The sequence below is a fragment of the Paenibacillus sp. NPDC058898 genome, assembly GCF_049316025.1.
Classification (GTDB): domain Bacteria; phylum Bacillota; class Bacilli; order Paenibacillales; family Paenibacillaceae; genus Paenibacillus_AQ.
Genome location: NZ_JBMOSM010000011.1, coordinates 57,672 through 113,830, shown reverse-complemented (window position 1 = coordinate 113,830; position 56,159 = coordinate 57,672). Strand labels below are relative to the sequence as shown.

59 protein-coding genes, 2 pseudogenes and 1 riboswitch (2 of these 62 cut by a window edge) are annotated in these 56,159 nt (G+C 50.7%); of the genes and pseudogenes, 51 read left to right on the top strand and 10 right to left on the bottom strand.

Annotated elements, in window-relative coordinates:
* The 5 genes from ACOZB4_RS25145 to ACOZB4_RS25125 form a co-directional block, all read left to right on the top strand.
* A protein-coding gene (locus tag ACOZB4_RS25145) for a LysR family transcriptional regulator (protein ID WP_379407348.1) crosses the window boundary here: on the top strand, positions 1-875 show its 3' portion. The gene continues 10 nt to the left of window position 1, outside the view; the window shows 875 of its 885 coding nt (coding positions 11-885); the start codon falls outside the window, past its left edge; it ends in the stop codon at positions 873-875.
* Between the two features lie 257 nt (positions 876-1,132).
* Positions 1,133-2,479 (top strand): DEAD/DEAH box helicase, encoded by a 1,347-nt coding sequence (locus ACOZB4_RS25140; RefSeq protein WP_379407292.1) that lies wholly within the window; start codon positions 1,133-1,135, stop codon positions 2,477-2,479.
* A gap of 110 nt (positions 2,480-2,589) precedes the next feature.
* Positions 2,590-3,342, top strand: a complete 753-nt coding sequence (locus ACOZB4_RS25135) for an ABC transporter ATP-binding protein (protein ID WP_213643262.1) — start codon at positions 2,590-2,592, stop codon at positions 3,340-3,342.
* Positions 3,339-4,559, top strand: coding sequence for an ABC transporter permease (locus ACOZB4_RS25130; RefSeq protein WP_379407291.1), 1,221 nt, complete (start codon positions 3,339-3,341; stop codon positions 4,557-4,559). The genes ACOZB4_RS25135 and ACOZB4_RS25130 overlap by 4 nt, the downstream gene beginning before the upstream one ends.
* Complete coding sequence (locus ACOZB4_RS25125) at positions 4,546-4,683, top strand: hypothetical protein (protein ID WP_422759692.1); 138 nt, start codon at positions 4,546-4,548, stop codon at positions 4,681-4,683. The genes ACOZB4_RS25130 and ACOZB4_RS25125 overlap by 14 nt, the downstream gene beginning before the upstream one ends.
* Positions 4,684-4,689: 6 nt before the next feature.
* Here the strand turns inward: ACOZB4_RS25125 and ACOZB4_RS25120 are convergent, their stop codons facing one another.
* Together ACOZB4_RS25120 and ACOZB4_RS25115 are read right to left on the bottom strand one after the other, a co-directional pair.
* A complete protein-coding gene (locus tag ACOZB4_RS25120) occupies positions 4,690-4,812 on the bottom strand; it encodes a hypothetical protein (protein WP_009592125.1) in 123 nt (40 codons plus the stop codon).
* A 62-nt stretch (positions 4,813-4,874) separates the two neighbouring features.
* Positions 4,875-5,131 (bottom strand): annotated as a pseudogene (locus ACOZB4_RS25115) (transposase); the annotation flags it as partial.
* Between the two features lie 114 nt (positions 5,132-5,245).
* Between ACOZB4_RS25115 and ACOZB4_RS25110 the strand changes: the two are divergent.
* Entirely contained in the window at positions 5,246-5,920 is a 675-nt protein-coding gene (locus tag ACOZB4_RS25110; protein ID WP_379407290.1) for a hypothetical protein, read from the top strand.
* Between the two features lie 116 nt (positions 5,921-6,036).
* Here ACOZB4_RS25110 and ACOZB4_RS25105 read toward each other — a convergent pair whose 3' ends face one another.
* Positions 6,037-7,335: an aminotransferase class I/II-fold pyridoxal phosphate-dependent enzyme gene (locus tag ACOZB4_RS25105; RefSeq protein WP_379407289.1), complete on the bottom strand. Its 1,299-nt coding sequence runs from the start codon at positions 7,333-7,335 to the stop codon at positions 6,037-6,039.
* A 125-nt stretch (positions 7,336-7,460) separates the two neighbouring features.
* Positions 7,461-8,075 (bottom strand): pyridoxamine 5'-phosphate oxidase family protein, encoded by a 615-nt coding sequence (locus ACOZB4_RS25100; protein WP_379407288.1) that lies wholly within the window; start codon positions 8,073-8,075, stop codon positions 7,461-7,463.
* 123 nt (positions 8,076-8,198) lie between these two features.
* On the opposite strand from ACOZB4_RS25100, the gene ACOZB4_RS25095 reads away from it, so the two are divergent.
* The 4 genes from ACOZB4_RS25095 (at position 8,199) to ACOZB4_RS25080 (ending at position 11,846) form a co-directional block, all read left to right on the top strand.
* Entirely contained in the window at positions 8,199-9,662 is a 1,464-nt protein-coding gene (locus ACOZB4_RS25095; protein ID WP_379407347.1) for a PLP-dependent aminotransferase family protein, read from the top strand.
* A gap of 59 nt (positions 9,663-9,721) precedes the next feature.
* Positions 9,722-10,507: a helix-turn-helix domain-containing protein gene (locus ACOZB4_RS25090; RefSeq protein WP_076324797.1), complete on the top strand. Its 786-nt coding sequence runs from the start codon at positions 9,722-9,724 to the stop codon at positions 10,505-10,507.
* Between the two features lie 341 nt (positions 10,508-10,848).
* Positions 10,849-10,998 (top strand): hypothetical protein, encoded by a 150-nt coding sequence (locus ACOZB4_RS25085; RefSeq protein ID WP_379407287.1) that lies wholly within the window; start codon positions 10,849-10,851, stop codon positions 10,996-10,998.
* A complete protein-coding gene (locus ACOZB4_RS25080; protein WP_379407286.1) occupies positions 10,992-11,846 on the top strand; it encodes an SDR family oxidoreductase in 855 nt (284 codons plus the stop codon). Before ACOZB4_RS25085 ends, ACOZB4_RS25080 begins: the two co-directional genes overlap by 7 nt.
* Before the next feature lie 65 nt (positions 11,847-11,911).
* Here ACOZB4_RS25080 and asd read toward each other — a convergent pair whose 3' ends face one another.
* Positions 11,912-12,715, bottom strand: coding sequence for an archaetidylserine decarboxylase (gene asd / locus ACOZB4_RS25075; protein ID WP_076324795.1), 804 nt, complete (start codon positions 12,713-12,715; stop codon positions 11,912-11,914).
* Positions 12,716-12,878: 163 nt separating this feature from the next.
* Positions 12,879-12,991, top strand: a riboswitch (TPP riboswitch).
* Between the two features lie 91 nt (positions 12,992-13,082).
* Between asd and ACOZB4_RS25070 the strand changes: the two genes are divergently transcribed.
* The 5 genes from ACOZB4_RS25070 (at position 13,083) to ACOZB4_RS25050 (ending at position 17,392) form a co-directional block, all read left to right on the top strand.
* Positions 13,083-13,712 (top strand): ECF transporter S component, encoded by a 630-nt coding sequence (locus ACOZB4_RS25070; RefSeq protein ID WP_100539197.1) that lies wholly within the window; start codon positions 13,083-13,085, stop codon positions 13,710-13,712.
* Positions 13,705-15,381 (top strand): ABC transporter ATP-binding protein, encoded by a 1,677-nt coding sequence (locus tag ACOZB4_RS25065; RefSeq protein ID WP_379407285.1) that lies wholly within the window; start codon positions 13,705-13,707, stop codon positions 15,379-15,381. Before ACOZB4_RS25070 ends, ACOZB4_RS25065 begins: the two co-directional genes overlap by 8 nt.
* Positions 15,378-16,184, top strand: a complete 807-nt coding sequence (locus tag ACOZB4_RS25060; RefSeq protein WP_379407284.1) for an energy-coupling factor transporter transmembrane component T family protein — start codon at positions 15,378-15,380, stop codon at positions 16,182-16,184. The genes ACOZB4_RS25065 and ACOZB4_RS25060 overlap by 4 nt, the downstream gene beginning before the upstream one ends.
* Positions 16,185-16,458: 274 nt before the next feature.
* On the top strand, positions 16,459-17,028 hold the full coding sequence (locus tag ACOZB4_RS25055) for a TetR/AcrR family transcriptional regulator (protein ID WP_076324791.1): 570 nt from the start codon (positions 16,459-16,461) through the stop codon (positions 17,026-17,028).
* A 4-nt stretch (positions 17,029-17,032) separates the two neighbouring features.
* Positions 17,033-17,392 (top strand): DMT family transporter, encoded by a 360-nt coding sequence (locus tag ACOZB4_RS25050; RefSeq protein WP_379407283.1) that lies wholly within the window; start codon positions 17,033-17,035, stop codon positions 17,390-17,392.
* A 439-nt stretch (positions 17,393-17,831) separates the two neighbouring features.
* On the opposite strand, the gene ACOZB4_RS25045 is transcribed toward ACOZB4_RS25050, so the two are convergent.
* Positions 17,832-18,068 (bottom strand): transposase, encoded by a 237-nt coding sequence (locus ACOZB4_RS25045; protein WP_379407282.1) that lies wholly within the window; start codon positions 18,066-18,068, stop codon positions 17,832-17,834.
* 215 nt (positions 18,069-18,283) lie between these two features.
* On the opposite strand from ACOZB4_RS25045, the gene ACOZB4_RS25040 reads away from it, so the two are divergent.
* From ACOZB4_RS25040 to ACOZB4_RS25015, 6 genes are all read left to right on the top strand, one after another.
* On the top strand, positions 18,284-18,982 hold the full coding sequence (locus tag ACOZB4_RS25040; protein ID WP_076324789.1) for a response regulator transcription factor: 699 nt from the start codon (positions 18,284-18,286) through the stop codon (positions 18,980-18,982).
* Positions 18,982-19,914, top strand: coding sequence for a sensor histidine kinase (locus ACOZB4_RS25035; protein ID WP_379407346.1), 933 nt, complete (start codon positions 18,982-18,984; stop codon positions 19,912-19,914). Before ACOZB4_RS25040 ends, ACOZB4_RS25035 begins: the two co-directional genes overlap by 1 nt.
* Positions 19,915-20,919: 1,005 nt before the next feature.
* Positions 20,920-23,259 carry a S9 family peptidase gene (locus tag ACOZB4_RS25030; RefSeq protein ID WP_379407281.1) on the top strand — a complete coding sequence of 780 codons (2,340 nt, stop codon included), beginning with the start codon at positions 20,920-20,922 and terminating at the stop codon, positions 23,257-23,259.
* 68 nt (positions 23,260-23,327) lie between these two features.
* Complete coding sequence (locus tag ACOZB4_RS25025) at positions 23,328-24,140, top strand: DUF4097 family beta strand repeat-containing protein (RefSeq protein ID WP_379407280.1); 813 nt, start codon at positions 23,328-23,330, stop codon at positions 24,138-24,140.
* A gap of 630 nt (positions 24,141-24,770) precedes the next feature.
* Positions 24,771-25,694: an ABC transporter ATP-binding protein gene (locus ACOZB4_RS25020; protein ID WP_379407279.1), complete on the top strand. Its 924-nt coding sequence runs from the start codon at positions 24,771-24,773 to the stop codon at positions 25,692-25,694.
* Entirely contained in the window at positions 25,687-26,427 is a 741-nt protein-coding gene (locus ACOZB4_RS25015) for an ABC transporter permease (protein WP_379407278.1), read from the top strand. The genes ACOZB4_RS25020 and ACOZB4_RS25015 overlap by 8 nt, the downstream gene beginning before the upstream one ends.
* Positions 26,428-26,508: 81 nt before the next feature.
* Here the strand turns inward: ACOZB4_RS25015 and ACOZB4_RS25010 are convergent, their stop codons facing one another.
* Positions 26,509-26,706 (bottom strand): hypothetical protein, encoded by a 198-nt coding sequence (locus tag ACOZB4_RS25010; protein ID WP_076324785.1) that lies wholly within the window; start codon positions 26,704-26,706, stop codon positions 26,509-26,511.
* A gap of 724 nt (positions 26,707-27,430) precedes the next feature.
* Between ACOZB4_RS25010 and ACOZB4_RS25005 the strand changes: the two genes are divergently transcribed.
* The 6 genes from ACOZB4_RS25005 to ACOZB4_RS24980 all read left to right on the top strand — a co-directional run bounded on the left by ACOZB4_RS25005 (position 27,431) and on the right by ACOZB4_RS24980 (position 31,665).
* Complete coding sequence (locus ACOZB4_RS25005) at positions 27,431-28,015, top strand: YkoP family protein (protein WP_379407276.1); 585 nt, start codon at positions 27,431-27,433, stop codon at positions 28,013-28,015.
* Positions 28,012-28,761: a polysaccharide deacetylase family protein gene (locus tag ACOZB4_RS25000; protein ID WP_379407275.1), complete on the top strand. Its 750-nt coding sequence runs from the start codon at positions 28,012-28,014 to the stop codon at positions 28,759-28,761. The genes ACOZB4_RS25005 and ACOZB4_RS25000 overlap by 4 nt, the downstream gene beginning before the upstream one ends.
* A 211-nt stretch (positions 28,762-28,972) precedes the next feature.
* Positions 28,973-29,098: a hypothetical protein gene (locus ACOZB4_RS24995; RefSeq protein ID WP_379407274.1), complete on the top strand. Its 126-nt coding sequence runs from the start codon at positions 28,973-28,975 to the stop codon at positions 29,096-29,098.
* A gap of 334 nt (positions 29,099-29,432) precedes the next feature.
* The gene (locus tag ACOZB4_RS24990) at positions 29,433-30,029 is read left to right on the top strand and encodes a LysE family translocator (protein WP_379407272.1); all 597 of its coding nucleotides are present in this window, start codon (positions 29,433-29,435) and stop codon (positions 30,027-30,029) included.
* 6 nt (positions 30,030-30,035) lie between these two features.
* Positions 30,036-30,815: an AraC family transcriptional regulator gene (locus tag ACOZB4_RS24985; RefSeq protein ID WP_379407271.1), complete on the top strand. Its 780-nt coding sequence runs from the start codon at positions 30,036-30,038 to the stop codon at positions 30,813-30,815.
* Positions 30,816-30,933: 118 nt separating this feature from the next.
* Entirely contained in the window at positions 30,934-31,665 is a 732-nt protein-coding gene (locus ACOZB4_RS24980; protein ID WP_379407270.1) for a hypothetical protein, read from the top strand.
* 193 nt (positions 31,666-31,858) lie between these two features.
* On the opposite strand, the gene ACOZB4_RS24975 is transcribed toward ACOZB4_RS24980, so the two are convergent.
* Together ACOZB4_RS24975 and ACOZB4_RS24970 are read right to left on the bottom strand one after the other, a co-directional pair.
* The gene (locus ACOZB4_RS24975; protein ID WP_076324780.1) at positions 31,859-32,284 is read right to left on the bottom strand and encodes an ImmA/IrrE family metallo-endopeptidase; all 426 of its coding nucleotides are present in this window, start codon (positions 32,282-32,284) and stop codon (positions 31,859-31,861) included.
* A gap of 70 nt (positions 32,285-32,354) precedes the next feature.
* Positions 32,355-32,774 carry a helix-turn-helix domain-containing protein gene (locus ACOZB4_RS24970; protein ID WP_379407269.1) on the bottom strand — a complete coding sequence of 140 codons (420 nt, stop codon included), beginning with the start codon at positions 32,772-32,774 and terminating at the stop codon, positions 32,355-32,357.
* 298 nt (positions 32,775-33,072) lie between these two features.
* Between ACOZB4_RS24970 and ACOZB4_RS24965 the strand changes: the two genes are divergently transcribed.
* The 21 genes and pseudogenes from ACOZB4_RS24965 to ACOZB4_RS24865 all read left to right on the top strand — a co-directional run bounded on the left by ACOZB4_RS24965 (position 33,073) and on the right by ACOZB4_RS24865 (position 47,860).
* Complete coding sequence (locus ACOZB4_RS24965; RefSeq protein WP_379407268.1) at positions 33,073-33,549, top strand: ArpU family phage packaging/lysis transcriptional regulator; 477 nt, start codon at positions 33,073-33,075, stop codon at positions 33,547-33,549.
* 411 nt (positions 33,550-33,960) lie between these two features.
* Positions 33,961-34,827 (top strand): hypothetical protein, encoded by an 867-nt coding sequence (locus ACOZB4_RS24960; RefSeq protein ID WP_422759688.1) that lies wholly within the window; start codon positions 33,961-33,963, stop codon positions 34,825-34,827.
* A gap of 10 nt (positions 34,828-34,837) precedes the next feature.
* Positions 34,838-35,047 carry a hypothetical protein gene (locus ACOZB4_RS24955; RefSeq protein WP_379407266.1) on the top strand — a complete coding sequence of 70 codons (210 nt, stop codon included), beginning with the start codon at positions 34,838-34,840 and terminating at the stop codon, positions 35,045-35,047.
* 2 nt (positions 35,048-35,049) lie between these two features.
* Positions 35,050-36,516, top strand: a complete 1,467-nt coding sequence (locus ACOZB4_RS24950) for a phage tail sheath family protein (protein ID WP_379407265.1) — start codon at positions 35,050-35,052, stop codon at positions 36,514-36,516.
* A gap of 60 nt (positions 36,517-36,576) precedes the next feature.
* Positions 36,577-36,984, top strand: coding sequence for a phage tail tube protein (locus tag ACOZB4_RS24945; RefSeq protein ID WP_098748814.1), 408 nt, complete (start codon positions 36,577-36,579; stop codon positions 36,982-36,984).
* 137 nt (positions 36,985-37,121) lie between these two features.
* Entirely contained in the window at positions 37,122-37,556 is a 435-nt protein-coding gene (locus ACOZB4_RS24940) for a phage tail assembly chaperone (protein ID WP_145040695.1), read from the top strand.
* Between the two features lie 14 nt (positions 37,557-37,570).
* Positions 37,571-37,714, top strand: coding sequence for a hypothetical protein (locus ACOZB4_RS24935; protein WP_222125857.1), 144 nt, complete (start codon positions 37,571-37,573; stop codon positions 37,712-37,714).
* Positions 37,715-37,731: 17 nt separating this feature from the next.
* Positions 37,732-39,504 (top strand): hypothetical protein, encoded by a 1,773-nt coding sequence (locus ACOZB4_RS24930; protein ID WP_379407264.1) that lies wholly within the window; start codon positions 37,732-37,734, stop codon positions 39,502-39,504.
* Between the two features lie 66 nt (positions 39,505-39,570).
* The gene (locus ACOZB4_RS24925; RefSeq protein ID WP_379407263.1) at positions 39,571-40,215 is read left to right on the top strand and encodes a LysM peptidoglycan-binding domain-containing protein; all 645 of its coding nucleotides are present in this window, start codon (positions 39,571-39,573) and stop codon (positions 40,213-40,215) included.
* Positions 40,212-41,189: an XkdQ/YqbQ family protein gene (locus tag ACOZB4_RS24920; RefSeq protein ID WP_076324770.1), complete on the top strand. Its 978-nt coding sequence runs from the start codon at positions 40,212-40,214 to the stop codon at positions 41,187-41,189. Before ACOZB4_RS24925 ends, ACOZB4_RS24920 begins: the two co-directional genes overlap by 4 nt.
* Positions 41,182-41,571 carry a hypothetical protein gene (locus tag ACOZB4_RS24915; protein ID WP_379407262.1) on the top strand — a complete coding sequence of 130 codons (390 nt, stop codon included), beginning with the start codon at positions 41,182-41,184 and terminating at the stop codon, positions 41,569-41,571. The genes ACOZB4_RS24920 and ACOZB4_RS24915 overlap by 8 nt, the downstream gene beginning before the upstream one ends.
* On the top strand, positions 41,564-42,022 hold the full coding sequence (locus tag ACOZB4_RS24910; protein WP_379407261.1) for a DUF2634 domain-containing protein: 459 nt from the start codon (positions 41,564-41,566) through the stop codon (positions 42,020-42,022). Before ACOZB4_RS24915 ends, ACOZB4_RS24910 begins: the two co-directional genes overlap by 8 nt.
* Positions 42,022-43,176, top strand: coding sequence for a baseplate J/gp47 family protein (locus tag ACOZB4_RS24905; protein WP_379407260.1), 1,155 nt, complete (start codon positions 42,022-42,024; stop codon positions 43,174-43,176). Before ACOZB4_RS24910 ends, ACOZB4_RS24905 begins: the two co-directional genes overlap by 1 nt.
* Before the next feature lie 7 nt (positions 43,177-43,183).
* Complete coding sequence (locus tag ACOZB4_RS24900) at positions 43,184-43,744, top strand: YmfQ family protein (protein ID WP_379407259.1); 561 nt, start codon at positions 43,184-43,186, stop codon at positions 43,742-43,744.
* A gap of 4 nt (positions 43,745-43,748) precedes the next feature.
* On the top strand, positions 43,749-45,035 hold the full coding sequence (locus tag ACOZB4_RS24895) for a pyocin knob domain-containing protein (RefSeq protein ID WP_379407258.1): 1,287 nt from the start codon (positions 43,749-43,751) through the stop codon (positions 45,033-45,035).
* A gap of 15 nt (positions 45,036-45,050) precedes the next feature.
* Positions 45,051-45,422 carry a hypothetical protein gene (locus tag ACOZB4_RS24890; protein WP_379407257.1) on the top strand — a complete coding sequence of 124 codons (372 nt, stop codon included), beginning with the start codon at positions 45,051-45,053 and terminating at the stop codon, positions 45,420-45,422.
* Position 45,423: 1 nt separating this feature from the next.
* Positions 45,424-45,564, top strand: a complete 141-nt coding sequence (locus ACOZB4_RS24885; RefSeq protein WP_379407256.1) for an XkdX family protein — start codon at positions 45,424-45,426, stop codon at positions 45,562-45,564.
* Positions 45,554-45,910: a hypothetical protein gene (locus ACOZB4_RS24880; RefSeq protein ID WP_379407255.1), complete on the top strand. Its 357-nt coding sequence runs from the start codon at positions 45,554-45,556 to the stop codon at positions 45,908-45,910. Before ACOZB4_RS24885 ends, ACOZB4_RS24880 begins: the two co-directional genes overlap by 11 nt.
* Before the next feature lie 35 nt (positions 45,911-45,945).
* A pseudogene (locus tag ACOZB4_RS24875) lies at positions 45,946-46,225 on the top strand (phage holin family protein).
* Between the two features lie 410 nt (positions 46,226-46,635).
* Positions 46,636-47,088 carry a phage holin family protein gene (locus ACOZB4_RS24870; RefSeq protein ID WP_379407254.1) on the top strand — a complete coding sequence of 151 codons (453 nt, stop codon included), beginning with the start codon at positions 46,636-46,638 and terminating at the stop codon, positions 47,086-47,088.
* The gene (locus ACOZB4_RS24865) at positions 47,075-47,860 is read left to right on the top strand and encodes a glucosaminidase domain-containing protein (protein ID WP_379407253.1); all 786 of its coding nucleotides are present in this window, start codon (positions 47,075-47,077) and stop codon (positions 47,858-47,860) included. Before ACOZB4_RS24870 ends, ACOZB4_RS24865 begins: the two co-directional genes overlap by 14 nt.
* A gap of 297 nt (positions 47,861-48,157) precedes the next feature.
* Here the strand turns inward: ACOZB4_RS24865 and ACOZB4_RS24860 are convergent, their stop codons facing one another.
* Positions 48,158-53,122, bottom strand: a complete 4,965-nt coding sequence (locus tag ACOZB4_RS24860; protein ID WP_379407252.1) for an alpha/beta hydrolase fold domain-containing protein — start codon at positions 53,120-53,122, stop codon at positions 48,158-48,160.
* A gap of 585 nt (positions 53,123-53,707) precedes the next feature.
* Here ACOZB4_RS24860 and ACOZB4_RS24855 point away from each other — a divergent pair.
* The 3 genes in view from ACOZB4_RS24855 to ACOZB4_RS24845 are tightly spaced (at most 40 nt apart) and all read left to right on the top strand, a layout consistent with a single transcriptional unit that may run on beyond the window.
* The gene (locus ACOZB4_RS24855; protein WP_379407251.1) at positions 53,708-55,123 is read left to right on the top strand and encodes a deoxyguanosinetriphosphate triphosphohydrolase family protein; all 1,416 of its coding nucleotides are present in this window, start codon (positions 53,708-53,710) and stop codon (positions 55,121-55,123) included.
* Positions 55,124-55,147: 24 nt separating this feature from the next.
* Complete coding sequence (locus ACOZB4_RS24850; protein ID WP_379407250.1) at positions 55,148-56,089, top strand: LLM class flavin-dependent oxidoreductase; 942 nt, start codon at positions 55,148-55,150, stop codon at positions 56,087-56,089.
* Positions 56,090-56,129: 40 nt separating this feature from the next.
* Positions 56,130-56,159, top strand: the 5' end (the start) of a protein-coding gene (locus tag ACOZB4_RS24845) for a TRM11 family SAM-dependent methyltransferase (RefSeq protein WP_379407249.1). It continues 951 nt past the right edge of the window; only the first 30 of its 981 coding nucleotides appear in the window; it begins with the start codon at positions 56,130-56,132; its stop codon lies beyond the right edge, outside the window.

The window sequence follows — 56,159 nt, the reverse complement described above, 5'->3', positions numbered from 1 at the left end:
ATATGGAGTGGTATCGTGTCTTTTATTGGACTGCCCGGCTCGGCAGTTTATCGAAGGCAGCGGAGCATCTGCATATCACCCAGCCGGCCGTCAGCCATACCATTAAGCATTTGGAGGGAACGATCGGAGGGCCGCTGTTCTTCCGGACAACCAGGGGGGTTAAACTCACGTCGGAGGGTGATGTGCTGTTTCGCTATATCGAGCAGGCCTTCAGCTTTATCGAGATCGGCGAAAAGGCGATTGCGGACATGCATAATTTGCATAGCGGCGAAATCAATATCGGAGCAAGCGATACGCTGTGCAAGTATTACCTGCTGCCGCATTTGGAGTATTTCCACGCCACCTATCCGGATATTCGCATCCGCATTACTAACCGCACAACCCCGGAAACGTTGTCCCTACTCAAGGAAGGGAAGATTGATTTTGGCATCGTTCATTTACCGGCCTCCGATAAACAAATCGATTTTCGCGCGAGTTCCCCGATCCATGATTGTTTAGTTGCCGGTAAATCATTTGCGGAGCGGGCCAAATTACAACACCCGTTGTCCCTTCGCGATATCGGGAGCTACCCGCTGCTTATGCTGGAGAGGGGCGGGAGCACAAGAATGTATGTCGATCAGTATGCTGAGCTGCAGGGTGTCACGCTAAAACCCGAGTTTGAGCTTGGCAGCATTGAGCTGCTCGTACAGTTTGCCCGGAGCGGCTTTGGCTTGGCTTTTGTCATTCGAGACTATGCTAACGAGGAATTGCAAGCAGGTCAGCTGATCGAGGTGCCGCTCCATCCGCCAATTCCCGAGCGCAGCATAGGAATTGCAACGCTTCGAGGTGTTCCGCTATCTGCTGCCGCGAAGTCGTTTCTTTCTCTTTTGCCTTAAACAGATGGGTGATCAAGCCTATTCGTATGACGATGTATGATGTGCTGTTCACGCCGTTTAGGATGTTTGATTTGGTGAGAACTCCTGTTTTGGCATATAATGAAAAAGAGCGAATAACACTTATTAGGAAACACGCCTGCTACCACCACTATTAAAGTAAACAAACCACATGTATCGGAAGGTTTTTCTAGCGATATCAGGCAGACGCGCTTTGGAATGATAGACTTCTGATATCTAAAAAAAGGATGGACTAACATATGACTGCAACTACATTTCATACATTAGGAATAGCCGAGGATTTGTCCTCCAGATTGACGGAGTTTGGCATTGTCACGCCTTCTCCCGTTCAGGCTGAGGCTATACCGTGCATACTCGAAGGCAAGGACGTGCTCGCGACTTCACAGACAGGCACAGGAAAGACGCTTGCTTATTTGCTGCCTGTGCTTCAGGGCATCGATCCGGAAATCAAGGGTGCCCAGAAATTGATTCTTGCTCCGACCCAAGAGCTTGCTGTTCAGATTGTGAGAGAGAGCGAGCGTTACGGGGAAGCCCGCGGAATCGGTGTGCTTGGTCTTATCGGCGGTGCCGCAGCCAAGCGTCAGATTGAGAAGCTTAAGCTGCATCCGCAGCTGATCGTAGGGACACCGGGACGTGTGCGGGAACTGATCGAAATCCGGAAACTGAAAATGCACCAAGTGACTACGATCGTAGTGGACGAGGTGGATCAGGTGTTTAATCTGGGCGGCGCCGGCGATGTGGATCGCATTCTGCGCAGTGCATTACGTGACCGTCAATTGGTGTTCTTATCTGCCACGGTAAGTCCGGAAACGGCAGAGCTCGTTAAGAAGGAGATGGATCAGCCGGTCGAAATCGGGATTGATCCGGAGCAGCGGACGCCGTCCGCGCTGGAGCATTATTATTTTGTGACGGAAGAGCGTGACAAGTTGGACATGCTGCGCCGCGTGGTCCGGCATTACAATCCAGACCGTGCGATTGTCTTCGTCAATGCCACCGAGAATTTGGCGGAGGTTGAAGCGAAGTTGAACTACCTCGGCTTAAATGCGGCTGCCATCTATGGTGATGCCGACAAGATGACTAGAAGCCGGGTTCTGAATTCGTTTAGAGAAGGGCGTACCAAGCTCTTGGTCGCTAGCGATGTCGCTGCCCGCGGACTTGACATCGAAGGACTCGGCATGGTGATCAATTACGATCCTCCTATTGATGCAGAGCATTACACACACCGCGCAGGACGCACTGGACGCATGGGGCGGAGCGGCATGGCGATAACGCTCGTAACGGACCGTCAGACGTTTATCATGCGCAAGTTCAATCGCGAGCTGGGCATATCGATCGAAGAACGCGCCCTTTATGGCGGCAAGGTAAGAGCCCCGCGTTCAACACCAACCGATCGAGGACATGGTCCACGTGGGTCAGCCGGGGATACTGCCCGTAAAGAGAAACCAGCCCGAAAGCCTGCTTCCACCAGCGCCAATGGAAAGGCGGGAAGCGGAAAGGCATCGGGTCAGCGTCAGAGTGAAAGGGAGCGGGACCGCAAGAACAAGGGCGCTCCGAAATGGTTGAAGAACAAGCCTCCACGGAGCTAATACTTCATAAACGCGAAGCTTGTAACCGGTATGTTGTTTTCGGGTCCGATTCAGCGGATGTGGTCGAAATCCATAAGGACCGGACTTTTCAGAATAAGAGGTGATCAATAATGAGTGAACAGCCGGTATTGTCTGTTCAAGGATTAAGCGGCGGGTATAGCATGAACCGACCGGTTCTGCATGACGTAACATTTCAGGTTGAACCGGGTGAGATGGTAGGTTTGATCGGCCTGAACGGCGCGGGCAAGAGTACCACGATGAAGCATATTCTCGGGCTGATGAATCCGCAAAAAGGGAGTATTCAGGTTCAAGGGAAGAGCCGCACAGAGCATTCGGAAGCTTATCACGGCGCCCTGGCGTTTGTTCCTGAATCCCCGCTGCTGTATGAGGAGATGACGGTACGCGAGCATCTGGAATTTACGGCACGTTCCTATGGCGTATCCCATGAAGATTATGAGGCGCGTTCGGAGCAGCTGGCGAAGATGTTCCGTATGGAAGAGAAGATGGACAGCCTGTCCACGCATTTATCCAAGGGTATGCGCCAAAAAGTGATGATCATGTGCGCTTTCGTAGCCAGACCGTCGCTGTACATTATTGATGAGCCCTTCCTTGGGCTTGATCCGCTCGGGATACGTTCGCTGCTTGACTTTATGCTGGAGCTGAAGGCGTCCGGCGCTTCGGTCTTGCTGAGCTCTCATATTCTCTCCACGATTGAGAATTATTGCGACCGGTTCATCGTGCTGCACCGCGGCAGCATCATTGCTCAGGGGACGCTGAAGGAAATTCAGGATCAAGCCGGAAGACCCGGCATGTCGTTGGAGGAGCTGTTTAATGTGCTGATTCAGGACGGTAACGGCGAATGAATCTGCGTGAGCTGTATGTCAAACGACGCGGACAGTTCTGGGGTGAAATTTTCCCCTATCTGGGCTATGTCATACAGAGCGGGGTAGCCGTCGTATTTCTGTTCGTTCTGATTGCGTTCGCTGCCTGGTACACCGCACTACTGCAGAATATTCCACCAGATCTGCCGATTCGCTGGATCGTGATGATTATCCTTGTGCCTCTCATGATCAACAGCAGTATCCGCACGTATCTGCGTTCGGCGGATACGGTGTTCCTCATTCCGCAGGAATCCCGGATGAAGGAATACTTCCGTAAAGCGTGGTTCAGCGGCGTCATTTATAAAATCATCGGTTTAGGACTGGTGATGTTAATTCTATGGCCTCTATACATACGCAGCGATGTTTCGCCAAAACCGCTGCTCGCTACGTTTGTTGTTCTGACGCTGTTTAAACTGCTATCCAGCTATGGGAGCTGGAAGGAGCAGCTTATGATGTCAAGGAACGCGGCAGCAGCCTACCGGGCACTCCGCTGGATCGTTCCGGCGCTGAGCTTAGCCGCCTGGTTATGGCATCCATCGGGCCGCGCCCTCCTATTTATGGCTCTGCTCGGCCTCACGTATGTTGCCGCCTTGTCAGTCCCCGTCAAGCATTTGGTCGCTTGGGAGCGATTAATCGCCGTCGATGAGAGACAGGCGAGCCGGGTGATGATGGTGCTGAGCTGGTTCGTGAATGTGCCTCAGCGCGGGCAGCGTGTCCATGCGCGGAAATGGCTGTCCGGATGGGGCAAGGGATTGGCGTGGAAGAAGGAAAGCGCCTATCAATTTCTTCTTATTAAGAGCCTGACGCGCAGTGATATTCTGGGTATACTGATTCGGGTCGGACTGCTGGGTGCCTTTCTTGTGTGGGCAACCCGGGAGAGTCTGGTATCGGCGATTGTGTATTTGATCAGCCTGATGATCATCGGACTCCAGCTGTCTGCACTGCGAAAGCTTCATCCGGAATCGTTCTGGCTGCATGTCTACCCGCTTCCGGAAGGAACGCGCCGCGACAATGAAGGGAAGCTCATCTTCCAGGTCCAGCTGTTCTGGGCTGTCCTGCTGTGGCTCCCGCTTATTCCGGGCATTCTTAGTGCCCCCGGGCGTATATTGGGTACGCTGGTTGCAGGTATCGTGCTTGTATTTCTGTTCCGAAGCGCTGCTGCTCGGAAGAGCCGGCGTGAAGACGATGACGACGAATAAATGGGAAGAGGCCGGGACGTTAGCGTCCCGGCCTTCTATTGTCATTATAGTATGGGTTATTCCGTTTGCAGAAATCGCAGTGCGTGGTGTGGCGAGCTGCGATTTCTGTTCGGCTGTTATCTAGTTGTCATTACACCCAGAAAGAACGAGTGATGATAACGAGCAGGATAAAGAGAACCAGGATTGCTCCAACTCCGTATCCACCGCCGTATCCGCCGTATCCACCGTGTCTTACTTCTTCAACTGCACCCATGTTCATTCCCCTTTCAGTTCGTTGATTTGTAGTACACGGTATTGTATGTGGCTAATCGTCTATGTGTATGGGCGAGCGTTTATATAGGGCAGAAGAAAAATGAAGGTGCTGTCCACAAAGTAATGTTCCAATTTGACGTAATTCTCCTGGGCAAGAAACAGAAGCACGCTCGTGAAGATCTTCTCCAGTACGTCTTTCATACGCTCGGGACGAAAGCGATTGATGGTTCGGAAATCCGGACGCTGTTTCTGGCAATCCACATGAACATGACATTCTCGTGAACGGCTTTTGCAATCTGACGAGAAGAGTAGATCCGTTTCTGGGGGCAACAGCGATGGGAGGAACGATTCGTACATGGAGCGTCTTCTAACAGCAAGAAGGGGCCTTTCACTTATGTTAGGATGTTAAATAATCATGAAAATTGGAGGGAGAAATGGAAATATATCATAAGTTGAATCAGATTAGAGTGCAGAACAAATCAAATACAAAACAAAAAGTCTTTTCAATAGTAAGTGCAATGATAATCGGAGCTATTTTGGGTTTAGCAGCAAAACTTGTGGATACTCCGGGTATTAACCCCATATTTGACAATATCGGTGGACGTCTTGGCATATGGGTGTTTGTTGCCGCGCTTTTATCGGTGTTCAGCTATTCGCCCAAAACAGCAGCTGTAAAAGTATTCGTCTTCTTTGGATCCATGCTTACCGTTTATTATGCTTACACCGTTCTTTTTCTACACTTTTTCCCAGAGAGAGCCATTGTTTTTTGGGGTATATGCGCGGTGATATCTCCTGTTTGCGCTTATATTATGTGGTATGCGCGTGGAAATGGATTGTTTTCTCATATGGTTTCGGCGCTTCCCATCACAGCTTTGCTGTCAGAAGGGTTTGAATTACGTCATGCTTACTTACCCATTCACACTCATTACTATTTAATCCCATGGCTTATGGGAGTATATCTAATGATGATCTTGGTTTTATTACTTATCATTCCTAAAAATAAAATGCAATTTGTAGTCGTTTTACCTATAGCCCTTATATTGTCTTTTATCATGATCTATTTTAATGTTATAGGTCGGATATTTGGCGGCATGAACGGTGTGTTTTAGGAATGTCGCAGAACATAAATAATGCCCTCCCGACTTCCTGTAGGGAAGTGAGAGGGCTGAAGAGTTTAATGTTCTCGTTATTTGGAGCTTATATCTTCTTCATATACAGCCGATCATTAAGCCTTCTGCAGGTCCTGAATTCCTTTGTAGACCAGGTCGAACAGATCCTCCAAATACTCCTCGTCAATACAAGAGAAGGCGATCCGGAGATCATGCTCGCCAAGGGCGATGGTTCCTACGCCATACTCATGGATGAGATGGGAACGGAGCTCTTCGGCGTTTACCGTGTTCAGCTTCAGGCACATGAAGTAGCCGGAGTTAAACGGATAATATTCCCATGCATCGCCGTATTTGCCGCTGTCGAGAATGGATTTCACTTTGTTCGCGCGGCCTTTCATGATGACGAATTTCTCTTCCTTCTGTTCGTGGAATTCCGGCGTCTTCAGCGCCTCCAGAACAAAGGTTTGCGAAGGGTGGGAGGCGCTGGATATCGTCGCCCGGATAATGCCGAGCGTTTTCTGCTCCAGTGCGTCAAGCACGTCTTTATCTTCTGCCGCATACGTGATAAAGCCGACACGGAATCCCCATACGAATTCTTCCTTGGTCGCACCGTCGACCTTCACAGGAAGCACGCGAGGGTGAAGGCCTGCCAGACGTCCGAAGAGCGATTCCTTAAGCGAATCTTCAAAGAACAATCCAAAATACGCATCATCCGTAACGACGACAATATTCATGCCGGCTTCAGCGGCTTCCTGAATCGCGGACACGATGGCAGCCCCTTCCTGAGCGCCAGGGGTATAGCCTGTCGGGTTGTTCGGGAAGTTCAACAGGACGACCGCCTTGCCTTTATCCTTCTGGCTTAGCAGAGCCTGTCGAAGTCCTTCGGCGTTAAATTTCATATCGTCCGTAAAGAGAGGATAGGTTACATGAATGCCATGGCGGCGAATACCGAATGTCAGCTCGTAATTCTCCCAGTTCTTATCGGGATAAATCACGGCGTCCCCTTCATCCACGAACAAATCGGCTACGATGCTAAGACCATGCGTCAGCGCATTCGTGACGATGGGATTGCTGAAGCTCTTGCCTTCAAGCGAAGGGTTCTCCCGAAGCATCTTGTTTCGCCATACGGAGCGCAGCTCCGGCTTGCCTGCCGGAGGGGCATACGGGTACAGATCCTTCGGCTGGTAAGCCGAAAGTTTGTCCTGGATGACGCCCAGATGCATCGGGACTCCGCCTTCGGTTGCAATACCGATCGTAGCGTTATATTTTTTCGCATGGCTCGTCGCTTCCGCAGATTGGCTCAGGATGCCTTCTTTCGGGAAGTAGATTTCTTTGCCGAGTGTGGAGAGCATGTCATACACATGCGGATTGCCGGCTTGCATTTTTCCATTCAATTGACCAACCAATGGGTTCATGAACTGATTCCTTCCTTCCGAATACTTTTGGTTAAGGTAAGTGTAGGTGACAAGTTGCCTTTACGTTTTCATTGCCTAACATTATACCACTTAGCCCAGTAACCGTCACGGATAATTGTAATGCTTTAACGCGGTCCAGGATGATACTTGCATATCAGTCCGGCTGTTTCTTTATCCCGCTCTTTGCCCCGGCATTCAAGCCCTTCGACTACGGTCTGAAGCGAATCCGGCCTCAGATTCTGGCCGAACTTGAACTTGGCGCTCATTCGCTGCGGAGCGAGTTTGATGACCGCTACCCCTTTCAGTCTGGGGATATAAGCCCGGTCATTCGCGTCAATGGCGCGGTATCCGCCTTCAGGCTGCAGTTTAGTCATCAGTGCCTCCATCGCAAGCGCCTTTTCCTCCAGATCATCCACGATTACCACCTCGCCGATCGCCGTTACGCTTTTGAAGTAGGCCGTGGCCGGGCAGGCCATCTCCGGATCGGAGAAATAGGAAGGGATGAGGGCATACTCATCAGCTATGGTAAAGCACACGGCGGGCATCCGGCGCAGATGATCCATTTTTTCACCCATCCGGCTGCCGTGAAAATAGAACGCTCCGTTCACATAAGCAAAGTTCAATGGCGTTACACGCGGAATCCCCTCTTCATCGGCTGTTCCAAGGAAACCAAAGCTCATGCCGCTGAGGAAATGCTCGATCTCTTGTTGATCCTCCATCGCAAACTCGTCTCTTCTCATGGTTAAGCGCTCCCCCTATCATTTTGAATAACAGTTTACGATGAAAATTGACAAGGAAAAAGAACCAATTTAGAGTGATTTATATAGTCCAATTTTATATCAAGAATGATAGGAGTCGTCATGATGGAGCTGGGATTGCCGTTCGAGACGTATGTGGAACAATATCGATATAAATATTTGGCTCTATACCACGCGATTCGCGCTGCCATTCATAGCGGCAAGCTGCCGGAAGGAACCCGCCTTCCCGCTACACGCGAGCTGGCCAAGCTGTATGGTGTGTCCAGAGGATCGGCCGCGCAGAGCTATGACATGCTGATGGCCGAAGGTTATGTTGTGTCCAGGCAGGGCAGCGGTACTTACGTAGCAGAGGGGATTGCCATGGTAGACCCGCCGCCGCTGGCCGAGGGAGTACCGGTGCTCTCTACTTGGGGGCAACGACTGATGAGCCAAAGCGGGGATTATACCTCGGCACAGATGCTGCTGAGAGAACCTCCCCCAGGTACAATCTCATTCGCGAATGCACGGATGCCCATGGAGGATTTTCCGTATTCGGAGTGGCGGAGCGCGTTATCCTATGCAGGTGGAAGCGGGGGAGTCGAGCTGCAGAACGGAGCGCCGCCGGAGGGAGACCTCGAACTGCGCCAGGCGATAGCCGGACACCTGCGTTTTACGCGGGGAATCCAGGCCGACCCCGAGCAGATCGTGATCTTCAGCGGATCCATGCAGGGGCTAGTCCTCATGTTTCAGCTGCTGGTTGATCCTGGCGATCAGGTGGTCATGGAGGATCCCGGCTATCAAGGAATCTATCGGGGCATCAGCCTGAGTGGCGGGATTCCGCTGCCATCCCCGGTAGATGATACCGGATTGATACCACGTGACTGGGACGCAAGTCTGCTTGTCGTAAGCCCCAGCCGTCAATACCCGACGGGAGCGGTGCTGCCGCTGGAGCGAAGACGGGCGCTGCTGAATTGGGCGCGAAGCCGTCAGGCCTTTATTATCGAGGATGATTACGACAGCGAGTTCCGCTGGGGCGGCAAGCCAATTGAGCCCTTGCGAATGCTGGATAACGAGGGACGTGTCATTTTCGTCGGTTCGTTCTCCAAAACGATGTTCACCGGGCTCCGCATTGGGTATGCCGTGCTGCCCCCAAGCCTGGTTGAGGCGGTTGTGCAGGCTAAGGCCCTGTACGAGCCAATCTCACCAGCCGTATTGGAGCAGCGCGCGCTGGCGCGCTTTATTGTGCGAGGGGGTTACGGTCGGCATCTTAGAAGAATGACTCGGCTGTATGGTGCACGGTATGAAGCGCTTCGCCAGGCGATGGATACGCATGCCTCCGAACTGTTTCGTCTTCATCCCGGCGATGCCGGCCTGCATGTTTATGCGAACTGGCTGCGCTCCGAGGAAGAGTATGCCCAGTTCCAAGAAGCTGCCCGCAAACGCGGTATCATGTTTCGGGATGCATCGGTATATCATCGTATACCCGGATTGCCTGCCGCATGCTTTGGCTTCTCGCATCTGGACATAGCCAGCATTGAAGAAGGGGTTACCCGGATTGCGCAGGCATGCCTGGACATGCAAAAAACATAAAAAACGGGTATGATGGAAAAGAGGTCAATTTTTGAATGAGATGAGGGGGTTATGACGTGATGCTAAATGCATCGCCGTCTTCTTTTATAATCATGTCTGCGCTTGCCAAAATTGTATGTGAGCCAGGCTGGAAATGGCAAAAACGCGAAAGACCCATGCAGAATTATGATTTGTTCTATGTATGGAGCGGTGAAGGCACGGTCGAGCTCAATGACGAGCCCTTTGCTGTGGGAAAAGGAAGCTGCTTCCTGTTCCGACCAGGAGATCATACGAGTGCGACGCACAATCCGCAGAAACCGCTCGTATTGACATATATCCATTTTGATGTGGCCGACCCGGTGCAGCATATCCCTGCATCCTATCGCAAGCTGACGGAAACGATGGATTTTGAATATTTGCTCGCGCGCTACGTGCGTTTGTATCTGGACAAGCCCTATGGATCATTGGAGGAGGGGCAGCTTATTCTGAAACAGCTGATGATTCATCTGCTACGTTCAGATCTTGCTGAGCCGGTGGTCAAAAAAGCAAGCAATCAGCTGTCAGAGGCTATCCATGAAATCGCGAATTATGTCCGTCAGCACCCGGGGGTTCCCCATCGGGTAGAAGATTTGGCCGCTAGGGCGGGGTTGTCCCCCCGTTACTTCTCGATCAAGTTCAAGGAACTGATCGGCACGCCGGTGCAATCATACATCATTCAGATGCGGATCGAGCGAGCGCAGCATCTGCTGCTGCACCAGGGCATGAACGTAACGGAGGTAGCTGACGCGCTGGGATACCGGGATATTTTCTTTTTTAGCCGGCAATTTAAGCAGTATACGGGCAAGAGCCCATCCGAGATTCGGTGATTCCCTCGCCCTTCCATAACTTACCTGATTGGTAGGAGGGGTTAATGGTTTCATAGCAAGCGATTTAGGGTAAAAAACGAGATACAGTTTTATTGTATGAAGGGGGGAGAGAGGAATGAGCCCAAGAAGACGGGTGCGTGGACGTTTCTTCAGTCGTGGTGGCTGCGCTATTTTCAGAAATCGCTTGCGCCGTATGAAGACAACGACTCAAGATCATCAGGATGTATGGTTTTAAATGAGACCTGGCCTACATACGGGTGACGTTGAATCCCGTTATCATATACGCTTTTCTCTGGATAAACGCAAAAGGGAGCTAAATGGCTCCCTTTTTTCGATATGTTTTGGGGTCCCCGCAAAGTATTTGGAATAAGCATAAAGCGTTGAAGGCAGGGTTTAAGAAAAATGGCCGGGCAGGCATTTCGAATAACGGAAGGGTGATGGGTGTGATGGAGAGAGTGGCATTGGCCGAGCAAGCGGTGATCCGGTGGTAACGGCGGGAGCAGGAAAGGTTGCGCTGATCACGGGCGCGTCGAGCGGGTTCGGACTGCACATCAGCTTGGAGCTGGCAAAAGCAGGTTATGACGTGGCAGCGGGTCTGCGCAGGCCGGAGGCGGCTGCAGAACTGTTGGCCCGAGCCGAACAAGCCGGTGTTGCCAAGCGTATTCACGTATTCCAGCTGGATATCTGCATCGAGGAACAAGTCAAGGCCGCTGCCTTGGAGTTGGAGCAGAGGTATGGCCGCTTGGACGTGCTGGTTAACAATGCCGGGGAGGCGGTAGGCGGCATGGTGGAGGAAGTGCCGCTCAGCGGCTGGCGAAAGCAGATGGAGACGAATTTTTTCGGGACTGTATCGGTGACACAGCATATGCTGCCGCTGCTCCGGCGAACCGGAAAATCCAAAATCATTCTCATGAGCAGCATTAGCGGCGTGGTCGGATTTCCGGGTTATGGACCCTATGCGTCCTCCAAATTTGCACTGGAAGGGTTTGGCGAAAGCCTGTCCATGGAAGTGATGCCCTTTGGCATTGATGTCGTGCTGATCCAGCCTGGTGCCTATGGTACGCCGATCTGGAACAAAAGCTTTGGGGAGCTTAAGGTGAAGGAAGGATCACCCTACAGCGGTCTGCTGAAGGGCGTGCTGGACTATTCCGAGCGGACAGCCAGAGGAAGCGGAGATCCGCAGGAGGTAGCCAGGCTTGTGGCAAAAATTGCGTCCATGGCTAAGCCCAGGTTCCGCTATATGCTGCCCCGAGGCACGCGGGCGACCGCATGGATCAAGGGCGTACTGCCGGATCGGCTGTTTCAGCGGATCATTTATCGGATGCTGGGCTGGCGTTAATCATTCATGCAGCCAAAGATTTATGGCCTTAACTTGTCATGCGATGTTTGGTAAGGTAGATGGAATCACCCTTTTCTGGCTGGGGACGGGTGAAGCAAACCTAGCAGTTCTCCCATCTTCACCTTGGAGCCGGGTTCCAGGTCACCGCGAGGGGTAAACGTGCCGTTCTCCGTCAAAAGTACAACTGTAGAGCCGAATTCAAAGTACGCGAGTTCATCGCCGATTTCGTATTTCTTCACGTTCTCGTCAGCATAACGGATGCTGCTTACGTTCATGGCTCCGACCTTCACGACGGCAACTTCGCCGAACTCATGCGCAATATAGGTAATGAGGCGCTCATTGCGGCTGAGCACATTCCGGATATGGGTCATCGCAAAATCGTTCACGGGGTAAACGCGTCCCTTCAAATGCTCGCTTTCCGCCTGAACACCGGTTACCGGGGAATGAATGCGATGATAGTCGGTCGGGCTTAAATACAATACAAATGCATAACCGTGGATGTAGTTTTCCATTCTCGGTGATTTCGCGAGCAGCTCGCTCAAGGTATAATCCTGTCCCTTAACGCTCAGAATGGTACCGGCGTTGACGACGCCCATTGCCGAAATTGTGGCATCGACTGGGCTTACCATGGCGTCGGCGGTGTCATCTATGGCGCGAAGGCCTATTTTTAACCGGCGGGAAAAGAACTCGTTCAGTGAGCGGTATTCGTTGATTTCTTTCTCCGCTTCGTGCGCCGGAATTTGATAAATTCGTATGAATGCAGGTATTAGATGACGGCTCAGCCGGCTGTGGGAACAATGCCCCATGATTCGGGACAGCCACTTGCGGGAAGACAGCTCAGTCATCAGACGCAGCAATTGTTTAGCCATGTCATTCTCCTTTGTGCATAGGTGTCAGCAATAAACGTTGGTGGAAAAGCCAATCACTCTGATATTGACATAGAATGAGATGGAAATCAATAAATAGCCATTTTTGAAAAAAGGTTCTTGCTTATTCCGGAGTGAATGTGTATTTTAAAGTTAACATAAAACCGAATAGGAATACGGGGGCTTGAGTGAATCAGGCTGAGATTGCAGCTGCTATCCGCTGTTGACCGTTAATCTGAACTGGGTAATGCCAGCGTAGAGAATATCCGACCCTGCCTACATAGGGCCTATTTTTCCGTCTGCGCGTTTTTCCAGACGGTTTTTTGTTGTGTTTACACAAAAATAGAGGTGGAGAGGGGAATGTGTTGTTATGGGAACGTCTGTGCAAGAGAAGTTGGGGGTTCAGCCCCGAAAAGGACTGCGGTTAAGCGATATTTTGGTTACGGTACTGGTATCACTGGTGCTTGGCGTCATTTATCACTTCTGGGGCTCGGTTTACAATCTATTAAAACCGCTGTTCTTTGAAGCGGATGAGTTGTTATACGGCATGTGGTTCGCTGCAGCCACGCTTGCTTACTTGTTGATCCGGAAGCCGGGAGTGGCCATTATCGCGGAAGTGGCGGCGGCCCACGTAGAAGTGCTGTTTGGCAGCGGCTGGGGATTGACCCTACTGCTGTATGGCCTCATTCAAGGACTGGGGGCTGAATTGGTATTCGCGGCGTTCCGTTATCGGAGCACCTCGGCGTGGACGCTGGCGATTGCCGGTGCCGGCGCAGCCATCGGCTCGATGATCATGGACTTCTATTACAGCTATACGGATGACCTGCAGACGTGGATGTTCCTGGCCAAATACGGTATGCGGGTACTTAGCGGCGCCGTCATTGCTGGCCTCCTTATGCTCCTGCTGGCTAAAGCGCTTGACCGTACGGGCGTGACATCCCTGCTCCGTCCTGCGTCGAAGAAGGATTACGAAGCACTGGATGATCCGCGCCATGTCTAATGCCACGGTTAGCCCGGTTTCGGCTCATTCTGCTGAGATGCTTCCGGAACCGGCCGTGTATGTGGAGGAATTGCGCCTGAAGTATCCGGGCGAGGAGCAATTGATGTTCAAAGACCTCTCCTTCTCGGCTGTCCGCGGGGAGAAGGTGCTGCTGCTCGGTCCGAGCGGCTGTGGCAAATCCACGCTGCTGCAGGTGCTTAGCGGGATGATTCCCCACGCGACGGAGGTGCCGATGAAATGCGGGGCCCAGCTGATTCCACGCTCTTGGGGTTATGTATTTCAAGATCCGGATACCCAGTTCTGTATGCCGTACGTGGATGAAGAGCTGGCTTTCGTACTGGAAAATCTAAGTGTCCCCCGCGACAAGATGAAGGAGCGGATGCAGGCGGCCCTGCGCGAGGTGGGGCTTGATCTTGAGGAGCTCCATATGCCGATCGGGCATTTGTCCCAAGGCATGAAGCAACGACTTGCGCTGGCATCGGCTCTGCTGCTGGAGCCGGAAGTGCTGTTCCTTGACGAGCCGTCTGCGCTGCTCGACCCGGAAGGCAGGGAGCAAATCTGGTCCGCGGTGAAGGCTGTTTCAAAAGGGCGTACGCTGATCATCGTGGAGCACCGGATTGAAGAAATGGCTCAATACGTGGACCGCGTGGTGCTGTTCACCCCGGATGGCGCCATTCTGGGCGATGGTCCGCCGGGAGCGATATTCGCCGAATATGCGTGCGAGCTTCAGGCGTATGGCATCTGGTATCCCGGCGTATGGGAGGATTACGCGCAGACCCGGGCGGGCAGAGAGTTGTTTGCTCTGGTCGACGTGTTTGGCGACGAGTCGGGTAATATTGTACATGAGGCTGCTCCGACGTACGCTCAGCGTGTGGAGCCTGTCATTCAACTGGCGGATTTCAGAGGGCTCCGATGGGATAAACCCGTTATCGCTCTCCCTTCTGCGGAGGTGGTTCCGGGACAATTCATTGCGGTGGTAGGACCCAACGGAGCAGGCAAAAGCTCGCTGCTGCTCAGTTTGATGGGGCTGCTGCGCTCCGAAGGGACCTATGTGCTTTGCGGGGAAGAGGTCATTCAGGGCAAGCGCCGGAATGTGCGAAAGAAGAGAGAGCAGCAGCTGCGTCAAATCGGATTCGTGTTTCAGAATCCGGAGCTTCAATTCCTGACGGAGCGCATCGGTGATGAGGTGGTTTACTCGCTGCTGGTGGATCATGTGCCGCCGGAGGAAGCAAGGGCGCAGGCCGACCGCTGTCTTGAACGCTTTGGACTGAAGGGCATGGAGGCCAGGCATCCGTACCAGCTGTCGACAGGCCAAAAGCGCCGCTTGAGCGTGGCTACGGCCATGGCAAGACAGCCGTCCGTCCTTCTCCTGGATGAGCCAACCTTCGGACAGGATGCGCGGAATACGTTCGCGATTCTGGAGATGTGCGAGCAGCTGCGCCGCGCGGGAACCGCCATTCTCATGGTGACGCATGAAATGGAGATCGCGCAGCGGGTTGCCACGCATATATGGGAAATCCGGGAGGGACGGCTGACCTCGAGCATGCCTTCCCCGCGCTGGTCTGGCGGGATTGCATCCGAGCAGGCGGCTAAGCGAGTAAACGGCGCTGCCGATCCTCGGGGCACCTTAGCCGCGGCCGATCATCGCCTCACGGGGGTGAACGCATGAATATATGGAACCCCGTGCGGATCACTTGGCTGCACCGGGCGAATCCGGTGGTGAAGCTGGGACTGATCTGTGCGCTGTTTTTCATGACAGTGTTAACCCATGATCTTGATTTTGTTTTGTATCAGGCGCTTATCTTTATGGTCTGTCTGGTGGTGCTCAGCGGGGTGAAGCCGTGGAAAATGCTGTTGTTCTTTATTCCGTTTCTGCTTGCCTTCATATCGTCCGCCTCTTCCATGATGCTGTTCGGTAAGGGGGAGACGATCTGGTGGGAGTGGGGATTGTTCCGGGTATCGGAAGAAAGCTTCTACCGGGGGCTGCATTTGGGCTTTAAAGGAATTGCCTTTGCTTCGGAGGGACTGCTGCTCGTTACGACAACGTCCTCGGTGGATTTATTCTACAGCCTGATGCAGAAGCTGAGGCTGGCGCCCAAATATGCCTACAGCTTCATGGCTTCGATCCGGCTGCTGCCCATGGTGTGGGAGGAATATGTAATCCGCCGCCAAGCCTTGAAAGTGCGAGGAGTTCGCCCGATTCGCGGGATTCGCGGCATGGTGAATCGCGCAGGACTGTATGTGGTGCCGCTGCTGGCGCAGAGCATCCGCCGGGCCCATCGGGTAGCCGCTGCGATGGAGGCCAAGCAATTTGACGGAGACCGGGCGAAGGCCCGAACGTATTATTACCCGTCTCGTTATTCCTGCTACGATCTTCTGGTCGTCGGATTACTGACAGCAGCCGCGTTCTGCGCCTATGTTGCAGCCGGAAATTTTCCTTGGTTCGGCATTGGCGACGTGCGGTTTGATTAATGGGTTGTTTTCTCAATGAGAGCCTGCTTAAGGTGTATAAGCGGGTTCTTTTTTTATGAGATCAGATTAACTCCAGAGGGTCTAGCCTGTTTATCTCGCAAGAAAAACTTTCTATTATAAGCGGCGGTCCGGCTCTTGAGAAAGTGCACGGATCGCATTTTTCTTCACTCGTATATTTTATAGAAATCATGTCTGGATTTTATGCCGATGGAGGCGTTATAATACTAATGGTACCGATAAAGTATTTTTAGTACCAGAAGGGGAGTTTGTTCACTTGCGCGAGCGAATATTGAATGAAACGATCCGCTTAATTCAGCGGCAGGGGTTTACTTTTACGGTTAGTGATCTGGCCCGCGGCCTTGCAATTAGTAAACGGACGATCTATGAGCACTTTTCATCCAAGGAAGAGATTGTCGAACATATCATCGACGGAATGATCCGGCATATTCAGCAGCGCGAACATGAAATTGCGGGGGATGAGGAGCTTACCGTTCTGGAGAAGATTCATCAGATTCTAATCTGTCTGCCGCAGGAGATGGAGAAGATGGATTTGGGAATGCTGCCGGATCTGAAGCGCTCGCATTATGCGCAATGGGAGAAGCTGGACACCTTTTTCAGAGAGGAATGGGGCATTGTTACTGAGCTGATGGAGCAGGGGATGGCCGAGGGAAGTATCAAACGAATTCATATGCCGCTATTCATTGATCTGTATCTCGGCTCGCTCCATCAGATTTATGATTCGAGGGCAACGGTGAAGCATCAATTGCCGCTAGGGGAGTTGCTGCAGTCCGTCATGGACATCTTATTGTTCGGCATTGCCGCAGAGAAACGGGAGGAGTCTTGAGATTATGCATTGGTTATATTTAAGTTTGGCTATTCTATTTGAAGTGGCTGGGACACTGAACATGAAGCTGTCGGAGGGATTCAGCAAACCGCTGCCCAGCGTGCTGCTGGTGATGTTCTATATTTGCAGCTTGAGCTTCCTGACGCTGAGCTTGAAGCAGATTGAAATATCCGTAGCTTACGCGATCTGGTCGGGACTTGGCATCATGATCATTACCGTCATCGGTTATATGTTCTTTGCGGAGCAGATTAATGGTCTGAAAATATTCTCGATCCTGCTGATCATCGCGGGGGTCGTTCTGCTGAATCTATCCGGCAGCGCACATGCGCAGGAACAACCAAAGACGCACCAGTCCGGTCACTAAGGGCGATAGAATGAACCGGAATCTGCGGAAGAGCCGTACTCATGCGTAGAATGGAAGAGGGACCGTGCGCGAACACGATCCCCGAGTACAGCGTACCGCCATAAGAGCGGCCTTACTATAGGAATTCGATCAGAAATAGACCGTGATCCTGACCAAGGGCGGTCTATTTCTTTTTAAGATTATAGAATTTATAAGTTTTCAGCGAAGCTGAACTCATTCGATAATCGCAAGAAAAACATCCTCTAAACGCGGTCTGTCTTCTGTGAATGTACGTCGATAGACGGTTTTCTTATGGAACGAAAGTATTAACACAAAGTCATTAGAAACTAATTAGGCTTTAGCCGGATGGAAGGAATCAGTCGAATGGAATATGTTACACGAAACCAGCATGGGCCATTTTGTTTTAGGTGTCGCACTTCATATTACAATCCGTCTTCCCTTATCGTTTGACGATCCGGTCAAAAAATGCCCGCATTCTAGAGCTTTTGGTCATGGAGGCCAACCATGCGCATTGGCATAAAACCGCTTTGAGCATGCGATTGCCCTTAGGAATGCGAGAACTTTTCTTTTTGCCAGCACTCTCATGGTTGCCTGGACATCCCCCCGCCCAAGAGCTGGCATGAGTTGATGAACGTCCAGACCGCAACAACGTTCTAAAATAGCGTCCATTGTGCATCCCTCACATTTAAAAGATGCGGGTCATGCAGCCTTCGATTTGTATTTTTGTACACGTGCTTCATGCGACACTCGGCGGTACGCAAGGTTGCAACAGATCAGTTTGTGGGGTTATTTTAGTTTGAGCGGTTATTTGAAGATGAATCTGAATATACCTCGGAGCCGTTGTTTCCAGTATATTAGAGTTATGGACGTAAAAAGAAAGGCGTGAATGACGTGGCTTCGAACATACTTCTTGTAGAGGATGACAGCTCGATTGGCGAAATGGTAGAGAGCTATTTGACGATGGAAGGTTTTCAGGTGGTGCTTGCCAAAGACGGAGAGGAGGCGCTCGAGCGGTTTGCCGAACGAGATTATGACCTCGTACTGCTGGATATGATGCTGCCCAAGATCAGCGGTATGGATTTTCTTAAAAAAGTCAGGGAGAAAAGCCATGTGCCGGTACTGATCGTATCCGCAAAGGATGGGGAAGTGGACAAGGCGCTCGGCCTTGGTTTTGGCGCGGATGACTATATTACGAAACCTTTTTCGATGATTGAGCTGACGGCGAGAGTGAAGGCCGCTATCCGCCGCGTGACGGCTTATGCAATAGCACCCCCAACTGAGCAAAATAAAATCATCCGGGTCCATGAACTAGAGATGGATCTGGATCATTTGACCGTGACCAAAAACGGCCAGGAGATCAAGCTGACGGCCAAAGAACTGCAAATCTTAAAGCTGTTTATGACGAATCCGAAAAAGGTATTTACCAAGCAGCACATTTTCACATCCGTCTGGAATGACGACTATTTCGGCGATGAAAATGTCATTAATGTGCATATGAGCCGTTTGCGGGACAAAATTGAAGATCAGCCCTCCGATCCGCAGTACATCAAAACGCTGTGGGGCATCGGCTACCGTTTGGGGGAATTTTAGTGGTTGCCGTTCTGCTGATTGTTGTGATCATGTTGGCGTTGCTGAATGTGATGCAGTGGATGGGTCGGAAAAGAAGAGCTAAGCAGCTCGGCTACATCATCGATAAACTGAATGCGATTGAGGATTCGTCCTCGCAGGAGCAACTGCTGCTTTTTACGGAGGATCCAGGATATCGTAGACTGTTGATTGCTATCAATCACTTGCTTTTGCAAACCAGGCAGTCCGAGACAGGATTTATGCGTACAGAAATCGCGATGCGCCGGATGTTGGCAAACATATCGCATGATTTGAAGACGCCGCTTACCGTGGTGCTCGGTTATATCGAAACGTTGAACCAGAAGGCCGACTTGCCAATGGAGGAAAGGGAGCGGCTACTGGATAAGGTGCATACGAAGACTGTAGAGATCGTAGAGTTGATCAACCGTTTTTTTGACCTGGCCAAGCTGGAATCGGGGGATAAGGAGATGCCACTGACCCGCATACATATCAATGAAATTTCCAGAAACAGCATGCTGATGTTTTATGATCTGATCGAATCCGAAGGGTTGCAGGCTGACATCGATATTCCGGAAACGCCGCTTTATGCATGGGGCAATGAAGAAGGACTAAACCGCGCATTAAACAATGTGCTGAGCAATGCGATCCGTTATGGTTCACAGGGCAAGGTGATCGGCATGAAGCTGCGGGATGAGCAGGGCCGGGTGCTTATCGACATTTGGGATAAAGGCAAAGGTATTCATGAACGGGATCAGGAGCTTATTTTCGAGCGGATGTATACGCTGGAGGATTCAAGGAATAAAAGATTCCAGGGCAGCGGTTTGGGTCTGACGATTACGAAAAGACTGATCGAGCTGATGGGCGGGGAAATTCGCGTCGCAAGCAAGCCGTATGAACGGACCGTTTTCACGATCTCGTTAAAGAAGCTATCGTAGCGCGGCTTCTTAACATCATATTAGTGCTAGACAAAAAGCGAAAGTAGCGGAGGAGACGGAATCGATTCTTACGAAGCTGAAAGATTTTTGGGAAAAAAGCTACTTTGGAGGCATTTGCTGCATTCGCCTAAAAGCTTTCCGAAGGAAAGCTAGCATCGGAAGTAAAAGTAACAATTGTTTATTCCAACACATCCCCAACTGTTCCATTAGTAATAGAACGCAAGAAGAAGCTCGCTAACGCTGCGAACCAAGCGTAAATCGTAGCTGTAAATAAATAGTGAAATAACCCTCTGATGTCACGCTACAATGGCTGGCATCAGAGGGTTTTCTGTTTGATATAAGGGATTTCAATAACTTTCCGTTATTGACGCGGATCTGTACCTATTCTGTACTAGAATTTGACGAGTTAGGTGCTGCTGGCAGGTATGGCTTCATTCTCCTGGGCGTTTCTCTACTTCCAGAATAAATCCTTATTAAGCAGTTCATGAAGATAATTGTCCATCTGCTCCGGTGAAACCTGCCGTCCGCCTTGCAGCTACCAAATACTTAGCGAGGAACTGACTTCTGAATAAACTTCTGCAATGATCTCAACGGATTGCTGGCTCCGGTATCTCGATCATGTGTTTGAACTGATGTATACGCTAGTTTTTCATGAGCATCATCGCACATAGAGTCAGCTTAAGAAATTCGTAAGAATAAAGAAAGAAAAAAGAAGATGACGTCCTGTAAGATTTAGATATGAGAGAGCGAGAGGAGAAAAGAGTATGTAGCATAAGTACGAACGATTCGATTGACCAAGGTTTTTCAAGGGAGGAAGTCGTCTCGAATGTTAATGAATATGAAGACACGCGAACTCTACGATTCTACTAGCCGTCATTGAAATAGTGGTCGGATACATGGCGTTTCGCAAAATTGATCAAATCGATATTTGCAAATCGATGTAAATAACATTCATTCCCTAAAAATTCAGGGTAACGCTTCCAGCAGAGAGGGGAAACTTAAAGCATGAATGCAAAAAAAAGACTAGTCTCCGCAGCGATTGCGGCTATTATGGCCGTATCCGTTCCCGTGTCAGTCATGGCACAGGATGGAGCGAAACAAGCAGCACCATGGTATCAAGATGGAGTACAGGCACTCGTAACGAAGGGGATTGTTGACAAAGGGGTAAAACAAAATCAAGAGATTTCTGTTAAAGACTTTATCCGCTATGCGGTAATATCGCTTACCTATCAACATGGCATCGATCCGATGATGGTTGCTTCCGAGAACGGGTGGTTGAAGGAAGGAGAATTCACTTCCGTTGACGCTCCGATCAAACGTGGCGAGATGGCACGCATGATGGTGCGGGCACTTGGCAAGGAACAGGGAGAAACGAGCTTGGCTGAATATGCGGCAAGCGCCAAGGCACTTGGGCTCATTCAAGGGGATGCAGAAGGAAGCTTACACGAAGATCAGCCAGTGACTGTAGCTCAAGCGGCTGTTGTGTTTAAAAATTACAGCAATAAAATGCTATCAACGATGGACGACAGAGGTGTGTCACAAATTTCCGTGGAAGACTTCTTTCGGAGTCCGGGCAGCTTTGGGTATGAACTTTCTCCAGATGGCAAGTATCTTTCTTATGCGGGTACTTGGGAGAACCGTTCCAATGTGTTTGTAGAGAAAATCGGAGAGAAAAGCGAGCCTATTCGCGTGACAAGTTCAAAAGATCGCGATATCGCCGGCTTCTTCTGGAAAGGCGATAACATTCTATATCGCAAAGATAAGGGCGGAGACGAGAATTTCCATGTATATTCGTCCACTTTTAATGGCAATAAGGAAGTGGATTTGACGCCTTACGATAAGGTAAATGTTCAACTCGTGAGCGAATTATCTGGTGTGAGAGACGAAATTCTGATCTCGATGAATAAAGAAGATGCTGCCATCTTCGATGTATATAAATTGAATGTAAAGACAGGGGAAACGAAGCTGATCGCCAAAAACCCAGGGAACATTATGGCATGGGTAGCTGATCGCCAAGGTAAGATTCGACTCGCTTCTGAGAGCGACGGTGTCGTAAGTACATTGTTGTACCGCGATACGGAGGAAGAAGCATTCAAACCGCTGGCTACGTTAAATTTTGGGGATACGATAAATCCGCTTGGTTTCTCGGCAGACGGTAAATCGATCTATGCGGTCTCCAATAACGATCGGGACAAGACGGCGCTCGTCAAGCTGAATTTAAAGGGTAAGGAAGAAGTTCTGTATCAGCATCCGGAAGTTGACGTGACTGGAGCATATTACGACAAAAATCAAGATAAAATGCTGGCGGCTATCTATGTGACAGATAAAGCGCATTTGGAGTTTTTCGATGATAAATTCGAGGCGATGTACCGCAAGCTGGAGCAGAAGCTTGGCGTTAGTGAAAGTGAAATCGGGCTAAACGATTATAACGAGGAAATGACGAGGCTGATCGTTAGTGTTTCGAATGACAAGACTTACGGGATGTATTATTTTTATGATAGCGTATCCGGTGAGTTAACATCCTTAGGTAATCTGAGTCCGTGGCTTAAACCAGATCAGATGGCTGATATGTACCCGATCTCTTACAAGAGCAGAGACGGATTAACGATTCACGGTTACTTAACTCTACCGAAAAATAAAAAACCTCAAAACCTGCCGATGATCGTTAATCCGCATGGTGGGCCGTGGACACGTGATACGTGGGGCTTCAACCCGGAAGCACAATTGCTCGCAAACCGCGGGTATGCCGTACTTCAAATGAATTTCCGTGCATCCATGGGGTATGGGAAGTCCTTTATGAATGCAGGAGATAAACAATGGGGATTGAAAATTCAAGATGATATTACTGACGGTGTGAAGTGGGCGATTCAGCAAGGGATTGCTGATCCGAAACGAGTTGGTATTTATGGCCAATCGTTTGGCGGATTCTCAACCTTGACGGGCATTACGAAAACGCCGGAATTGTATGCTGCTGCTGTTGATTATGTAGGCATATCGAATATGCTCTCGTTCTTGGGAGCGACCCCACCGTATTGGGAGACCATGAGAAATCTCTTAAACGAACGTGTCGGCGATGTCGAAAAGGACAAAGAAATGCTGAAGCAAATTTCGCCGATGTTCCACGTCGATAAGATCGTAACGCCATTATTCGTGGCTCAAGGGGCGAATGATCCGCGGGTGAACAAAGCAGAATCCGACCAAATTGTCGAAGCACTCAAAAAACGCGGCGTGCAAGTGGAGTATATGGTTAAGGATGATGAAGGACACGGCTTTACCAACGAAGAGAACTTGTTCGATTTCTTCAATACAATGATCAAGTTTTTGGATAAAAATCTGAAGCTGTAGAGCAAATAAGGTAAGAGTTGCTAGGGAATAGGTAACACATCTAATACAGAAGAAAGGAAGATAAATGTTTGAACAACAATATGAGCTTAGCTATGATTCTCCTGGCCGCTGCCAGTATCGGACTCGCCGGATGTACGAAAGAATCTTCCGCCACTAGTATACCAAGTTCGTCCCAGCAAAACTATTCTATATCGACAAACACAATTGTAAATTCAGAAACATCGGACATTAGAAATGTCTCGAATGCAGTAAAAGGGGATATTTCTCAAATAGATGTAAATAACATTCATTCCCTAAAAATCAAGAGTAACGCTGCTGCAGTTACAGTCATAGGTGACAAACAAATCAAGCAAGCAGAATGGGAACTATCCAAGCGCAATTCAAAAGGAAAGGATGCCAACGTGACTACGTCGATCAAAGATGGAACATTACTGATTATACTTAAAAATAAACAAAAGATCATAAATACGGGGCCATTGCCATCTTTAACGATTCGTCTTCCGTATAAAGAATTCAAATCCCTTGAGATAGATACTAAATATGGCAACATATCCGTTGAGTCAGAATTGTCGCTCCAACACTTAAATGTGAGCAGCAGTGCCGGCGACATTACTGTAACGGATGTAATTGGTATGGAAAGCAGTAACATATCTACTAAAGTTGGTGACGTCAAATTCGCTCTACCTGATCAACCATCACCTCTATATGTAAATCTATCAACAAAAATAGGAACTATCTATAATCAGGTTGCTCTTGAAAAAACAACAAATACCACAAAGGTTGTTTCCAAAGAACTCCATGGATATGTTGGTAAGGCTCAATCCGAAAGTGCAACGCTCAACATTTCCACACAGGTGGGCGAAATTTTGTTCAAAAATTAAGTGTCATCATCGTACCAGGCTTGCCATAATCATGGTCAGGCCTGGTATTTATTTGCAAGCATTTTTAGTGAGGTTGATGAAGTTAGGTCACAACATAAATTTGGGTTTCCTTTGCAGTTACAGACGTTGTCGGAATTGGTGCGTCTTTAGCGAATTTTTCGGTTTTACCGGTACAACAGGTAGGAGCTGCAGCTACAAGCTAAGATAACTACGCTTCCGAACATGCACTCCAAACTTTAATGAGCTTTTATAAACCAGCGTTGAAAGGGCAATTTCCGGGAGCAGTAAGTGACCTGACAGTTGGAAAAAGCACCAGAAAAGATGTCTTTAAAGCCATCGGCGATCCCAGAAAAAACGTAATCGGTTATGACGACTACAACGCAAACATGGGAAGACCTGGTTATGCGACACCTATCAATCCGATAAAATTCGCGAGATTCGAATAGCAGCACCAATTTGGACCATATTAATCTGACTGGTTGTGAGTGAACCGGTCTTTTTTTATTCCATGTGATATGATTGTTTCGAGTCACTTTCTACACTTAAGAGATTCGTAAGAATTGCGCAAGAAATATGGAAATGTTGGCGGTTATACTATGATCAAGAGATAAGTGAGAGGGGCAAATATAAATGAGTTATGTCATCAGTACCCGCCATGTCAGCAAAACCTATAAAGGCAAAGATGTTGTCTCTGACGTCAGTATGAATATCAAGCAGGGGCAGATTTACGGACTGCTCGGTCCAAACGGAGCCGGTAAAACAACGCTAATGAAAATGATGCTGAATCTGGTCAAACCAACCAGCGGTGAAATTGAAATATTCGGAGAGAAGCTTACGCCTTCATCGGTTGAAATGTTTAAACGCATTGGCAGCATCATCGAGTATCCGATTTTTTACGAAAAAATGACGGCGATTGAAAATCTGGAGATGCATGCGGAATATATGGGCTATTATAACAAACATGCAATTAAAGAAGCGCTTGAGATGGTTAATCTAACTTCCATCCAGGGCAAATCGGTATCCGAATTTTCGCTTGGCATGAAGCAGCGCCTGGGTATGGCCCGCGCCATTATAACCAAACCCGAGCTGCTCATTCTGGATGAACCAATCAATGGACTTGATCCGGTCGGGATTAAGGATTTTAGAAGTTTGCTGAGCATGTTGAGCAAGGAGTACCGGATGACGCTGTTGGTCTCCAGCCATTTGCTGGGTGAGATCGAACAAGTTGCAGATACAATTGGCATTCTTCAGGGCGGCAAATTTATCCGCGAAGTGTCTATGGATGAGATGCGCAGCGAAAACACAGATTATATCGAAATTGTGACCCCACAATGCAAACAAGCTGTATTTGTACTGGAAAATCAGCTGAAAGTCAGCAATTTCAAAATCGTCGGTGATTCAGCCATACGCATTTACGAGTCCAAATTTACGCAGCAGGAATTGACCAAGGCGCTGGTACTGAATGATGTGGCGATTGAATCGATAAACCATAAGCATACTTCGCTCGAGGAGTATTTTATGCATCAGATTAGCGGAGGTGAGCAGTATGCTTAAGCTGATCCGTATGGAGATGAAAAAGCAGAAGTTAGCCTGGTTTTATAGAGGGGCGGTTATTGCAACGATCCTATGCGCCGGTTTCATGTTTCTTTTAGCCTACACGGAGGGGGGCGGAGATCCTGCATTCGAGAGTTTCGCCGATATAGCCTACACGGAGGGGGGCGGAGGTCCTGCATTCGGGAGTTTCGCCGATGCGTTATCGATAGCGGGGCTACTTTGCCGTGCGGTATTTATCGTGTTTGCTTCAGTCTTGCTAAGCAGATTTATTATTGAGGAATACAAAAATAAAACGATCAGCTTATTGTTTACGTACCCGGTCGAGCGTAAAAAACTGATCATGGCGAAAATGCTGCTGGCTCTGGCTCTTACGTTTGGAGCGATGCTCATCTCGACTTTTATTATCTGTATATCCATTCTGGCTCTGAACAGCCATTTTCAGTTTATTCCGGGAAAACTGGAGGCCGGCGTACTACTGCATACGGGGATCCAATTGTTGATCCAAACATTGTCAGCAGCGTGCCTCAGCCTCATTCCTTTATTCTTCGGGATGCGAAAAAAATCCGTACCGGCAACGATCGTATCCTCGATCATTATCGTGGTCTTAGTCAGCAACAACACCCAGGGCCTTTCGCTTAGCACAAATATAACGATACCGTTGATCTTGGGAGTTATCGGTCTCCTGATTGCTTATCTCTCGTTCCGTAACGTAGATAAGACGGACGTAGCTTAACTAGAAAAGCACTCTTCTTAACGGCAGCTTCGCCTGAAAGAAGGGTGCTTTTTTACGGAGATACCTACATGAATTTGGTGTTCATCTCCGGGGAATTCGGCCCGGCTTAGCTCCGGCAATTTTGCAGTGCATATCCATCTCGGATAAAAAAGCGATAATGTCATCGAGCAGCACATCTTTAAACATGCGGTCATGAGTGAATGAAATACCGGCTTCATAGAGGGCGATTTTGGTTTTGGCTTTTTTTAATTCCCCCAAGGGGATATCGCGGATGTTCATAAAAGATATGCTCTATTCGTTAATTTATGTTAATAAATTAATTCGAGTTAACTTATTTTGTCAACGAGCTCGATCGTGACGAAATCATCAATCTGCCTTCCTTTTATCAAAACATGCAAAAGTGCATTTATTTCCAGCGTTTTATGGGCAAAAGGAAAGATTTATTGCAATTGTGCATCCTTTCCCCGTTTATTTGTTGTTTGGAGCTCATAGGGTCGAAAAAGCTTGCACAGAGCGCGATTTAGTCCGGGGAAAAGTGCACTTTTGCATCAATATTCCAATAACATCTTTTTTTGTAGAGAGGTAGGAGGGGCAATCACTAAATCGGAGCACTGGTACTGCCACCACGCAAAGCCCGCTGGTACTGCCACCGCGTAAAACGGACCGCTGGACTATCATTAGGTAAAGATCAAACACGCGCTGATAGGCGTAACATTACTCTTTTCGATCACTCGATGTCTCTTGTTTTTGGTAATTCCAGCCCGGATTATCGGCACCATCTATTCCGCCGTACAAAGTGCGAATATCCCCAGTATTAAGACTTAAGAAAACATTAAGAAACAAGAAAGGGAAAAGATAGAATCATTTTTTAAAATAATGGCATGGGTTTCCGGTTATCCGCCGTCTAACTAAACAAATGCCTTTCCTGCAGGGAATAAAGGCGAGGTCTAACTCCAGAAGACCGATTCAAAAATGAAAAAGAAAGATGTGACCAATAATGAACATGTTAGCTACCATTACGAAGGCAAGCGCTCAGTCGGTATGGATGGCTTGGGAAGCGGTTTTTGATCAAATCACGAAACTGCGCAGCGCCGGAATAAAAAGATACGGGATTTGCAAGCTGGTCATCCGCCGGCATCATGGAAAAAACCTGAAGTGCCAGGACGGAGAGTGGATTTATTCGGGGGATTGGGTAGGTGAACTCCATTTGGACAACCGGCAGGTATTGGAGCTTTCCAGAGAGCTGGGGGCTGACCGGGCCGCGCTTTTGACCGCAAGAATGCTGCGGAGATCGATCAAGCAAATTAGCGAGGCAATGGAGACGGAACCGGAGCTTGCGCAGGTCAAAGCTTTGACTGGAATAACGCTGCTGCACCGCGGTATTATTCACGGGCTCGGTTTTGAGCTGCATCCGCTGGAATCCAAGGGGTTTCGCGTGTTCTCTACTTATTATTTGCGGCTTTTACTCAAGGTGCTGCATCCGGTGGGCCGGGAACGCATGAAGAAAAATGCTCCCAAGCTTGTGCCCAAAATGCTGATGTTGACCAGAAAATCATTGCTTTTGCGTTATTCTAAGGAAACGGCATGAGTATGGTGATGCTGAATCTGCTGCTGATGTTTGTCTTTATCTATATGATCATTCCATATGTGATCACACGGATCTGGGGATTTGGGGTAACCCTGCGCGGCCGGCGTGGACGGCAGATCGCTTTTACCTTTGATGATGGCCCAGACCCGCTGCATACCCCTAAACTGCTGGATCTTCTCAAGAAAAAAAGGATCAAGGCGACCTTTTTTGTACTGGGCAGCAAAGCGGAGCGATACCCGGAGCTTATGAAACGCATCCACATGGAAGGGCATCAAATCGGGATTCACAACTATTCCCATCTTCCCAATTGGCTAATGAGTCCGCGCCATATACGGAACAAGCATGTACACAAGTCTGCCGATATCATCGAACGAATCACGGGCGAGCGCCCGACATTTTACCGTCCTCCATGGGGAATTTTGAATTTAGGCGATTTATTTGCTTTGCGAAAATACCGGATCGTGCTGTGGTCGATCATGGGATGGGATTGGGGCAAGGGGAGCAAGAACAAACCGCTCAAAGAACGGATCTTGGATCAGCTTGAGCCAGGCTCGATTATTCTGCTGCATGACAGCGGAGATACTTGGGGAGCGGAGCCTGATGCGCCGAGCCGAATGATCGCAAGCCTTGAGGAAGTGATTGACACGGTCCATATTAAGGGGTATGAATGCGTGCGCGCCGATGAACTGCTGCATAAGCCGCATGATTCGCGCAGCGAACTTTCAAAAGGCTTCCGGGTTGGATGATGCGTGTAATATTAACAAAGAATGATCATGGCCCCAGATACTTTTAATAAAGCCGTGTTCGAACATAAAGGTACAGCCTTATGGATTTTGAGGTTGTGCTTTTTTATTTTGCCTGTTTACAAATGGAAAAGTGTGGATTAAATCGATCTATAAAATTAGAATAAATAAATTATATAGAATGAACTATAAATTAGATCAGGGAGATATATGAATGAAAAACGAGATTTCCGTGGAGCAGGCCAAACTACTGGGCAGCGCCCAGAGAATTAAAATTATTGGAGCACTGGATCGGAGCTCTTTTGTTTACCCAACTGAGAATCAAAATACCAATCAGTAATTCTTATAACAACGTTATTTCAATATTGGATGACGAGACGAATCGATCGAAAACACGCCGGGATCATTTGATATATCGGATATGAAAGAAAGACAGTATTCTCGATCCTGCTGATCATCGCGGGGGTCGTTCTGCTTAATCTATCCGGCAGCGCACATGCGCAGGAACAACCAAAGACGCACCAGTCCGGTCACTATTGGCGATAGAATGAACCGGAATCTGCGGAAGAGTCGTACTCGTTTCGGCTCTTGTTCCGCTGCAATAATGTACTATGCCCCGCTTCGCTTCCGGCTCTATAATGGCAAAGGAAATTCCTTTGTTAGGAGCTATCATCATGAATCTATCTTCGTTTTTTATTTACTGTTTTATCGTGGCATTCTCGCCGGGGCCATCCAATATCGTCATATTGTCTTCAGTCCAAAATTCCGGCATGAAGAAGACCTTGCGCTACATCGCCGGTGCCTCCATCGCTTTTTTCTTATTAATCGCCGCTTCTGTGGTATTAGGCCAGCTGCTGTCTACCGGCATGCCGATCATACTGCCGATCCTGCGGATCGTCGGCTGTCTGTTCATGCTGTATCTCACGTATCAAGTATATACCATGGACGTATCCCGGTCCGGCACTAATCAAACGGCGTCTTTCACGTCCGGCTTTCTGATGCAGTTTCTCAATCCGAAGGTGGTATTGTTCACGCTGACGGTCATTCCCAGCTACGTCATGCCGTATTATACGGCAGGCCCTGTCATCTCGGTGTTTGTTGTCGCGGTATCGTTTATCGGGCTATCCGCGTATATGACCTGGGCCGTGTGCGGTAGCCTCTTTCAAGGAATTATGCAAAAATATCGGAGAACGACCAACACAATCCTGGCTTTGTTTCTGCTGTACTCGGCAATCGTCGTATCCGGCATACCGGAGCTCATAAAGGGGTGATGGAAGATGGAGCAGTTTATTTATAAAAAAGCGGTGGGCATTACGGCGCTGTCCGCGAGCCTGACGGATTTTAAATATAAAAAGCATTATCACGAGGAGTATGCCCTCGGCGTCACGCTGCGCGGCATTCAGAAGTACTCGCTGGACGGCAGTCAGCAGGCTTCTTACCAAAGCGGGGTTATGCTGTTCCATCCAGAGCAGAAACATGATGGCTGGTCCCAGGAACGAACGGGCATCGATTATGTGATGATATACATTCATCCAGAGTTATTCCTGGAATTGATTCAGAAAAAGGATATCGTCCGGTTCCAATCCCCGATTGTCTATCATGCCGGGCTGCGGAAGAGCATCCTGGATGTGACGAGGTCCATCTTCACCGGTGAGCCGGAGGCTAGAAGCAGCGAGCTGCTTCTGGGTTTGGCGGGGCATTTTAATGAGGATATTCTGAATCCTGATAGCCGGAAGGACAGTATGTTTACGCGGAAGGCGAAAAATATGATGCAGGATCATCTGGAGCATGTTCTCCGTTTGGACGAATTAAGCGGGGAGTTCGGGATGTCGAAGTATCAGTTCATCCGTACCTTTAAAGCGAATACGGGTCTGTCTCCGTATCAGTATTATCTGAATTGCAAAGTGGAGCACGCCAAGCAGTTGATCGAGGAAAGCCGGGATGTATATCAGGCCGTTACCCAGTGCGGCTTCACGGATCTTGCCCATTTGAATCGACATTTCAAGACTGTGTACGGCACGACGGCGTTTGATTATATGTCCCATCTGGATAAGTAAAAGCGGGCTGCAGGGCAGATATACCATTCGGATTTTGATATATGGCTCAGGGATGTTAATCTGTATTTGGATTAATTGAAATTACGCAGGCTTTAGCCGGATGGAAGGAATCATTCGAATGGAATATATCTATGAATCAGCCCAGCGCAGCTACGAGGATTTTGCCAGCGGCCGGGTTCTGTATAATGCGCAGGGAACAACTTCGTTTCCTGTCAGACTGGCCAGCGAGATTGCCCAGCGGTGCTTTCATCTATTGGAGAAAAAAGGGGTACAGGGGCCGTACACCTTGTTCGATCCCTGCTGCGGCGGGGCGTATCTGTTAACGGTGGTTGGGCTGCTGCACGGGCAGCGCATTCATCGCGTGATCGGCTCCGACATTAACGCGGAGGTGCTCGGAATAGCCGGGAAGAACCTGTCGCTGCTCCGTGAAGAGGGGCTGGAACAACGCACGGAACAATTGAAAGAATTGTTGGCGCTCTATCATAAGCCGTCCCACCAGGATGCGCTGAAAAGCGCTGGCCGATTGAAGGAGCTGCTAAGGTCGTCGTGCTTGGAAGAGACGGTTTGTTTTCAAGCCGACATAACTCAACCGAAGGAGAACCTGGCATCCTGCAAGGGAATCCATATCGTCATGACCGATCTCCCTTATGGCGACCTGGTTAGCTGGGGGGGCGGAAGCGATGAGCCAGTGGGGGATTTCTTTAACGGCATTCATTCCCTCCTGGATCCTGCCCGTTCCGTGGTTGCCGTCATATCCGACAAAGGGCAAACATTAAAACATGACCGGTTTCAAAGAATTCAGCAACTGAAGGTGGGCAAACGACAGGTAGCCATCTTTGAACCGCTTTGAACGGAGGGTAGTGGACCGAACAATAGAACAGCCGTCTGCCCCTGCTGCTAACCTCTTGGATGAACTCTTCTCTAAAAGAGGATTGCATAGAAACCCGCTTTTGACGTCATGTCAAGAGCGGGTTGTTTTTTTGCTCGAAGGAGGGAGCTAGCCATCTGGAATCCTTTACTACAAATCAGGAACATATGTTCGTTTAAAATCTAAAAAAATATAGCATTTCTTGTGGAATGCCAGCTCGTAGATAGAACTCGTGTAAGGACTCACCCGGTCCGGGAGCCAGACCCGCCGTCAATAGGGCAATGGCAAAGCGGTTCGCTTGCCGCTCCAATTTACCCGGACTGAAATAGGAATGCTCCTCCAGAAAAAAGCGGCTGATTCCCTTATGGAGACGGTCATGCCCGAGCTCATGCGCGCATACGAAGCGCTGCCATGGCGGTGGCAGCTGATTGTGGATGACGATGAATCTCCGCCTTAGCTTACGAAAATACAGCCCTTTGGTCGTTTGGCCTAAATCGGCAAATCGAATATGTATGCCCAAGGAAGTCGCAATTTCAAAAGGGCAGTTGGTATGATGTTTTTTGATCAGCTGACGGATTAAGGGTTGTAAATGATCATCCATGCCGGTTCACCTGCAATATTGGTTTTGGTTGAATCGTTGTAATCGGTATGTAGCTCCTTATCATATAGAATTATTTCTTGCGTTTGTTCATTTGCTTGGCTTCCCAGAACAGTCCGGTCAAGACATCCTTGATGCGCTGCTTGTCCTCCTCGTTTAGAGGGACGCCGTCAAACATGAGCTCACCGTCATCCTCAAGCATTTTCTTGAAATCCCGTTTATCCCTGGAGGTTGCCCAAGCGGGAGCCGAGATGTCTTCATGCTTGGCAGCATCCTGCTGCAGATAACCTGCTTTATTCATCAGCTCTTCATAGGTAATCTCGAGTGCCTCTGCCATTTTGCGAAGCGTTTGCGGCTTGGGTATGCCCCGCAGCCCATTCTCGATCCGGGAGATTTGTGATCCGCTGATGTCGGCAGCCTGGGCCAGCTGATTGATGCTCCAGCCTTTATTCTCCCTCATCTCTTTCAAGTATGATCCAAATATGTGATCCACGTTCCGGCCACTCCTCACCATAGTCCATCTAAAACATCTACATATAGTATAAACATATCCCTTTCCTTTGCCAACAGGTAAAATAAAAGAGAGAATTATTGCCAAAAGGCAAGAATAAGAAAGGTATGATCCATATTCCCATGAATAGTTCGCCTATTTGATGGTTTACGCAGGTCTCCAAATAGTGGTATATTAATGAAAAATACGAACAATATACGAACACTTGAGATGAGACAACCTTCTGCCAAATGGCAAAGCAAACCTCGACAACGACAATCCAAAGGGGAGTGTTTTTCGAATGAATCCATTTTTACCGGAATTGGATCGCAGAAAGACCCAAAATGCTGTTGAAGCGATATTTGAGAAATATCGTATCTATAAAACCATTACATTTGAAGTCAGGGAGACGAGCGTGACCGCATCCTACACGGAACGATTTCACGGACCGACCAACGTTACCTCGGATCAAACGGCAGCGGTTGCCATATATAATGTAGATATGCCTGCAGCCAGGAAGCAGTATTGCGAGATCATCGAGTCGATCGTGGAACGGCTTGGCGACCGGGAACAAACTCTCATTCGGGAACGGTATATGAAACAAGACGACGTATTTGATTACAAGGTGTACAACCATATCCTTGAACCGCCGGTCAGCAAAGATACGTATACCAAGATCCGCACCCGAGCCTTCTATAAACTGGCACTGGCTTTAGCAGACAGAGGGCTGCTGAAGCTGCAGGAGTTGGAGAAAGTCGCAAAGAGCAAAATGAGCTGATAAGCGCCGAGCGTGAATAATCAAAACGAGCCAAAACCGGAGGACCTCAGAATGGAGGCCCTCCGGTTTTTTTCTGTTTCAAGTCGAGGGCGACGTTGCCTGAGATAGATACCAAGAGGACTTATAAAATACGAACGTGAGTTCGTACTATTTTCCGCCGACATTCCACTTAAAGTTCCGCATTATCCGTCCTATAAGACGTCAGCGCATCCGATTTAGGGGTGTAAGATTGTATTATCGGAAATGAAGTTAAACAGAGCATACCGAACACACACAGTGTAGATGTGAGCCGGCCTTAAGAAGGACCGGTTTTTTGCTGCGGCTTTAGGCTTTGATTTCTTTATTTCCGATCCCTATATGAATTAGAAAGGAGGGGGCCGTGTTGCACAAGCATATGACCGTCGCAAGAAGTTGGCTAACCCATCGGCTATCTGTGGAATGAGAGGGGCGATTAAGCAGGCCGTTCTAGATATCGTTCCGGAGCTTGAAGACCAAATATATGACGTACATCCGCCGGATGGGGTAAGCGAGCCTTTTTATGGCGTCATTGCGCTGGGAGAGGACGTTTGGAAATCCTCATGGGCAGGGTACCGGCAGGTGGTGCGATTGAAGCTGTATGCGGATCGTTCCGAATTGCTTCAGTTGGATCGCTGGGCGGAACTTCTAATCCCGGGACTTCATCGCAAGCGGGTTATCGGAGCTGATGGGAGAGCATTCAAGCTTCATTATTTGGGTGTGTCGGAAGCTGACAAGTTCGATTCTGTTTCAGGCAAAATGATCCGGATCATGCGATTCGGCGTCTATGTGCCCCAGGCATCCGGAGCCGGTTCCACCGGACAACCCGACGAGTGGCTGCATACGCTGACGGTCTGGACAGAAGATGTGCTGGGCGATCCTTGGCGCATCTATCATACGGCATGGCCGGCGGGACGGGAAGATCACGCCGTACTATGGCGGATGACGGGCTGCGAGACCAAGATGGCGGGCGCTTCGATGTTCGAGGTTCGCAAAACCTTTACCGGGCATATTGCCGCTCTTGATTCTGCGGACGAGCAGCTCACGGCTGCAAGGCTGGTGGAGGAGCTTGGCACCCAGGTCCAACTGATGCTGGATTCGCAGAATCGCCGCTATTTATCCGTTGCGGAGATTTCCTCCGATATGCAGGCCGATCCCATTCTGGACGGGCAGCTGAAGCTAACCTTAACGCAGCGGAAGATGCGTTCACCGGAGGAAGCCGCCTTGATCAGGCGCATTAATGTTCATCCAATTTTAAAGTGAGGTGGTCACAATGGCTGTGAAAAAAACACTCAAGGCAGAATCTCGAAGTTTCAGCGCTCCACGGTATGCGCTAGATGAACTCGAAGCACACGCCAAGGAACTGTTCGAGGTTCGGGCGGAAGTTCTCGCAGGTGCCATGTATGGGACAGACGGAGAGCTGTTCACGGTAACCGAAGTCAAAGAAAGAATCCAACAATTTATGAAAGCGAAGGTGGTCTAATCATGGCAGGTGGAACATGGGAAAGCACAAATAAACCGGTACTTCCGGGTTTGTATATGAATTTCAAGGCGGCAGCCGCGTCGGCTATTCAGGGGGGATCCCGCGGTACGGTCGTCGTGCCGGTTAAAGCCAATTGGGGACCGGTGCGCGAGTTCGTGGAGATCGGCAGCGAGTTCGCGATTTCCGAGTTGTATTCTGCGGATAGCCAGGATGGGGCTACGGCTTACGAAACGCTCTATCTGGCTTTGCTTGGCGGGCCGAAGAAGCTGCTGGCTTATCGCCTGGCAGATAGCACGGCGGCAGCGGCTAGCGTAACGCTGCAAAATGCGGAAGCCACGCCTTCCGACGTGCTGAAGCTGCAGGCGAAATATCCGGGCAGTCGAGGCAACGGCTTCTCCGTAACCGTGCAGCCGTCGCTGATCGACCCGGCAGCGCGTGAGCTTCGCCTCTATGAAGGCGCCAAGCTGCTTGGCACTTATACAAGCCTGGACGGGACAGCAGCGTCGATTGCGGCGCAGATCAATGAAGACGATGAGAATCTGTGGGTAACGGCTACCGCACTGGAGGCGGCCGGCATTCCTGCTGATGTGAACGGAGCTGCTCTGTCCGGAGGCAAAAGCGGCAACGGCGGCCTGACGAATGCAGATTATATCGAGATGCAGGATGCAGTTGAAGGCCAGGAATTCAACGTACTTGCCCTGGATTATGCTGCGGACATGGCTCTGCTGCAGAGCTTTGCGGCCTGGGTGAAGCGTCTTCGTCAAGAAGGGCGCGGCGTGATGGCCGTATTCGGCGGCAGCGCTGCGGACGATACCTCCAAGGATGCAGCCAAACTGGCGGCTACCCGCTCGCTTGCATTGAACCATGAAGGGATTATCAATGTAGGTACGGGCGTGCGTCTGTCCGGCGTGAACTATAGCTCTGCCCAGACGGCTGCTTATGTGGCCGGGCTTATTGCCGGTCAACGCCTGAACCAATCCGCTACATACGCGGTAACGCCATTCGAAGATGTGACCCGTCGCTGGACCCGATCCGAGCAGGAGCAGGCTGTACGCAATGGCGTGTTCGTGCTGTTCTACGACGGACGTCAGGTGAAGGCGCTGCGCGGCATCAATACGTTGGTGAATCCGGCGGAAGGCCAAAACAATGCCTGGAAAAAAATCCGTTCCATCCGCGTGATGGATGCGATTCATGCGGATTTGCAGCTGGCCGCGGAACAGACCTACATCGGCAAGGTGAACAACACGGAGGAAGGCCGTCTGGCGCTGATCGGCGCCGTGAAGGAATACCTCGCTTCGTTGTCGCTGAGCAATGTCATCGAGCCGGACGGTTATGACGTCATTCTCGATCCGGCCTACTACGGCGATTCCGCCGTGAACACGCCGGAGCCGGATCAGGTCTTCCTGCAGTGGAACGTGAAGCTGACCGATGTAATGGAGCAGCTGTTCGGTACATTTTACGTGCAATAACTAGAACGAAGGTCAACATTTTTCTTATAAAAACTTAAAGAAATCGAGGAGGAACTTAACATGTTGGATGCTTCAAGAGTCATTATGGGGACATACGGCCAGGCGTATATTGACGGGGTATGGCAGACGCATATTAACAAGCTGGAAGCCAGCGTGGAATTGGAGAAGCGCGAGCTGAAGCTGGTCGGCAATGACTGGACGGTGCACAAAAACGGCAGCAAAAAAGGAACCGGCACGATGAGTGGTTACAAGGTCACTTCCGATATGATTGCCCGTGGCTTCACAAAGTTCGATATCATCTCCAAGCTGGATGATCCCGAGTCCTACGGTCATGAGCGTGTTCGCCTAATCCGCTGCATGCCGGACAAAATCCAGCTGGCTAACTGGACAGCCGGTGAAGAAGTGCAGGAGGAAACTTCTTTTACCTTTGAGGGGTACGAACTGTTGGACCCGATTCAGGGGGATTAAGAGGTTTCTGCTTAAGCGGTGCTTGAGTATGTCAAAAAGCGGGGGTTCGCCCGGGATGGTGTACCTCATACGGGCGAGCATCGCCCGCTGCAATAGGAAATGGAATCTATTATTTAATGAGCAAAGGGGATATACGCATGAGCTTACATGAGAACATGAGCGAAGAGCAAATTTTGGACAGCCTGTTTGAGGCAGCCGAGAAGCTGCCGGAGGAAACGGTACGCATTAAGCGCTTGGATATGAAGATGGTGCTGCAGGGTTTGACTTCGAGCAAGGTGGACAGCATCCGCGAGCGCTGCACCGTTCGCCGTACGGTAAAGGGTACAGTGGATGAGAAGGTGGATACGGAAACGTTTAATGCATTGCTGATTTCCGAGGCCACGAGCAGTCTGTCGGTGAAGGGTTTGACGCTTAGCGGCTGGGGCGATCCGCGGATTACAAGCCGCTTGAAGCTGTCGGGCGGAGAGCAGGCGGTTCGCCGCATGCTGCTGGCCGGAGAGCTGGATGCCGTAGGCGATAAAGTGCTGGAGCTGTCCGGCTTCGGAGTCGAGATTGCTGACCTAAAAAACTGATTGGCTCCGGGGGAATGACGACGATGCTGTATCATCTGTGGGTCCGGCATCACCTTCGTCCCGGAGATTTTTGGCGGCTCCCGCGAGGCGAGCGTCTGCTGCTGCTCGCTTTCTCCCAGGAGGAGATCGAGGGCATGGCCGGTCAGAGTTTGAAGTGAACAGGGGGTGAAACGAAATGGCTGAAGCCATGAACTACCGCATGAATCTGGTCATCGATCCGAAAAACGTGATCAAGGCCAACCGCGAGCTGCGGGCGATGGAGCGTTATTTTGAGCGGATTCAGGGACGCGTCATGCGAATCGGGCGTACCCGCATGGCGCCTGAAATCGTGCTGAAGGACAGCGCCTCGAAGGGGCTGGACAGCCTGCTGGCAAAGATGGAGCGGGTGAAATCGCAAGTGATCCAAGCCTCGGCGAATGTGAAGCTGAATGTGCAGAAGCAGATTGATACGAATCTGAATCTGAGCGTGCAGAAGCAGATCGAAGCGAGCGTTCAGGTGGATTTGCGGGCGGCAGGGCTTGATTTTTCTCCGTTGATACAGGCGCTGGAGACGAATACGGATGCGTTGCATCAGCTTACGAGTACGCTTGGATCGCTTGATTTTGGAGGTGGCGGTGGTGGAGAAAATTCTGGATGGGATACTGCGCTGAATGTTTTTGGTACTATAACCGCGATTGGTTCCACTATGAAAAATGGGGGCCAACTATATGGTAAAGGAAGCAAGATGCGCGAAGCATGGAGTAAAGATAAACCAGCTCCTACACCTGCACCTAGGGCGGCACCTAGGCCCAATGGGGTCAGAAGGGGGGGCGGCCGTGGATCCAATTCCAGTCAAAACCAGGCTGCCACGACCCCGAATAGCCAAGGAGAAAAGCCACTAACCAAATGGGGTAAGCGTTTTAAGAAGGCAGAAACATTGGGAGACGTTATCGAAACCTCGGGCAATATGGGAACTAGTGCAATGAAATCAATCAAGGGTGTTATGGATATTACCAAGGGTATATTTGGCGGGGGCGCTTCTAGCGGCATCGTTTCCGGAGGTGCGGCAAGCGCTGCCAAGACCGCTGCAGGGTCAGATGCAATAAAACAGGCAGCTGACGGTAGCCCTGGAGCAAGTGCAGTAAAAAATGCAGGTAAAAAGGGTCTAGGCTCCGGCTTGATGAAGGGCCTTGGTAAACGTGCCCTCGGTCCATTGAGTTTTATAGCCGATGCGACCGCAATCGCCTCTGCCGAACCCGGAAAAGAACGTAATCAAGCCATAGGTTCTGCCGTTGGTGGAGGTATAGGAAGCACAATAGGAGGGATCATCGGATCCGTGATCCCGGTTGCTGGTACGATGATCGGCTCAACGCTCGGCGGCACCGTAGGAAGCTATATCGGTGAGAAAGTGGGCGGCGCCTTTACCGGTATTAGTGAGAAGTTTAAAGAAGGTAAGGAGAGTGTATCCAAGTGGTTTTCCAACGCGTTTTCCTTCGGAAAAAAAGACAAGGAAGCTGCTCAACCGAAGGATGTTCCGAAGGCACCACCTTCCAGTGCGGCTGCCCTTCCGGCTCCCATCATTCCGAAACCAGCGCCGGCTGATTTCAGCAAGCCGCTGCTGCCGAATCCATCTATGTATGGTTCGTACGTGCCACCTAGCTATACAAGCATGAGTACATTTGGTCCACCTGCGAGCGCAGCTCAAAATCAAGCGATTTCCGGGAAAACGATGTCACCTCAGCTTGTTCAGATCAGCCCGGAGCAGATGAGTTCGATATCAGGTCTGCTGACGGACTTTAAAGCGGAGACGAATGTGAATTACAATCTACCTCCAGGAGCGGTGCAGGTTACGGTGCATGAGGAACACCCGATCGATGTGGAAGGATTGATCCTTCAGATCGGGCAGCGGCTGAGAGCCGAATTCAGCAAAGCGGCGCAGAACCGGAAGCCGACTCCGATGGCCTATTGAAGATGATGGTTAACAGCAGGCATGAAGTCGGTCCGAAGGCATCCATACAGAAAGGAGGGGGCCAAGGTGGAGTTTCTTTTGAAGAACGGAAAAGGCATGACGTTCCTATTTCCGGTCAATCCCGAAGAGGTGACCATTTCACGCCAAAAAGGCCTGGAAACGGCTACGATTCTCAACTATGGGGAGTTTGATTTTCCTCAAGGCAATCGGATTAAAGAGATATCGTTCTCTTCATTTTTCCCACAAGAGTATGATGCAGCTTATTGCAAAGGACAGAAGAAGGATCATATTAAACCGCAAACCGCGATGAATAAACTTAACGAGTTTCTGGCATATAAAACGCCGTTGCAATTCGTCATTACCAAGACGGCGGTGAATGTGCCGGTGTACGTCGCCTCCCATCAGTCCACATTCCGTGGCGGGGAGGTCGGGGATGTGTATTTTGACATCACGCTCCGGACATGGAGCGAAATGAAGGTGGCCAAAACGGCAGGCAGTAGCGGGGCTGCCGGTACGAATAAAAAGCCCCGGGCCGACATGAAGGAAAAGAACAAAACCTACATTGTGAAGCCGGGGGACTCACTTTCCAAAATCGCCAAGCTGGAGCTCGGGGACAGCTCGAAATGGAACCAGATCTACAAGCTGAACCAGAAGACAATCGGTAAAGATCCGAATGCCATCAAACCTGGCCAGAAGCTGGTGCTGTCATGAGTTATAAGGTGATTTTGCAGGATCAATACGATCTGTCTCCCTTGGTGGAAGCTATCAATTTACGAGATTCGCTTGAACAAGTCGCTTACCAGGGAACCGTCAATCTGGTCGTAACGCCGGATATGCCACCGATCTCGCCGGGGATGGCGATCCGGATCAGTGGAATTCCTTACGGTAAGAAGGATTATGTCCCCCTGCTGCACCCGGCTGTTGTGTGGGAAGTAGAAACCTCGAATAACGGGGTGAAGAGAATGACCCTCACGCTGTACGATCGGACGGTATATCTGGACAAATCGGAGGATGAATATTTGTTCCCGGCGAAGCAGACCGCTACCCAGCGTTTCAAAAAGTACGCGGCGGACTGGAACCTGAAAATTGCGGTTTTGCCGGATACCGAGAAGCAACTGGGGCGTTCCGTTTACCGGACGCAGTCGATTTATGCGAGCATGTTCGCTGATCTGCGGGAGACGGCCAAAGCTGGCGGCAAGCTGTATCATCCGCGGATGATCTCTTCAGGGCTTGAGCTGTACGAGTTGGGAACGAACAAAGAGGTCTACATTCTGGAGGCCATCACGGATACTACGCAATCGAGGACGTTGGAGGGCGCTGCGACCAAGGTCAAAGTGCTGGCGACAGCTGCAAGCGAGACCGGGAAAGAGGTTCCTTCCAAGGTGATGGCCATCGAGGAGAAGGATATCGCAAAATACGGCCAACTCCAGGCTATTATTCAGGACGATGAAGTGAAATCGCCTGCGGCTGCCCGCCAGCTGGCCCGAAGCAAACTGAGAGGGATCCGGGAGACGATCTCCCTGAATGCACCTGATGTCAATACGATCCGCGCCGGAGATGCGGTCATGCTGGGCTCGATGAAACTGCTCGTAATTTCCGTCAGCCGGGAGCTGGGCAGTCCCGGAAGCATGATGCTGGAGCTGGGGAGTTATGACGATGTAAAAAGGAGGTTTTACCTTGAATAAAGACCCCTATGGACAATTGGCGTCCTCCTTATACGCCTCAATGAATAAGCAAACCCGTCAAGCCATGGGTGGCGTAGGGGCCGTACTCGGCACGATTACCTCGACGGGACTTAAGCTGGATGATTTCAAGCATGAGCTGCAGGACTATATGGTAGCGGAGCTGCCGGGAATGTTGTCCTTGCCCCGTTATACGGCAAAGGGCACCGTGACTTTGGGGGGCCAGCAGCAGGATATGACGTTTGATGCTGAAGAGAACAAAGTTGAAGATACCCTTTTTGAATTGGGAAAAGGCCTGAAACCGGGAGACCGCGTGCTCGCCGTTAGGGTCAACAGCGGTAACGACGTGGTGGTCGTATGTAAGGTGGTGAGCAGTGGTGGCTAATTTATTCCCGGAAGGCGATGACATGATCTGGACGGATACGACCGATCCGGAGGTACTGGAAGGAGACGGGGCTGTTTTTGGACGGAGCTGGCGGTATGATTTTGAAGCCGGCGAGTTCGTGATGTCCCCGACCCGGAAGATTCCGGTTGCGGACGAGAAGGAAGCCTGGGTCATCTGGTGCGAAAAAGCGATTCGCACGCCGCGTTACCGTCATCTGATCTATACGCGCGATTATGGCAGCGAGCTGGAGGAACTGGTCGGCAAAGGCTATGACCGATCTCTGCAAGAGAGCGAGATTCAGCGCATGGTGACCGAGACGCTGTTGGCGGACGCGCGGACGGAGAGTGTGGATCAGTTCCTTTTTGAATGGGAAGGAGAAGCTTGCCGTTTCAGCTGCCGCATTACGAGCGTCCGGGATGAGACGGAAATCATAGAAAGCGTGGTGATCTGATGGCAGATTTGCCGTTATATTTGTTGGATCAGACGGAAGAGAACATTATGAACCGCATGTTGAACAAAGTGCCTTCGGACATCGACAAGTCGGAGGGCTCTTTTATTTGGGATGCACAGGCGCCGGTTGCTTTTATGCTCTCCGAGGCTGCCTTGTGGGCACAGGAGCTGCTGCGTCGAGGCTTTGCAAGCACCGTGGCAAGTGATCGTCCAGATATCCGGTCCGCCGAACTCGATTTGAGGACGGCAGAGCATGGGATTACTAGGCGGGAAGCGGTCGCTTCGTCCGGCAGCGTTCTGTTTACGGGGAAGCCAGGGACAACCGTGCCTGCCGGAACCTATGTCGCTACGCCAGCCGATGAGGGCTCCGGCGAATCCTCCGTGGAGTATGTGACCACATCAGGCGTTACGCTGAGTGACTTGGGTACAGGCGCGGCGCCGATCCGAGCTGTCACGCCGGGCAGTAATGGCAATGTTCCCGCAGGCGTCATCCAGCTCATGATGACGTCAGTCAGCGGTGTGACATCGGTTACGAACCCGGAACCCACGCGGAGCGGGACGGATACCGAAAGCGATCAGTCGCTCCTGGAGCGTTTTTATGCCAAAGTCCGAAGTCAGGGAACAAGCGGCAACAAAGCGCAGTACATGCAGTGGGCCAATGAGATCGCGGGCGTTGGCGGCGTGGAAGTAGCGCCATTGTGGAAAGGACCCGGTACCGTCGGGCTGTATCTCATAGATACGGACAAGCGTGCGGCAAGCCAGGATATCGTGGATGCCGTTCAGCAGTACATTGACCCGTCCCAGGATGGACAGGGCGAAGGCGTTGCCCCGGCCGGTCCGGTTATCACGGTGATGCCTGCGGCGGAAGTGGCGATTGATATCTCCGTCAAAGTGCAGCGCACGCAGGAGCAGCCTTCGACGATGGAAGAAATCCGGAAGCTGATCGAGGATGGCGTTCGGTCGTATTTACAGCAGATTGCTTTTAACCGGAAGGATCCTTTGGTAAGGTATACGCGAATTGCCGCCGTATTGCTGGATATTCCAATTATCGTCGACTACTCGGATTTGACGATTAACGGCCACACCGAGCAGCAAAATATCGAAATTGGCTCCGGTCAGGTAGCGGTGCTGGGGACGGTGAGCGTAAGTGAATAATGTCCGAATGAACAGCTTGCGGGGGCGTGAGCTGTTTTCTTATCTTCCGGCCTATTATGAGACCTCCCGCGTTATGCAATCCGACATGGATGCTAAGGGAAGCGAGTTGGAAGCGCTCTACCAAGCGCTGAATTCTGCCGCAGACCAGTTCTTCGTCCGTACAGCCACCTGGGGCCTGGAGCGCTGGGAGATGGAGCTTGGCATTCCCACCGATCGAAACAAGCCGATCGAGCAGCGCCGGGCGGTGCTGGAGTCCAAGCTGCGCGGAGCGGGTACCTTCTCCGGTGCGCTCGTGAAAAATGTGGCGGAAGCTTATGACGGCGGCACGGTCGAGGTATCTTTTCAGCCCGAGGAATGGGGCTTCACGGTTAAATTCGTGGATACGCTCGGCATCCCCCCGAATCTGGAGGACTTGAAGTCCGCGATCGAGGAGATCAAGCCGGCGCATCTCGCGGTGGCGTATGCGTTCAACTACTTGTTGATACGCGATATTCATGACGTGATGACGTTTGATCAATTGAAGCAATTGCCATTTAATAAACTGGCGTTTAGAAGAACAGGAGGTTAATAAGATGCCAAGTCAGACACCAAATATGGGCCTATACAAGGTAAACGGTGAAACGGATGGTAACGACACGTTTAACGTGGATGTTGTCTTAAACGATAACTGGGATAAGCTCGACGCCGCGGTCGGGCAGATCCAGGAGGATCTTGATAATGTGACAGTGACGGTTCCAGACGCATCCCTTACCGAAAAGGGTATCGTGCAACTGTCCAATGACACGAACGGCACATCAGAGACTATGGCAGCTACGCCGAAGGCTGTAAAGGCTGCTTATGATAGGGGGAGTGCAGGTGTATCGGCAGCAGCGACGGCTCAGGCGAAGGCAGATGCGGCAGAGACACCAGCAGGTGCGCAGGCGAAGGCGAATGCTGCGGAGACGAATGCGAAAACTTATGCTGAGAACTACACCAAGCAGAATTCGGCCATTGCCGGGTGGTCCGCTGGATATCGATCTGCCAAAAATCTGCCGAGTGGTACTGACATGAATGTAGTTTATGACACGGGGTTTTATGATGGTTTCAGTCTCACCAATGCACCGACGAATGAGTGGTACTTCTACCAAGTGATGTCCCATAGTTCGGGACCGACAACTTGGAGGACGCAACTTGCCTACAACTTCAACGACAATACTAAGACATACAGACGATCACAAATAAACGGTGGTTGGACCCCGTGGGTGAACATTGGGAAACTCCAGAACATAAGTGACGATCCTACTGAGATCAACTATCACGTACCGAGTGTCTATCCAACCATCCAATCGGCCATAAATGCCATGCCGAAGTTGAATGCCACCCGCCGTAAGATCATAGTGGCCGCCAACCATGTCGAGAATGGTAACATACAGATCAGGGACTTCAAGGGTGGCGGGATTGAAATTTCAGGTAGTTCAAACGGACATGCCTCTATACGTGGAGACATAAATGTAGATGGCGAGACATCATGTGCAGTGAGCATCTCATACGTTAGAATAGATGTCCCTGGTGGGATTATTAACGTACAATCCCCTTGCAATATCTATATGTATGAAGTAATTAAGACAGTGTCTAATGCAGGTGGGGCTATATGGCTTGGCGGTGCATGTCGCGGGACGGTAAACTGGTGTACGATCTCTAATCAGGGTGAAGCCTTCTCTGTATTTTCTTCTGCTGTGGTGCATATAAGCTCTATATCGGGAACGGGTAATAGAGTTGGTGTTAGTGCAAGTGGAGGTATTGCGATAGTTTCCAGCATGAGTAATCTCAATGCCACGACCAAGTATACTGAGAGTAGTGGAGGTAGAATATTCCAATAAGGGAGGGTGTAATGAATGGCTACAACATATGTTATTGATAGGAAATCCCGGGTCGCAGGTGTGGTCCGGGAAGTGGTCGAGATTGGCCCCAATTATGCACGCGGTAAGGATGCATCCGTCACAAGCGTGGACATGAACGAAGCCTCATTCGTCACCATTGGGACATTCCTCGACTTGAAAATAGGAGACACATTCCCAGATGAATATAAGGATATAAGTGAACAATTCAGGAAGATAAGCAAGGATGATCAGATCGATGAAATGAACACAACGATCGGAACACTCTTGTTAGAGAAGGCTAATCACAAGGCTATGATAACAACTCTGGAAGATACTGTAGGGACTCTACTATTTGAAATAGCTGAGTTAAAAGGAGGAGCTATATAAAATGTGGTATCCAACAATTAAACGGTATTATGATAACGGTCACGGGGCGTACACAGACGAAAACCTGAGGACGTTTGTGGTGGCCAAGATGATCACGCCAGAAGAATATAAAAAAATCACCAAAATCGAATATGAAGCGTAGTGCGCCGCAAGGCGTATTTTTTATGCCCCTGGGTGGTCCGGGGGCTCTTTTAATGCTCAGAGAGTTGGTGGGAAGAAGGGTGGACTGGACAGTGCTTACAGTAATCATTTCTGTAATAGCAGCTTTCAGCGGCATTTCGCTGGGTCGGCATGGGAAGACAAAATCCTTCAAAGATGAGGTAGCAAGAGAAGCTACAGCTGATGCATATTTACACACAGATGTATCTTACATCAAGCCCGGTTGTGATGATATTGAAGTGGATGTCCGTATTCAAGGACAGCGAATGGACTGGTTGACAGAACGTTTGACTCGAGTTGATGAATCCGCAAAACAAGCGTACAAGTGAATAGATGAATTGAAAGAATAGGATAAGAAATGAATATGGATTGGAATATGATTTTTGAATTGATTGATCCAAGGCTGCTAGCGGTGGTTGCTGTATGCTGGGGTATTGGGTTCGTTCTTAAGCATACGTCGTCTATACCTGATTGGAGCATCGTGTACATCGTGGTTAGTTGCCATTGTTTTGACTGTTGGCTTGCTTGGCTGGTCGATTGAATCCGTAATCAAAGGGAACTTGTGCGGGTCCTTTGCAGTGTTTGGGCATCAGGCAGTCAAGCCAAGCAGGCTAAGAATCGAGCAGGCGAACGACCTACCTTAAAGGCCATATACCAAAAGCAATGCCGTGTAACCGTCACCTTGGGCTTGCAATGTCACCATCAACAATAACCATTCCCTGACACGATACCCAAAATAAACAGCCATCTCTATAATTGCGATCCTAACCCCCGTAAAGTTTTTAACATTCCTAATCTGACCCCCTATAGTTAGTTCCAGATTTTAGTTTGCGATGTCGCCGATCTTGGCGAGAATGCCGGCGGCGTAAACTCGGTCGATGCCAGGAACGGAGCGTAAGCACTTGGCGCCAGGTATGCCTTCGAGAATGCGCTCGATCGCTTTGTCTAATTCCTTGAGCTGAGCTTATATACTCCGGATCGCTTGAATGGACGTTTCCAAGCATAAGGTTCAGAAAAGCTCTTAAAAGATAATACTATACGAGGAGGAACAATTATGTATGAGCACATCGGTCAGCTGTTTAAGATGCTGGTGGCGGGGACGGGGGCCGTGACAGGTTACGTCTGGGGCGGATGGTCGCTGCCGCTGCATCTGTTGTTGTGGTTCGTCGTGATCGATTGGTTGACCGGATGGGGCGCGGCCTGGATGAACGGCGAGCTGCGCAGCCGCATTGGTTATACTGGGATTGCACGCAAAATCACCATTTTTCTCATCATCGCCCTAATGCATCTGGTGGACCAGGTGCTGGGGGAAATGAATTATTTTCAGAATACGGTGATCTTCTTCTATCTCGCGAATGAGCTGCTGTCTATTATTGAGAACGTTGGGAGAATGGGGGTACCGATCCCCCAGTCCCTGCGTAATGTGGTACAAGTATTCCAGATCAAATCCGAAGAAGGGGATAAGCCAACCGCACGAAAGGAGGAAAAAAAGGATGAAACCCTCTGAATTTATAGCCAAGCTGGCACCTATAGCCACTCAGGACATGCGTCAGTATGGGGTGCCTGCTTCGCTTACGCTCGCACAGGCAATTCTGGAATCTAATTGGGGAATGAGCGGCTTAACGCAAAAAGCGAACAATCTGTTTGGCATTAAAGGAACCGGTCCGGCGGGAAGCATCACCATGCAGACAACGGAATACCGGGGGCAAACGTCCTATACGACCAATGCCCAGTTTCGTAAGTATAACAGCTGGAGTGAATCGGTTGCCGATCATACCCGACTGATCCTGAATGGCACACGTGACAAGCCACAGCGTTACCATGATGTATTGTGGGCGGATTATAAAACAGCTGCGACCGAGATTTGGAGAGGTGGCTATGCCACAGACCCCAATTATCCGAAAAAGCTTATTTCCATTATTGAGCAGAATTTGCTCTATCAATATGATGTGCCTAGTCCAGAGGAGGAGGAACGTATGAAAATCGAACAATTAACGGCCGAGCTGCAAAAAACACAAGAGCAGATGCAGCAGCTTAGCAAGCAATATGCTTCTGCGATGAAACTGCAAACGGAGCAAAGCAATACCATTCAGCAGATGAACGTAAGGCTCAAGGCAGTTGAGACAGAGAAACCGGCGAAAGTTCCATCTTGGGCAGAACCGGCAGTACAAGCTGCACAGCAAGCAGAAGTATTACATGATCCTAAGGGTAGCTACGATTTTTACCGAATCATGACCGTGCTGCATCGTTTGGGGATTTTCGATAGTCCGAGCAAGTGATACAAAAATTAACATGGCAGCTGCTCTCGCAAGTTCCATCTATATAATGAGGCGTTTTTTGAGCTGTGTTGAACAATAAAGCTGCCCAACCGTTTAGGACGGTATGGGCAGCTTTTGTTGTTTATATCAGTTAGTGTTTTGCTAGCATCTTCATGCTCGGTTATTCATTTCCGGAATGTGCTTTTATAGTGTGTTCGAGCCGTCTTTACTTTCTCGGCGCAATTCACGTTCGCTTATTCCATGAACCCTGTGTCTGTGCATACATATTCATATTAAAAATTCACTACCTAAGTAAGCTCACTTCACCCTTACCGTCCCCACCGCCTGCGCTTGATTCCCCGCATGGTCCGTAACGGTATAAGTCACCGTGTAGATTCGGCTCTGTCCACGCTCCGATTTCTCTGCCCGCAGCCGGAAATGGGTATCATGGGTACCGAACTCGGCATCTTGTATATTCGGTCCCCGGTCGCCCCCATCGCCTCGATTGTCTTTGCTTTCACTGTTACCCGTGTCCTTATCTTTACCGTTCACAATCTCCGATGTATCTCTGCCATGCCCCTTGCCGCCCGCACTCTCCATGGTGATGGAGGTTAGCACGATTGATGCAACGCCAGAGCCTTCATCGCCAGATTCGAGGTCAGCGTAAATATCGACCATTTTGTGGTTCGGAGCCTTCAGTATGGAAGGTGAGAGTGTAACCTTCAGCACCGGGGCGATTTTATCGATGTTTGATACGGTGGCCGTCATTGTCCCCTCGTTGCCGTCCTCATCTGCATATTCGAAGGTAAATGAACCATTCTCGGTAAATTTGTAAGTTGGAGATCCGCCGTTATTGATAACGATAAGCTGACGATTCGACACCAAGGCTGCAACAACGTCTCTATTCGTCGGGGCCGTCGTGCTGTACTCCAGGCCCACGGTGAAATCGGTATACGTGATACCCGGCGCGTCGGTAAAGTTCTCGCCTATGTTGTCCAGCGTATTGCCGCTTAGTTTGATATTCTGGCCCGCCTTGAGCTGAATCCCGTTGCTGTTCCCGGTAATGGTATTGTTCAGAATCTGCACGTTCTCCGGGTCTCCGGATCCAATGCCGCCCGCGTTGGTGTCCCCGTTGTCGTGTTCGAGCAGAATGCCCCAATAATTCTCGGCGGTGTTCTGGCGGATCGTGTTGCCCTTGATGATCGTGCCCGGTCCATTCAAAATATGGATGCCGGCGGCGTCCGGAATGTCGACGGTATTTTCGATTCGGTTGTTCTCAATGATGGTATCCGGTGAGCCCATGGATACAACGATGCCTTGCCGCGCGTTGCGGATCGTGTTGTCGTGGATATAGTTTTGCGGGCCGGATTTGCTGTGATTGGTCGGTGCGGTCCCCCCGGTATTCCCGATGCCGATGCCGCCGCCATACGGCATGTCGGTGATCAGGTTATCGTGGATCTCGTTAAAATACTCCAGCTCCCCATGCAGATCAATCGCATCCAGCCGGACCTGGTGGAATTCATTGTGCCGGACCACATTGTTATGGGCTACATATTGAATGAGTGCCCCGTGACGAAGATAAGGCCCCTCGAAGGAAGAGTCCTCGACCAGATTCCACCTGGTATCATTGGCAAAACCGTTGCGGTCGACCTTCGGTACGCCTTGAATGGATACGCCGTATCCAGCACCGCCAGGTCCAAGATCCGTGGCATTTCGGAACGTGGTGTTGCGGACGACGATATCATGGCTGTTCTCGATGCGGACGCCCATGCGGCTGAATTTCTCGATCGTCACGCTGTCGATCGTGATGTTGTACGAAGGCGACTCGCCATAATTGGCGGCAATGATCATCATGTCAGGACCGCCGGCATCCGGATTGTTGATTCTGTGATCCGTCGTATATTGACCCTCCCAAGCAGATGTCAGCGCCAGGTTGGAGATGGTTAGATCATGCTGCTTGGCGGATCTCAGCATCGTACTGTTCCGGACCTTGTTCAGCGAGGTTTTCAGAATCGCACCGTTCTGGCTTTCCCCACGTAAATTGACCTCGGATTTCAGCATCAGATTGGTCAAACCATCTGGAGCACTGTTTAAGTTGTACACGCCATTAGGGAAGAACACCTCGTCTCCCGGGAGCGCCTCATCCATCGCTCGCTGAATCGCCGGTCGATCGTCCGAGCCGTTGTCCGCAGGATTGGCTCCGTAATCGACTACGTTCAGAGTCCTTCCGGTTGCAGCAAAAGCCTGATGTACCGGATGGTCGCTGCCGTCCGCATTTTTCATGCCGGGAGCGGTAAAAGGAACCGTACCCTCCGGCGGCTGCGGTACAAAATCCGGTATTATCGCCACAGGCGTATCCCCGTTAGCAAAAGGCGGATAGATATGGACTTCCGTCAGACTCGTGTAGGCGCTGCCGTCCGAATTTCCGCGCCCGATCAGCTTCACGTAACGCGCAATCGTATCCGGAACGTCAAAAGGCTGCATCGCGGTGGTGGTACCGCTGCTCGAATCGTTGAAGAGGGGAGACCAGGTTACTCCGTCATCGGAGGTTTCGATATCGATCTCCGTCGCCCGAGCGTCCCCTTTATAGAAGGCGATGCCCAGATAACCGATGTCCCGGGCCTCGCCCAGATCAAACATGATCCACGGACCGTCGCCGGCCGCTGACCAGCGGGTGTACAGATTTTGGTCCAAGGTATTATCCTCGATGTTGCCGTCGCTGCCGCTTGCCGTGACTGAGGCCACAGGCCAAGGCGCTAAGGGAGCACTAAGCGTCGTAACTGATAACGTCAGCGGAACCGGACTGACGTTTCCGGCGGCATCGACGGCTTCGACCTTATAGCTGTACTCCGTGTGCGGAGACAGTTCTTCGACTTCATAGCGGGTGATGTCGGAGCTCAGCTCCGTTACTTTGACGTCGTTTTGATAAATGTTATACTTTGCGACTAACTTGTTGTCTTCCGCCCTCGGCCATTTCAAATGCACATAATCTTCGCCAATGCTGCTAATGGACAGACGGCTTCCGTCCGGCCAGGACGGTGGCGTATTATCCTGACTGGAATCCACCAACTCGCTTACGACCAGCGCAGGTCTTGGATTGCTGGAGCCGTTGGCTTCCTTGGTATAGATATTGACGCTGACACCGGTATGGTTCGCATCTGCAAGGAGAAACGATACGCTGCCATTCGCAAGACGGCTGTGGACATAGTCCGTCACATCGACGCTGTACACCTCCGGGCGCCCGCTATTCTCGGCCTTTACCGTAAACGATCCCACATAAGCGGCCGGATCGAGGCTATTCGTGGGCGCATTATTCCAGGTCAGCTCGCTTTCGTTCCAGGCTATATTCTCGATCCCGTAGAGGGAGAGCTCCAGGTCCGTGTTGCTGGTGCCTTTTTTCGCGGCGACCTGGAATTCGTAGCGGTAGTCCGGATCGCTCAGGGTGGAAGCATCGAATTTGAAATAGACAACCTTTTTGTTGGTTGTACCGGACGAGACGCTAAAAAGGCCAAGGCTTGTGCCTGTAGCGGAATTGATATTGGTGTCGGGTTTGGAACTGTCGATCAGGGCATCGTCCGAGGGCACCAAACGGCCAACCTCAACGGGGATGCCCGTAGAGGGATCGGTTGGGTCGGTGGGGTCCGTCGGATCAGGGGGCGTGTAGCCGTCTTTGTAGAGGATCGGCGTTGTTACTTCCAGGTTCTTCACGTGCTGATCCATGAAAGCCCAAGCTTCCGCATCTGCGGTTGACTTGGCTTCTCCGGTAAAACCATGACCCTGGCCGGGCACGATCTCAAAATCCACGACCGGAACACCGGCGCTTGTCAATTGATCCGCGAATGTCACGCTGTCGGTGTAAGGGATGGTGGCGTCCGCGTCACCGTGCCGGATCCAGAACGGCGGATCATCGGGAGTGGCATACGTCCCCGGCATGGCAAGCCGAGCCTCAATCGGGACGGACAGGGCGTTATGCCCACCGAGCAGCTTTGTGACCGAGCTGTAGCGGTCGGCAAAATCGGTCGTGAAGTCTGCCGGTCCGTACCAGTCCACCACCGCCTGAACCTTGGTGGAGTATTCGGGCCAGCCTCCTGCGCCTTCGATATCGGGAAGATGAACTGTATCCCCAGTATCCAGCGTGACCGTATCCTCGATGGTCAGGTCTCCGGTCGTTCCGAGCAGGGAAGCGAGATGCCCGCCTGCCGAAGTTCCCCAGACGCCGATCCGGCTCGGATCAATGTGGTATTGCTCGGCATGGGCACGCAGATACCGAATGGCCAGCTTTACGTCTTGAATCTGGGCCGGGTAAGGCGCTTCGGGGGTTAGCCGGTAGCTTAAGGAAACGCCGATGTACCCGCGTTTGAGGACATAGTTGCAGATGCTGCCGAGAGCGTTTTTCCGGTCGCCCTTGTTCCAGCCACCACCGTGAATGTAGATCATGACCGGCATAGGCTCGGCTGGCGGGGTGCTCGGAACGGCAATGGACGTGAAGAGATCCCGATCGCCGGCTTTACCGATTAATACGTCCTCATAGAGGGTTACGCCTTCCGGCGCAGGGTATGGGCCTGTTTCAGTCGGCGGGGGTTCTGGCACAGGATCGACCGCAGGCGGAATGCCCGGTATGGCCTGACCGGACAGCGAGACGCTGTCGATATACATATTGGCGTTCATCGGATCACCTACCCGGAACTGGATTCGCACGTTCGGATTGCTGTTGGCTTCCAGCGGCAGCGTCCAGGTTTTCATCGTGTTGGATTCGCTGCGAGGCGCTTCGGGCGTTCCCGGGGCCAGCTTGAAATCCTCCAGTATGCTCCAGGTCGCTCCGTCGTCGCCCGACCACTCGGCAACAATGCTTCCGCTGACATAGGATGAGGCTCTCGTATAATAACTCAGCTTAATGTTGCCATAACCCGTCGTATTGACGGGCAGATAGACCGAGTCGGTCACGTCGATCTTCATAAGGTTCGGCGTGGACGGAGCGCTGCTGGATACGGAGGTTTTGGCTTTACTCCCGCCATCCCCGGTCTGAACCCATGGCAGCGGAATCACGATGCCGCCCGTGGTTCCGTAGCGGTCCGAATCAAAGTTATCGGAGAAGAAGCGAATATCTGGCCCTTCTGGTTCCGGTAGGGGATCGGAATTCGATGCAAAAGATTCATCCGCAAGATCGAATTCTGAAACCGATTGTGCAGATACGGCACGAAGATGCCCTGGGGATGCCATGATGCTTATGGAGATCAGCAGGCAGAGGATCAGGCATGAGATTCGGTTAAGTGTCTTCTTCAACGTTCCATCCCTCACTTTTCAATTTGTGATTGAAGCGTGTTTAAGAAAACCCGAGGAGTAGGCGCTTGACCGCCCCCCGGGCATAAGAAGCCCAATGAATGTTAGAGGTGCATGTGGGTATAGGAGAAGAAGGTGGCTTTGACATGGTCGGACTGATTCGGGGTGGTATCGGATTTGCTTTATGACTCTTATGGAATATCATTTCCCTCCTTTCCGTGGCGCGCTTCAAGAAGTGAATGACAGCGCTTACCTAACAACGTATCAAGAATGCAAGCACAGGTCTTGTGTTAATCCTATAAGCGCTTGGCGTTTTTGCATAATGGAAGATTCATTGACGTTTATACCCTCCCGAGGGTGTAAAAATAGGGCCGTAGAGACTGGAGTCCATCTTTGTATGATTTGCTCCACCCATCGCCTTGGCGGGAATATCGTGCTCAGCAGATAGTGTCTTACACAATTCGGGTATACAAGGAGGAACGGGTTTTACTTAGGAATCATATTTTTCTTCAGCTGCCGGATGGCATATAATCTAAAGAACGAATGGTTCCGAATCGACCCTATACAGATAAAACAGGAGTGGGATAAATGACACTGAATGAGCTTAGAGAGCATCGCCAATACCCGGAGCAAACGAAGTCGGATGCTTCACGCGCGGTATATGAGCGGGATTATTCGCGCCTGATCCATTCGCCGACGTTCCGCCGGCTGCAAGGAAAATCACAGGTATTCGGTGCTGGCACTGGCGATTACTACCGGACGCGCTTAACGCATTCGCTCGAGGTGGCGCAGATTGCGCGCGAAGCGGCACGGAGTTTGAGCCGCCATTATCCCGAAGTGATGCCGGATCAGGCGGAGAACGCCGGACTGATGATTGATCCCGAGGTGGTGGAGTGCGCGGCGATCGCCCATGATTTTGGGCATCCTCCATTCGGCCATAAGGGCGAAGAGGTGCTGCAGGGCATTCTGGAGAAGCTCATTGACCGCAGGACCGAGAAGGAGCTGACGCGTCAGCCGGGTACGCCGACGCCGGAGCAGGCTGCCGAGGTACAGCAGGCGATGCGGCGTAAATATGAGCATTTTGAAGGGAATGCGCACAATTTTCGGCTGATCATGTTTTTGGAGAAAAGGGAGAACGTGAACGGACTCAACTTGTCGGATGCCGTGCTGCTCGGCATTAACAAATATCCGTTCTCCGGGTTGGATAATCCCAAGGGGATGTACCGACATGAATGGGAATACATCTCTCATATTCGGAAGGAATGGCAAATTCCCGGCACGCATCGAACGCTCGAAGCGCAGCTGATGGATCTTTGCGATGACATCGCCTATTCCGCGCATGATCTGGAGGATGGCATCAAAGCCGGGAAGATCGAGGTGCATGAACACTTTTTGCGGGATAGTCACCTGAACAAACTGATTGTGCAGAAGATCATGACGCTGGAAGACGAGGTATGGACGGGATGGACCAAAGAGCAGATTCATCCGAAGGTGGAAACGGTGCTGGATGAGTTTCTGAAAATCTGGAACGAGAAAATGCCGACCTGCGAGAATGACTATTCCCGTACCCGGCGGGAGGTTAAGGCCTACTGGGTCAGCCTGTTTGTAGGCAGCTTGGGCGTGATTACGAACGGAGATTGGAAAAAGGTGACGTTTGTCAAAGACGGCGTGGAAGACGAGGATATGCTACGTACGGTCAGCGTCCTGAAGAGTTTCGCCTGGGTGACTATGATTCGCGACCTGCGGGTTCAGCGCCTGCAGAAGCGCAGCGAATGGATCATCAAGCGCTTGTGGGATGCTTTTCTGGATCCTGTTGCGTCAACGGCGATTATTCCGTCCGACTGGCTTCAGCGTTATGAGGCGGATCAGAAGCGGACCCAGCCGATCTGGACGTGGGAGCATATGGTGATTGATTATATCGCAGGGATGACGGATGCCTTTGCCGAGAAAATCTATAACGAGTTATATGGACTCAAGGTAGGTTCGATCTATGATTTGGATTAGGATCGGCGGAAAAAGGGGGATGGCATGAATAGCCAATTGAATCTGAGCGTGCTTGACCTGGTTCCGCGTTTGGGAGAGAGCTCGTTCGAAGAAGCGTTGCAGCAAGCGGTGATACTGGCACAAAAAGTGGAAGCATGGGGCTACGGGCGCTACTGGGCGGCAGAGCACCATGATCTGGAGCATCTGTCCTGTGCATCGCCTGAGATTTTGCTGTCCCATATCGGTGCCAGGACAACGCGCATCCGGCTCGGTTCCGGGGCCGTGCTGCTGCCCCACTACAGCCCGCTAAAGGTGGCGGAGAATTTCCGCATGCTGGCAGCGCTGTATCCCGGACGCATCGATCTCGGGATCGGGCGGGCGCCGGGAGGTTCAGCTCATACGAGTTTGGCGCTTAGCGGAAATTTCCTGGGTCATGTGGCGGATTTGCCGCAGCGGATTCGGGCTTTGACTGAACTGCTGGAGGATCGGTATCGCTATGAAGACGTGCCGGTAGCAGCGAAACCGGTGCCTATAACTCCGCCCGTGATGTGGATGCTCGGCACGAACACGAAGAGTGCGGGGTATGCGGCCGAATTCGGGACGGGTTATGTATTCGGACAGTTTATGAGCGATACGGACGGGGCGGAAGTTCTCCAATCTTACAGGGAAGCTTTTGAGCCAAGCGCTCATCTGCAAGAACCGCGCGTTATGGTGGCGGTAAGTGTGGTTTGCGCGGAGACGGAGGAACAGGCAAAGAAGCTTGCAACGCAAATTCCCCGACCAGGGCAGCGCACCATGCCCACGGAACCGTCAGGTTCCGATTCGTCAGGCTCATCCCAGCGGCTTATCATCGGTACCCCTGCAAGTGTGCGAAACAGACTGCAGCATATGGCAGAGCAGTACGGGTGTGACGAATTCCTGATCGTCACGCCGGTAAGTGATTACAATGCACGGCTGGAATCCTATCGGCTGTTAATGGAGCAGTAGTCAACTGCTGCACATATATAATAGAAGAGAGACGAAAAAAATGATAAATACGAACGAGTATGACATTACC

Excerpts from the sequence above, each read along its gene's own strand:
- ACOZB4_RS25140 (WP_379407292.1), top strand. The coding sequence starts at position 1,133 with ATGACTGCAACTACATTTCATACATTAGGAATAGCCGAGGATTTGTCC.
- ACOZB4_RS25135 (WP_213643262.1), top strand. The coding sequence starts at position 2,590 with ATGAGTGAACAGCCGGTATTGTCTGTTCAAGGATTAAGCGGCGGGTAT.
- ACOZB4_RS25130 (WP_379407291.1), top strand. The coding sequence starts at position 3,339 with ATGAATCTGCGTGAGCTGTATGTCAAACGACGCGGACAGTTCTGGGGT.
- ACOZB4_RS25125 (WP_422759692.1), top strand. The coding sequence starts at position 4,546 with ATGACGACGAATAAATGGGAAGAGGCCGGGACGTTAGCGTCCCGGCCT.
- ACOZB4_RS25120 (WP_009592125.1), bottom strand. The coding sequence starts at position 4,812 with ATGGGTGCAGTTGAAGAAGTAAGACACGGTGGATACGGCGGATACGGC.
- ACOZB4_RS25110 (WP_379407290.1), top strand. The coding sequence starts at position 5,246 with ATGGAAATATATCATAAGTTGAATCAGATTAGAGTGCAGAACAAATCA.
- ACOZB4_RS25105 (WP_379407289.1), bottom strand. The coding sequence starts at position 7,335 with ATGAACCCATTGGTTGGTCAATTGAATGGAAAAATGCAAGCCGGCAAT.
- ACOZB4_RS25100 (WP_379407288.1), bottom strand. The coding sequence starts at position 8,075 with ATGAGAAGAGACGAGTTTGCGATGGAGGATCAACAAGAGATCGAGCAT.
- ACOZB4_RS25095 (WP_379407347.1), top strand. The coding sequence starts at position 8,199 with ATGGAGCTGGGATTGCCGTTCGAGACGTATGTGGAACAATATCGATAT.
- ACOZB4_RS25090 (WP_076324797.1), top strand. The coding sequence starts at position 9,722 with ATGCTAAATGCATCGCCGTCTTCTTTTATAATCATGTCTGCGCTTGCC.
- asd (WP_076324795.1), bottom strand. The coding sequence starts at position 12,715 with ATGGCTAAACAATTGCTGCGTCTGATGACTGAGCTGTCTTCCCGCAAG.
- ACOZB4_RS25070 (WP_100539197.1), top strand. The coding sequence starts at position 13,083 with ATGGGAACGTCTGTGCAAGAGAAGTTGGGGGTTCAGCCCCGAAAAGGA.
- ACOZB4_RS25065 (WP_379407285.1), top strand. The coding sequence starts at position 13,705 with ATGTCTAATGCCACGGTTAGCCCGGTTTCGGCTCATTCTGCTGAGATG.
- ACOZB4_RS25060 (WP_379407284.1), top strand. The coding sequence starts at position 15,378 with ATGAATATATGGAACCCCGTGCGGATCACTTGGCTGCACCGGGCGAAT.
- ACOZB4_RS25050 (WP_379407283.1), top strand. The coding sequence starts at position 17,033 with ATGCATTGGTTATATTTAAGTTTGGCTATTCTATTTGAAGTGGCTGGG.
- ACOZB4_RS25045 (WP_379407282.1), bottom strand. The coding sequence starts at position 18,068 with ATGCACAATGGACGCTATTTTAGAACGTTGTTGCGGTCTGGACGTTCA.
- ACOZB4_RS25030 (WP_379407281.1), top strand. The coding sequence starts at position 20,920 with ATGAATGCAAAAAAAAGACTAGTCTCCGCAGCGATTGCGGCTATTATG.
- ACOZB4_RS25020 (WP_379407279.1), top strand. The coding sequence starts at position 24,771 with ATGAGTTATGTCATCAGTACCCGCCATGTCAGCAAAACCTATAAAGGC.
- ACOZB4_RS25015 (WP_379407278.1), top strand. The coding sequence starts at position 25,687 with ATGCTTAAGCTGATCCGTATGGAGATGAAAAAGCAGAAGTTAGCCTGG.
- ACOZB4_RS25010 (WP_076324785.1), bottom strand. The coding sequence starts at position 26,706 with ATGAACATCCGCGATATCCCCTTGGGGGAATTAAAAAAAGCCAAAACC.
- ACOZB4_RS25005 (WP_379407276.1), top strand. The coding sequence starts at position 27,431 with ATGTTAGCTACCATTACGAAGGCAAGCGCTCAGTCGGTATGGATGGCT.
- ACOZB4_RS25000 (WP_379407275.1), top strand. The coding sequence starts at position 28,012 with ATGAGTATGGTGATGCTGAATCTGCTGCTGATGTTTGTCTTTATCTAT.
- ACOZB4_RS24995 (WP_379407274.1), top strand. The coding sequence starts at position 28,973 with ATGAAAAACGAGATTTCCGTGGAGCAGGCCAAACTACTGGGCAGCGCC.
- ACOZB4_RS24990 (WP_379407272.1), top strand. The coding sequence starts at position 29,433 with ATGAATCTATCTTCGTTTTTTATTTACTGTTTTATCGTGGCATTCTCG.
- ACOZB4_RS24985 (WP_379407271.1), top strand. The coding sequence starts at position 30,036 with ATGGAGCAGTTTATTTATAAAAAAGCGGTGGGCATTACGGCGCTGTCC.
- ACOZB4_RS24980 (WP_379407270.1), top strand. The coding sequence starts at position 30,934 with ATGGAATATATCTATGAATCAGCCCAGCGCAGCTACGAGGATTTTGCC.
- ACOZB4_RS24975 (WP_076324780.1), bottom strand. The coding sequence starts at position 32,284 with ATGGATGATCATTTACAACCCTTAATCCGTCAGCTGATCAAAAAACAT.
- ACOZB4_RS24965 (WP_379407268.1), top strand. The coding sequence starts at position 33,073 with ATGAATCCATTTTTACCGGAATTGGATCGCAGAAAGACCCAAAATGCT.
- ACOZB4_RS24955 (WP_379407266.1), top strand. The coding sequence starts at position 34,838 with ATGGCTGTGAAAAAAACACTCAAGGCAGAATCTCGAAGTTTCAGCGCT.
- ACOZB4_RS24950 (WP_379407265.1), top strand. The coding sequence starts at position 35,050 with ATGGCAGGTGGAACATGGGAAAGCACAAATAAACCGGTACTTCCGGGT.
- ACOZB4_RS24945 (WP_098748814.1), top strand. The coding sequence starts at position 36,577 with ATGTTGGATGCTTCAAGAGTCATTATGGGGACATACGGCCAGGCGTAT.
- ACOZB4_RS24940 (WP_145040695.1), top strand. The coding sequence starts at position 37,122 with ATGAGCTTACATGAGAACATGAGCGAAGAGCAAATTTTGGACAGCCTG.
- ACOZB4_RS24935 (WP_222125857.1), top strand. The coding sequence starts at position 37,571 with ATGACGACGATGCTGTATCATCTGTGGGTCCGGCATCACCTTCGTCCC.
- ACOZB4_RS24930 (WP_379407264.1), top strand. The coding sequence starts at position 37,732 with ATGGCTGAAGCCATGAACTACCGCATGAATCTGGTCATCGATCCGAAA.
- ACOZB4_RS24920 (WP_076324770.1), top strand. The coding sequence starts at position 40,212 with ATGAGTTATAAGGTGATTTTGCAGGATCAATACGATCTGTCTCCCTTG.
- ACOZB4_RS24905 (WP_379407260.1), top strand. The coding sequence starts at position 42,022 with ATGGCAGATTTGCCGTTATATTTGTTGGATCAGACGGAAGAGAACATT.
- ACOZB4_RS24900 (WP_379407259.1), top strand. The coding sequence starts at position 43,184 with ATGAACAGCTTGCGGGGGCGTGAGCTGTTTTCTTATCTTCCGGCCTAT.
- ACOZB4_RS24895 (WP_379407258.1), top strand. The coding sequence starts at position 43,749 with ATGCCAAGTCAGACACCAAATATGGGCCTATACAAGGTAAACGGTGAA.
- ACOZB4_RS24890 (WP_379407257.1), top strand. The coding sequence starts at position 45,051 with ATGGCTACAACATATGTTATTGATAGGAAATCCCGGGTCGCAGGTGTG.
- ACOZB4_RS24885 (WP_379407256.1), top strand. The coding sequence starts at position 45,424 with ATGTGGTATCCAACAATTAAACGGTATTATGATAACGGTCACGGGGCG.
- ACOZB4_RS24880 (WP_379407255.1), top strand. The coding sequence starts at position 45,554 with ATGAAGCGTAGTGCGCCGCAAGGCGTATTTTTTATGCCCCTGGGTGGT.
- ACOZB4_RS24870 (WP_379407254.1), top strand. The coding sequence starts at position 46,636 with ATGTATGAGCACATCGGTCAGCTGTTTAAGATGCTGGTGGCGGGGACG.
- ACOZB4_RS24865 (WP_379407253.1), top strand. The coding sequence starts at position 47,075 with ATGAAACCCTCTGAATTTATAGCCAAGCTGGCACCTATAGCCACTCAG.
- ACOZB4_RS24855 (WP_379407251.1), top strand. The coding sequence starts at position 53,708 with ATGACACTGAATGAGCTTAGAGAGCATCGCCAATACCCGGAGCAAACG.
- ACOZB4_RS24850 (WP_379407250.1), top strand. The coding sequence starts at position 55,148 with ATGAATAGCCAATTGAATCTGAGCGTGCTTGACCTGGTTCCGCGTTTG.